We start from the raw sequence: 44,204 nt of genomic DNA, 5'->3' as shown, positions 1-44,204 counted from the left end.
GTTATCATTTAAATTAGTCACAATATTACCCTGAGGTCCATCATACATTGATAATTCCTGATCCACACCGTTGATATATATATGCACTTCGCTTACACCATTATAACTAACAGCTACATGCTGCCACTCATTTAAAACAATAGAATTTTCAGGTGTACCTACCCAGGTGGTCTGCCCAATCTCCGTAATAGATTGGAAAACTATATTTTGCGTTTGTTCTCCTTGTATAAACAGGCTAAATTTATCCTTATCGAAAATGCGACCTGATCCTGTTTCTGGATTTTCACCCCATCCAGCAGGTTTGATCCATGCTTCCAGCGTCAAAGCTTCTGAGATTTCAAGCTCTGCATTGGCTGTGCATTCTAAAAAGCTGTTACTCCCATTAAATTCAAGGGCACTTTCATCATCAAAAACGCGAATATAATCTTCCATGGTTATTGTCTGTGGTTCATTTCCATTATCCACCGTTAAACTTATATCATATGATCCCGGTTCTTCAAATACCCAGACCGCATTCTGGTCATAGGAATCTGTTATTCCGTCATTATCGAAATCCCAGGCCCATGAAATGACTTCAGGGATTGCCCATGAATTATCAAAAAAGATCACAGGCAGCGGAGCAAATCCTGTTCGAGGTATTCCTTCAAATCCAGCAGTCAGCATCGGCAGATCAAAGAATTCAATTAGATTCAGTAAAATATCCTGCCTGGTTGATGGTGACTCATTATCCACCAGGTCAGCAAGTGAATAAGCAAAGACAAAAGTTTTTTGTCCAAATACTCCCTCTCCCTGTACAGCTACATCACCATATCCAGATTCCGAAAAGGCAATAGATCCCTGCCCGTTAGCATAATATTTATCAATATACCAGTTATTAGTTTGATGAGAAGAGTTAAAATTCATTCCATCTGTAATTGTTCCCGTCGCACCACTGAGATTATTTATCGGGTTAGGTGATTGGAAATAGTTCTGCACACTTTGTACTCCAAATATCTGTCTGAATTCCTGGGTGTTGGGATAGCCAATAAATTCCATAGCTCCAAATAAAGAGCCGCTTTCCAGATACACACATCCACCTGTTTCCAGATAATTCACTATTGCTTCACCTTCATCATACTCAGGAAAAGTTCCCGCATCAAAATTCTGTCCAAGATTCCCGAAAGACAGAAAAACTGCAGAAAAGCCCTCTAAACTCGAAGGGATGGAATTGGTGTACATTGCTTCAATTCCCAGCTCAGTCAATGTCTCATAAATATATGTCCCGCTGAAATCTTCCCCCTCTGCAATCCCTTCATATACCAGTATTCCCGAATTAACAGAAACAAAGTTCTCCGAGATATTCGTATTAGAATTCACACCGTCAGATATAGTAAATGCCACTGTATATAATCCTGGATCTGTAAAAATATGCATTGGGTTCTGCTCATAGGAATCAATTATCCCATCATTTTCGAAATCCCATTCCCAGGAAGTGATAGGACCCGGAAACGCAAAAGACATATCTGTGAAATTTACAATTACAGGACTGGGTCCTCCAGTGACATCAGCTTCAAAAATTGCGGTCAATGGACCTTCGATATAGCCACGTTCAGTAAATACAGGTATGATCTGATCCATATTTTCTCCGCCATTTAAATCTATATCTGCCTGCATAAAGGCATATGCTGCATCTCTCTGATTTGTATTTACATCTGCCATGGATATCCCTTCCCAGAGAATTTCATCTGTAACTTCCCTGCTTATTAGATTATAGATTGACATTAGAGAGGAAGACCACAATTGCCCATCATAATGTACTTCTCCTATAAGTCCTTCTGGATAATGGGCAGGTAAATTTGTTACCCGCATATAATCACCTCCCAATGCAGGTTGTAGTCCCCATAGGCCAAACCAGTCATATTGCTGGTCTTCTGGTTCAAAACATCCCAGACTGCGTGTATATGACTGCGCCCAGTAATCAGCAATTCCTTCACTCAAGCCTTCCACTTGGGATAATTGTCCTCCGGTTATCCAGTCGTGAATTGCATGACCCAGTTCATGATGGATAATCGCATTATCTTCTCCAGCATCTACAGCTTCAGCCGGACTGCCAAAAGCTACATGCCCGGTTGAAGGAGAATAATGTGCATTTACATCACCATTTAAACCTTGGGGATCAAAATGCACTCCGCCGGCATACTGATAAGGCATGATCTCATAACCCATCAATTCTTGGAGATAACGCATGGAACTGTCAATGTGGTAATATATGTTAACTGCTTCGAAAGGAAGCGCGCTTCTGGTATATTGAAAATCACTGCTGTCCTGGATAAATAATCCAGTATATGGAGCTTCATTATCAATTACTGCTGCATAAGGTCCCACAAGGGAATACGATCCTCCGTCTTCAGTGATTTCCAGCAGATCAACTTCCTTCAATTGTGCAGTAAGTGAATCTGTATCATTCCCACCATTATCGATAAAACCATCTTCACCATAAACAGTGGCAGCATTAGTTATTGGCTCAGGGTCAAATACCCAGCCTGAACCAGTTGTACGATAATAACAAGCTCGATCTTCTACTCGAATAATTTCTCCACTGGCAGCATCAACAAGTATTTCCCAGTCCCCTATAGCACCTTCTGCTGGAACCAGGGTTACTTTATGGACAACCACATTCTTCGGCAGATTCTCCTGGTAGATCATCGTTTCAATTTTTTCCAAATTGAGTTTCCCACTTATATTCAGATAATTTTTTGCAATCTGCATAGCTGCTGCTTCTGAGATATTAATACTGGTATTTACATCCCCCAGCCTCTTATATCCATTCATCACGAAAACAACCATATTGTCTTTATTAATACTGACCTTTATACTGGAATGATATATAGGTATACCTGCCAGAGTTTGTCTAAATTGTACCCGATATCCGTTTCCTGTTTCGTAAGATCTCACATATTCGATATCGGTCAAATCTTTGTTTAACTTTAGCCTATCAGCATTTTCTAACAAATACTGCCTTGCCATCGATTCAGGAGTTCCACTCTTTACCTGATAATGTACATTATATATTGCTGCCGGGATTCCGGTGAGTTTATCTACTCTCATATTTCCAATAACTTCTGTATTATCCTTCATCTCTGGAATTATCTCCAGACTTTTATTTACTTCAGGTTTTCCAGCATATGCACATAATGATGCCATAACTACAAAAAAACTTATAATTATCAATCCCGTTTTCTTCATGAGTACTCCTAATATTTTTCATTATTCTTATACTATTACCTTCATAATCCATAATTATCACTCCAGAAATTTAGTCCACTATAAAATATCTTCCTGCTGCTAAGTCATATGTGCAGTGACAGTGTACTTACAGGTGTGGTGCAGATGACGAGTATTTTTTAACCCAGAAAAACAAGTTAATAGTATCTTTATATGTATTTTTAATATCTATATCTAAATAATGAGATAAGCAAATCCACAGGGAAATACTAACATCATTAGCATTAGACTTACAGAAAATATAATACTACTGGATATTATTCAAAGTATAGAATAAATAATTATACTTAATAAAATGGGTTAGGGTAGTTTTGAAATGTTGGATGTGGAGTAAAACCATCAATTGTAATCGAAATTGGTCCATAATTTTCATCGTTCCCGCTAGAATCATTACTTTCTAACCAATAGTAATAAGTATTTCCTTCTTCCACTTCGCTTTCATCCAGAAATGTATAATTTGTAGGTTGTGATGTTGTTCCTGCTCCCGGAATTGGCTCAGAGTTAATTATCATACTATTGCTGAAATCTTCCTCTTCAGAACGACGAACATTCCAGCCAGCATTATTATATTCACTTTGTGTTTCCCATTGCAGAACAGGTGTGCCATCCATGCAAACGGCAGTGAAACTGCTCAGGATAACAGTATATGTAGGTTTGAGGAAACCAACTTCAAATGTTGTTGTACTATCCGTGATTGATGCTACTGTCAAAGGAAGAGTAACTGAACCTGTTTCCGGAATATCCCACTGTCCATTATAGTATGATGACCATTCCAAGCCATTATATAAGGCTAAAAGACTTTGCATTACCCCTGTGTAAGGCAAAGAAAACATAAAAATGTCGTCAATTTGCAAATTTCCGTTAATTATGATCACGTAGCTATAATCAGCATAGTACCAATATCCGTTCTGTATTTCATCATAAATCTGAAAATTTATCTCATATCCGGGTCCATCACCATCATCAGGAGGAACTACTATTACATTTCCTGCAATTTCTCCTATTTCTGGTAATGTAATTGGTGTAAGTAGAAAAGTAGTTTCCACATCATTAGCTGTTCCACCACCAGAACCATCAGGATCTCGAGATAATTTTCTTGAGTGTCTATCAGTTTGTATATTTGATGCCATATCTTGTCTGTTTATATTATAAGAATCTGGAAAATTGCTATTTACTGAAGTTCTTTCAATCTGCGGATTTGACCAAATAAGCTTGTAATGATTGCTTTCATCACTTTCCATCAATTTGGTATAGAATATATATTCCCCTGTCATGGGATCAATGAGTTTAATATTTATGCTGTTAGATAAAGTAAAAGTACCATAATAATTAGCATCTGCGTCATAATAGGGCTGCGATCCTGTATGAAATAAATGAGGAAATGCCAGCATGTTATTAAAGGCAAATCGACCATTTACATTTGTTGTGCCAATATTACTCTGGGAATTCCCTGTATTTAACCACATACACATATATTTACTCTGCTGAGAAGTAATTTCATTTGTATCATGAGCCCTGAATGTCGCCTCATAGCGGAAGATATTAGTTCCACCAATATTTGCTTGATTACCGGAAAAATCTTTGCCATCCCAGTTATAAGAATATGAACCATCTTCTAAAAAACCATCATGCAAATTTCTAATTAAGTGTTCTTTAAGATCAAATATATCAATCTTCACATCAGATGCTTCTGACACTAATAAATGGATAGTTGTTTGAGGTCTCATCGGATGTGGATCATTAAAACAACCATTAATGACGCTTACGTCCAATCCCGGTACAGCATGTCCATTGATATCTACTACAGAAATACTAAACAAATCGCCATTTGAATCATCATTGCCGCAACTCAATAAAAGTGCTGCCACGAGTATAATCAGCATTATTCTCATAATATCCTCCTTTAAAGCTTTCTACCATAAAATAATAATTTCCATTTTTTTGTTTTACAATTATAATTATCTTCACTACATTAAATCAGAGTTATGTAAAATTTATCTTTTATTCTATATTCAATTGCTGTTTTATAAAATTATTTTGTCAAGCACAATATTTCATCTTACTTAATTGGTCAGCTATCTATATTCTCCTATTTCTACTTCTTCAACTGCATTTATTATACCATATTTCACTGCCAAACTACTGAAAAAAGTGTTTCAAACTGCCAAACAGGTGTATCAACAAAGCACTATCTGACAAAAAAATGTCAGTACGTGCTTTGTTGTTCCTCCTTATAGCCTTTTTTAGCTTGAAATGTTGCTGAAATAGCTATGGGATGGGCGATTGAGATGTTGGGACTGGAGTTTGCATCATATTATAGGGGAAATTGGAGTGATTTTGATTATTTCAGTTTATTTCTGGGGGTATGTATGTAATAATGGTCAGTAGGGTTGTTATGGACTTGATGGACAAAATGGACTGTATGGACTTAAGGGATATACAATATTGCAGGAGATGAAAATTTCATGAAATTTGGAATATCTCTTGCTTCGATTAAGTTATAGATAATAAAAGAAATGAGGTGATAATGAAAAAGTTTGTGATATTGGCACTGGTGATATTTAGTGGATGGTTATTATTTGGAGCCTTACTGTATGATCAACCGGTGAGTGTGGAGCAGCCTGATGGCAGTAAATTGAATCTACTTGCAAGTGGAGATGAGTATTATAACTATCTTCATGACGCTAACGGCTATACTGTGGTTCAGAATCCTGAAACAGGTTATTATGTATATGGAACTATGTCCCGCGGAGTGTTAACTGCGAGTGACAATATAGTAAATGAAATGAATCCTGCTAGTTTAGGAATAAGCCCACATCTTCGTATAAGCAAAGAAGAATACCTTCAACGGAGAAGTCGATTTGATGTTCCTGAAAGATATCAGAGCCGTGCTCCTACAGAAGGAACTTTGAATAATTTAGTTGTATATATCAGGTTTGCTGATCAGAGTGAATTTCCAGAACCTCGCAGTGAATTTGATCCTTTATTTAATGCCGATGATGGAGAAACACCCTCAATGTATTCCTATTATCAGGAAGTATCCTACGAAACTCTTACTATCAGCAGCTCACATTATCCTATATCAGAAATGGACACAAATATGTCATATCAATCGGAATATCCCCGGGGATATTATTCACCTTATAATTACATCTCAAACCCGGAAGGATATGATGGCTGGGAAGAGAGAGCCGAGCGAGAGCAAACATTGCTGGCAAACGCCATTGAATTCATTGAACCGGAAGTTCCGGACTCTCTGGATATAGATGGCGATGAAGATGGACGGGTTGATAATGTATGCTTCATTATCAGAGGTGGAAATGATGGCTGGGCAGAATTATTATGGGCGCATCGCTGGTCATTATATATGGTGGATGCATATATAAACGGATACCTGGTGAGAGATTTCACATTTCAGCCACGAACTCAGGTGGAAGTGGGAACCTTGAATCATGAGATGTTCCATGCACTGGGAGCACCTGATCTATATCATTATAATTCCAATGTATATGCACCTGCTGCTGCGTGGGATATTATGGAAAGTGGTAATGGACATATGAGCGCTTATATGAAATATCGTTATGGCAACTGGATTGATGAACTACCCTTGATCAGCGAACCGGGCTTATATACCTTGCATCCAATGAGTGAAGGGGATGAAAATGTTTATCGTATAGCATCAAATAATCCAATGGAATATTTTGTGTTGGAATATCGTAAAAGAGTTGAAGGTACTTATGAGATGAATCTTCCTGGAGAAGGCTTACTAGTCTGGCGTGTTGATGGAACGCTTGATGGTCAAGGTAATGCAGATGGACCTCCAGACGAATTATATGTATATCGACCGGGTGGCGATTATAATAGTAATGGTAATCCCTCTGGAGCACCGTTCAATGCCGATTATGGCAGGACCGAATTCAATGATGAAACTGATCCTGCGGACTGGTTGCAGAATGGTGGATATGGAGGAATATTTATTCATCAGGTAAGTTCTGCAGGTGATAGCATCACATTCATCTATAATCCTGGTGAGGGCTTTATCGCAGGAACCATAACGAGTGATCAGGATGATGTTGATTTTACGCAGGGAATCGTAACGATTGGAGATGTTGAGATAATGCCCGGACCTGAAGGTGGATATTCTTATGTATATTATGAAGGCATTTATGATGTAAGTGCCTGGCTGCCGGGACATGGGATTGAGACTCAGACAATAGAAATAATCACAGGTGATATAACGATGCTTGATTTCGATCTATCATTTCTGGAAGCCCCTTATGAATTGACAGTAAATATGGAAGAAGCTCAAATGCACTTGGAATGGGAGTTTGATGATAGCTCAGCAGAAACTTTTGAGGATTTCAATGTGTATGTGAGATTAGGTGAGAACGGCAATTTCCAATCTATTGCCAGCACTACAGAAAATTATTATGAAACTACTCTTTCAAGTGCATTTGACTATGCATTTTATGTGATTGCAAATTACTCTAATGGAGATAGTGAACCTTCAAATATAATTGAAGTCGTTTTTTCACCAATTAATGAGGATGAATTGATCTTACCAGAGGTTGATGATTTTTACAGCTATCCGAATCCTTTTAATCCAGAAACTACAATACATTTTGCTTTGGCGGAAGCGGGGAAAGTACGATTGAGCATTTACGATATTAAAGGAAGATTAGTGAACACTTTGGTCAATAACATTCTTGATGAAGGTGCTCAGGCAATAAATTGGCAGGGCACAGACAGCCAGAGAAGAAAAGTAAGTTCAGGAGTATATTTTTACAGACTTGAAAGAGCTGGTGAACCAGTTAGAATAAAGAAACTTATTTTAATGAAATAAGATGTAAAAAATTTAAATTAAATAAATTAGAGATAAGGCAGACTTCGGTCTGCCTTTTTTTGTTATATCAGAAATAGGAATATTAGAATATAAGAATTGACTTATATAAGGATATTTTGACAATTGCAAATATAAATAATTAAGCGAGAGAAAATAGTTTATGGTGGTAAAAAGAAGTAAAAGCAGGAAAAGGAAAAGAAAGCCTGAGATACGGACAGTAAATTCTTATATGATGAGATATTTGTATTTCTTCCTGTGCCTGATTGTTCTCGTTGCTGGAATAGTGACAGGGATATTTTATTATTACAGCAAGGAACTTCCACCCCTTTCTGAATTACATCAATATGACATGAAGGTGGGCTCAGATGTATATGACCTGCATGATAATCTAATTCATACTTTTGCATTTGAACAACGAACCTTGACCAATGTGACAGAATTGCCTGATCATGTTAAAGACATCTTGATCTGTATTGAAGATAAAAATTTTAATAATCATTGGGGAATGGATTTAATGGGCTTTATCCGCTCTATGCTGATAAATATAAAAACCCGTAGTTTCTCACAAGGTGCATCTACTATTACACAGCAGCTTGCCAGAAATCTGTTCCTTTCACTTGATAAGACTATCCCACGTAAAATAAAAGAATTGATGCTGGCAGTTCTGATTGAGCGTAATTATTCTAAAGAAGAGATATTGGAGATCTATTTAAATAAGGTGCCGTTTGGTACAGGAACTTACGGGATAGAAGCGGCGAGTATGAAATTTTTTGGAAAGACTGCCAAATTTCTGACTATATCTGAAGCATCTACACTGATCGGATTAATCCAATTGCCCAATGCCTATTCACCCAAATATCATCCGGATAGATCATTATGGCGTAAAAATCTGGTTCTGAATAGATTAAAAGATGAAAAAGTGATCAGTACATTGCAATATTATGAAGCTAAGGAAGATTCTATACACTTGGTTAAAGCGGAATCAATGGGAACAGCCAAAGATTATTTTATTGAATATATCAGACCAATTCTGGAGCGTAAATACGGTACTCATACACTTTTTGGAGGAGGGCTAAAGATATATACCACCCTTGATGCTGATTTGCAGGAATATGCTGATAGTCTGCTTAATAGAGAATTGATCAAGTTTGAGAATAAAAACGATTACGAAGTCAAATATACTGATTTACCTGCTGACACAGTTAATATAGTCACAAATTACGTGCAGGGTGGAGTATTTTCGATAGAGCCGGAAACTGGATATGTGAGAGTATTAGTTGGAGGCAGGAATTTTAATCACAGCAAGCTGAACAGGATGATGCAGTCAAACAGACAACCGGGATCTGCTTTTAAACCTATAATGTACACCACAGCATTGGATAATGGTTATACTCCAGCTAGTGTAATCCAAGATGAGCCGGTCTGTTTTATTGAAAGAGACAGTATTTTCTGGCAGCCACATAATTATTCCAGAGAGACGTTTGGCTATCTGCGCATGCGTGATGCCTTAAGGAAATCAAGGAATATCTGGGCTATCAAGATGCTTTATGACCTTACGCCTCAAAAAGTGAAACAATATGCCCGTCGTTTTGGGATTTCTACTCCAATCTGGGCAGTATATTCCATGGCTATAGGTACAAATGTCGTATATCCTTATGAATTGATAAGTGCATATACTACATTTCCCAATAACGGCTATCGGGTGAAACCCATTTTTATCCGCAGGATAGAGGATAGTGAAGGTAATCTAATAATTAGTAATGAACCAGAGCGGATCAAAGTTGTAAATGAACAGGTAGCCTGGCTGATGACGAATTTGATGCAAAGCGTAACTGAAGATGGCACTGGAGTGGGAATACGTTGGCGGGGATATAAATGGACAGCAGGAGCAAAAACAGGAACAACAGATGACTTTCGAGATGCCTGGTTTATTGGTTATAATCGAAAGCTGGTTACTGGTATCTGGGTAGGTTTTGATAATAATGAATCGTTGGGTAAAAGCCAGAGTGGAGCCACAGCCGCCTTACCCGCCTGGCCTTACATCATGAAAAAGGCTATTGAACTTGATTCACCTCTTAATAATCAAGGCAAACCTATCGTTGACGGCTCTCGCTATGAATTTGATAAACCAGATAATATTATCACTAAAACCATTTCTAAAGAAACCGGGTTATTACCTGCAAATCGCTATGAAGAAACAATTGATGAGTATTTTATTGCTGGTACAGAGCCTAATGCGCTATCTGATTCATTGAATTATAATTTTCTGCCAACTATATATCGTGAAAATTACAAAGATTCTGTAGTATTTGATCTGGGTGGTAAACCTTTTGATTATCCTGATTCCACTCGTTATCTGGTAAAAAATCTAAATCCTGTTTTACGTGATTCTATCAATTATTGGAGACCCTTAGCAATAAGGGCAGAATTTGATTCGCTGGTATATTATCTAAATGGTGAAGCCTATCTTGCTCCAAACTGGGTTGACAGCCTTTTCATTATCAGAAATAAAATTGCTGGTCTGGACAGTCTGGGAAATATAATTCCATTAGAAGACAGCACAGCAGTTAACTACGTTTATGGTGACAGTATTCGTTACCACTTTAAACCAGTGGTATTTGCAGAGAGCATAATTGACAGCGTATTTTATTATCTGGGAGGTAAGGGACATCCCTGGCCATCAAATCAGCTCTGGCAAAAGGAGAGTCTGCCCCGAAGACCTGATCTGCGCGGAGCAGTAGTATATCGAGATCAGAAAGTAGTAGAAATCCCTGACAGTCTTCTGTACTGGATGGAATCTGATAGTATGCTGGTTGACAGCCTGGCAGTTGAAGAGCGAAATCTGATGGATTTGTGGCATATTGAGTCATCTGAAGATGCTCAGGACATACCTGAATAAATGCTTTGGAACTTACTATTATTATTCACAGCATGTGGAAGCTTGATCTATTACTATTATTTGATACTGAGCTGGAAAGGTTACAGTCAGCCGAGAAAAGAATTGATGGCTGGCAGAGAAAAAGTTTCTGTTGTTATCTCAGCCAGAAATGAATCAGAAAACATCAGAGAATTGATAATGCGATTGCGTAATCAGAATTATCCAGAAGATCTTTATGAAGTAGTAATTGCTGATGATGGTTCAGAGGATGGTACGGGTGATTTAATCAGGCAATATTCTGGCAGCTGGGATAATCTGAAGATAATTGAAATAGACAGGATAACTGCAGAACATCCTGGGAAAAAGAATGCGTTGCAGCAAGGTGTTGATTATGCTTCAGGGGATATCATCCTGATCACAGATGCAGATTGCAGACCTGGCAGGAATTGGATTTTATCAATGGTATCCTGCTTTGAATCAGATATAGATATGGTGGCTGGATTATCACGGATAGAATGCAATGAATGTAATAAATATGGAAGTGTTCAATGGTATGAGTATTTTGATTTCATGGCAATGTATGCAGTAGCGGGAGGATTGATCCTTTCTGGTAAGTATTTTTCCTGTTCAGCTCAAAATCTTGGCTATCGAAAATCAAGTTGGGAAAAAGTGGGAGGGTATCAGCAGATCATGCATTTGGTATCAGGAGATGATGTTAATCTGATGCAATTATTTAGAAAAGCTAGCCTGAAAGTCACATTTAATCGTTCTGCTGCGAGTTTTATGTCAACAACATCGATAAACAACTGGAGTCAATTTCTTAACCAGCGTATGCGTTGGGCATCAAATACAGGATTACAAATAAATTTGAATCCTGAGTTTTTTATTTATCTTATTAGTGTAATTGTGATCACTTTTTCACCCTGGATAATAATGATGATGAATTGGCAGTTTGGTATGTGGTTGCTTATTGTCAGATTATTAATCGAAATGAGTTTCATAAAAAATGTATTTCATCGCATAAAAGCAGAAAATAAAATTTGGTTGAGCTATCCTCTCTGGATGATAATTCAACCTGTATATATGATCATAGTTGCTTTTGGAGGTTTTTTCTCACTCTACAAGTGGAAATTATAAGGAGAAAATATGAAAAAATTATTAATATTTATTTTATTAATCATAATTTTACAGATTTATTCTCAAAGTGAATTTGACGAGTGGCTTAAGAATCAGAATCAGGAATATTCAAACTGGAAAAGCCAGATGGACAAGAACTTTTCGGAATTTCTAGAAAAAGGCTGGGAGATGTATGATATCGATATACCTGTAGAGAGAGATTCCATCCCTAAACCCGTAGATATTCCTAATCCTGTGGGTCATCAATGTCCTGATCTTACTGCTGGAGAAATTGTGGAAGTGGGAGATGAAAATATTGAATCTGAATTACCATTAGTAACTGAAATTCTGGAGGATGTTCAACGTGAACAATTAATGTATGCAGTCTCAAAAGGTACAGAATCTTTACGCCTCTCATTCTGGGGTCTTATCTTTAATCTCAATTATAATAGTAATATGAGCATTATTAACATTGATAAATGTAATGCTTCTACTATAGCAGATTTTTGGGGTAAGATCAGCAATACTGATTATGAGTTAATAATAAGTGATCTGCAAAAGATGAAGGAAAGATTCAAACTCAATGACTGGGCTTATAGCCAATTGATCTATCAAACCGGAGAAGAAATCTATCAGAATACCAATATGTCAAACTTGTTCACCTGGTTTATACTTACAAAAAATGGCTATGATTGCAAAGTAGGATATAGTGAAGATAATATATACCTGATGCTGGCAACTGAAAATACGATTTATGGTGAACCGCATCTTGCACTTGAAGGAAGAGACTATTATTCTGTTGATCTAAAAGGTGATGAAATTAAGCCAGTCTCAATATATACCTATGATGGGAAATATCCCGATTCCGACGACCTGATAGACCTGAATATCTCATCTACCCCTTACCTTGATGAGGTGGTTGTTGAGCGTAAATTGAGCTTTTCATATGGAGATAATACCTGGACAATACCTGTTAAACAGAATAAAATCCTGGTAGAATTTCTCGCAGAATATCCTGCTACTGATCTATCTGTTTATTTCAAATCAGAAATATCTCCTATGTTGAAGCAATCTTTAAAAGAAGGATTGGAGCCCATACTTGAAGGACGCTCTGAAGCCGAAGCTTTAAATATCCTCTTAAGGTTTGTACAGAAAGCATTTAAATATCAAACCGATGATGCACAATTTGGTGAAGAGAACAGTCTTTTTCCAGAGGAAACTTTTTATTATGAGTACTGTGATTGTGAAGATAGATCATTTCTATTTTCGTATCTGGTTGAAGAATTTCTGGGTCTTGAGGTAATTGGATTAGATTATCCTGGTCACATAGCCACAGCCGTCCAGATGAACTTTGATATTGAAGGAGATAAAATCACCTATAATGACACAGAATATCTTGTATGTGATCCTACTTATATTAACGCTGATATTGGAGTAGTAATGCCCCAATTCTCAAATGTGCAACCGGAAATCATCAGATTCCGGTAAGCGGAGGTACCATGAAAATAGTTCTATTTGATGATGTGAGTTACAGGCATTTTTTCCCCTTAACCTATACACGTTCAACTTCTGATCTGCGTGTAGGTATTCTGAAACTACGACAGAGATTGAATCTTTTTCTTGATAACACAGATAATTATCTGATTGTAGGAGATTATCTTAGGGATATTTACCATGAACGGCATCAAGACTGGTTTATTAATCAGTTACCTGAAGATGATATCTTACTGGTGAATACGCGCACAAAAATAAATCAGGAACTGGCAAAGAAAATATTGAGTCTACCTCTTGATCATTATCTAAGTAGTCAGGGAGAGCTTGTAGCTGCCAGGTTGGAAGTTGATGAACAATCTCTTGCTGCTGATCAGGTGGAATCATTACTGATTGGGATGAGAGAAGAAAAACTGGAAGATGATCTGCTTTGGAACTGGTTATGGAATCTTATCGCTGAAAATGGTAAATACATCAGTCAAGACTTTGAAATGGTTTTCAATGACAAAGATAATAATTTTGAAACGGAAATAGGTGTAACAATATTAAATCCCTATAACGTCTGGATTGGTGAAGGAGTAACTATTAAGCCAGGAGTTGTGATAGATGGTTCAGAAGGACCTGTAGTAATCGATGAAGGTAGCTTAATAATGCCTAATGCTGTAATAACAGGGCCAGTATATATCGGTAAAAAAAGCATTATCAAAGCGGGAGCTACTATCTATGAGAACACTTCTATTGGTCCAGTTTGTAAAATCGGGGGTGAAGTTGAAGGTTGTATCATCCAGGGATTTACAAATAAACAGCATAGCGGATTTCTGGGGCACAGTTACCTGGGAGAATGGGTAAATTTGGGGGCTGGCACCAGCAATAGTGATCTTAAAAATAATTATAAACCAATAAAAGTACATAGCATTCATCATGAAGAAAAGATTGAAACTGGTATGCACTTCCTGGGGTGCCTGATAGGTGATCATTGCAAGATCGGAATAAATAGTACGATAAATTCTGGTTCGGTCATTGGTTTTGGCTGCAATATTTATGGAGAAACAATGGTAAAAGATTTTATTCCTAATCTCCGTTGGGGAGAATCTGGTAAATTATATGGCTACCAGAAGGACAAATTTTTTGAAACAGTCTCAATGGTTAAGCAGCGCCGAGGATTAAGTTTGAGCGAGTCAGAAAAAGAGCTTTACATGAAACTGGAACATCTGGAGTCTGACAATAATAATAAAATAATATAACCTCTTTTATTAAAGAGAGTTATCGGAGATATTGATGCAGGAGTTTGTGGAAATAATTTTCCGGTCTCAACGGACAGGATATTTTGAGAATAAATTGAATCTGGAATTAGAACCAGATCAGCGAGTGATTTGTCGCGTTGAACGCGGAGAAGATATTGGTAGAATAATTAATTGTGCCTATACTGGACAGGAACTTGAAGAGAGAAGTAAAAATAATGAGATAAATCCCATTACCAGAATAGCAACTGATAAAGATCTTGAACAAATCCACCACATAGAAGAAAAAGAAAAGGAAGCACAAGCAAAATTCCTGAAATTGATGACCAAGTATCCCTTTGAAATGAAATTGCTGGATACTGTATATCAATTTGACGGTAATAAATTAACCTTCTTTTTTTCTGCTGATGGCAGAGTAGATTTTAGAGACTTTGTGCGTGAGCTGGCAACAGAATTTCGCACCAGGATCGAGCTTCATCAAACCTCTGGCAGAGAAGATGCAAAGCGATATGGTGGCTTTGGAATGTGTGGCTGCCAATATTGCTGTGTTTCATTTCTGAAGAAATTCAACCAGGTAAGCATTCAAATGGCAAAAGATCAGAATCTAATAGGTAATTTAAGTAAGATTTCTGGTCCCTGTGGCAGATTGCTCTGTTGTCTTCATTATGAAGAAGACTTTTATCTAAAGAAAATCGAAGAATTTCCAGTGGTTGGTGAACATCTAAAACGCAATGGCAGAATGTGTGTTGTGGTAAAAAATGACTATTATAATGATCAGATCTACTTGAAACCTCCTGATGAAGATATGGAGATATTGACTTTTGATCAATATAAAAAACTGATCAATATGGAGAATGAAGAAAACAAGACTGATGCCTAAAACTTCTATCTTGTCATTACTCCCGGCTGAATTGGAAGACGCAATTTCTGAACTGGGAGAAAAGAAATATAGATCAAAACAGCTTATGAATTGGATATATCAACAGAATATTCTTGATTTTACTAAAATGAGCAATTTCGCAAAGAATACGATCCAGACTTTCAATGATCATTTCACAACTTATGTTCCTTTTGTAGATAAAATTTCTCACTCTGATGATGGTACCCGAAAATACCTTCTAAAACTGATTGATGATAATTATATCGAAATGGTTTTGATCCCTGCTGAAGATAAACTCACTCTATGCATATCTTCTCAAGCCGGTTGCAAGCGAGGATGTATATTTTGTTCAACCAGCCGTTTAGGATTAATACGAAACCTAAGTGTGGAAGAAATAACAGGTCAGGTATATCTTGCCCGTCAGCTGGCAGGTGAATCAAAAATTACAAATATTGTTTTCATGGGAATGGGCGAACCTCTGGATAATCTGGAAAGCGTAATTAAAGCAATCAGAATATTGCAAAATGATCAATGCTTTTCCCTTAGTCCCAGAAGGATCACGGTATCCACCTGCGGAATAATACCTGGGATCAAGCAATTGTCAGAGACTGGATTAAAAGTTAAATTGGCAGTTTCATTAAATTCAGCTATAGATGATAAAAGATCTGAGATAATGCCGATAAATGTTAAATATCCCTTATCAGAATTAAAGCCCGCTCTGCAGCAATTTACTAAAACCAGTCATTTCAGGATCACCTTTGAATATGTTTTGATTCCGGGATTTAATATGGATATCAAAGACCAGAAAGCATTGAGAAAATTCACTGGTGATATATCCAGTAAGATAAACCTAATACCCTGGAATCCTATCCCTGGTTTAGATTGGAATAAACCCTCAGAAAAAGAAGTAAATAACTTTATGAATATTATGTATAAATTATCTGCAGTACCAATAACATTACGGAATAGTAGAGGTCAGGATATTAATGCTGCCTGCGGTATGCTGGCAGGTAAAAGAAGAGAAAGTCCCACCAGTTGATGAGACTTCTCATATAATGATTATTTAATTATTTCTAATATTTTCTTAGTGATTTCCTGCATGACCTTAGCTGCATCCAGCTTCCCGTAATCATAAATGTATGGTCTGCCTTCATCACCTGTAACTACTATATTAGGATCTATAGGGATACTTCCCAATATTCTCACCTTAAAATCTTCTGCTGCTTTCTTTACACCAGTACCAGCAAAAATATCGATCATTTCATCACAATGTGGACATTTAAAAGAGGCCATATTCTCAATAAGTCCCAGTACAGGCACTTTGAGCATCTCAGCAAAGCGAATTGATTTTCTGGCATCCAAAAGTGCCACATCCTGAGGGGTAGACACTATAATTGCACCATCCATTGCACCTATTGTTTGAATTGCTGAAAGTGGTTCATCTCCTGTTCCAGGAGGACAATCCACTATCAAAAAGTCAAGATCAGGCCAGTTTATATCAGATAAAAATTGTTTAATAGCACCTATTTTAAGTGGTCCTCTCCAAATCACAGGATCATCAGGATTCTGCAGCATGCTGGCTAAGGTGATAGCATATAGGTTATTTACTATTCTGATCGGTTTTGCTCTTACACCGTCTTCACTGACTTCCAGTTTTTTATTCTCAATACCCAGCATTTTAGCTATTGATGGACCATGGATATCTACATCCAGAATTCCAACTTTCTTACCCTGTAATGCCAATCCGTAGGCAAGATTTACTGAAACAGTGCTCTTCCCCACACCGCCTTTTCCACTGATGACAACTATCTTATGCTTGATCCGAGCCAGATTGTCTTTTAAATGCTCTTCAGATAATTGCTTATCTGCTTGAGTTTGTCCATTGCTCATAAAAAACCTCCATAATATTTTTCTTTGAGTCGAAGTTTTATATGTCTAACTTTGTGTCAACTGTTAATAGGTAATGCAGCTATAGTTGAACAACAAGCACGTACTGACATTATTTTGTTAGATAATTCTTTATTGTTCCGGCAAATATCAGGTTGAAGCCAATTAATAATTATAATATTATATAGTTAAGGAAATAAGGTAGCATAAATTGTGATATGGTTATATCAATTTCTGGTTACGGTTAAAATTTTACTGAAGAAATTAATAGGGTATATTACTGGTAATCTTATTACTTGACTTTAAAAAGGGGGTTTTAAGGTTGGCACAAAGTAATCATAAAAACAAAATAAGGAGATGTATGATGAAGAAAAAGGTATTAATAATGGGTGCAGCAGGTAGAGATTTTCATAATTTCAATCTCTATTACCGTGACAACGAGAGCTATAACGTTATCGCCTTCACAGCAACCCAGATCCCGGGAATCGATGATAAGAAATATCCTGCTGAATTAGCAGGTAAATTATATCCAGCAGGGATCCCAATCAAACCTGAAAGTGATCTTATAGATCTTATCAAAGAATATGATATCGATCAGGTGCTTTTTGCCTATAGTGATGTTCCTTATGAACGCGTTATGCACAATGCTGCTATGGTAAATGCCGCTGGAGCAGATTTTATCATGATGGGAACAAAACTTAGCCGTGTGAAAACTACAAAACCACTCATCACTATATGTGCTACAAGAACAGGATGTGGCAAGAGCCAGACAACCAGAGAAGTAGTGAGAGTACTTAAGGAAATGGGAAAGAAAGTAGTTTCTATTCGTCATCCCATGCCTTACGGTGACCTTGTGGCTCAGAAAGTACAACGTTATGCTGAGCTTGCTGATCTTAAAAAGCACAAATGCACAATCGAAGAAATGGAAGAATATGAACCTCATATCGCCATGGGATCAGTTATCTATGCTGGCGTGGATTATGAAGCGATAGTTCGCGAAGCAGAAAAAGAAGCCGATATTATTTTATGGGATGGTGGAAATAATGACACACCCTTCTATACATCAGATAAGGAATTGAAAATCCTTGTTGCTGATCCTCACAGAGCTGGTGATGAAATGAGCTATTATCCTGGCGAAACTAATCTTCACCTTGCTGACATTGTAGTTATCAATAAGATTGATTCTGCAGATCCAGAAGGCATACAGATAGTTCGTGATAATATCAGAGAACAAAATCCTAATGCCATCGTAGTAGATGCAGCAAGTCCTGTCACAGTTGACAAACCAGAACTTATTAGAGGCAAGAAAGTTCTCGTAGTAGAAGATGGACCAACTCTTACTCATGGTGAAATGACTTATGGAGCAGGAATTGTGGCAGCAGAGAAATATGGTGCTGAAGACTTAGTTGATCCAAGACCATGGGCAGTAGGTGAAATCGCCGCAACTTTTGCTAAATATCCAGAGATTGGTGAATTACTCCCAGCAATGGGTTACGGTGACCAGCAGATCAAGGATCTGGAAACCACAATAAATGATACTGAATGTGACCTTGTAGTTATTGGTACTCCAATAGATTTAAGAAGGATCATAAATATCAAGCATCCAGCTGTTCAGGTTGGATACGAACTTCAAGAGATTGGAAAGCCTACTTTGAAACAACTTATAGGTGATTTTTTGAAATAGACTCAGTTTACTGAGATAAAATAAAAAAGAAGAGTCCTCGGACTCTTCTTTTTTTTTACTTAATTATCTATTCCTTTCAACTCACTTCTGAACCGTCATCAATGTCAGCCATAGGAGTGAGAAGTGTGAGGTTATTATTATCATCACTTGCTGCCAGGATCATACCCTGGGAAGAAATACCCATTATATTTCTTGGTTTAAGATTGATCAGCATCAATACTTTTTTCCCTGTCAAATCTTCCAGAGCATAATATTGGGAAATCCCTGAAACTATCTCGCGAGTTTCTGAACCAATTTTAACCTGAAGTTTAAGAAGCTTCTTAGACTTTTTTATCTTTTCAGCTTTTAATATTTTCACTATCCGCATTTCCATTTTCATGAAATCATCATACTCTATTTCAGGTTTGTGTTCCAGTATAGCAGTGTTTTCCTGATCACTCTCCATCAGTTTCAGTTGTTCTTCTATCTGTTCATCAGTAATCTTTAGGAATAAAGGAGCAACAATACCAATTTGATATGATGTCAACTCCTGAGTAATATTCTGCCAGGAGAATATATCATTTAAATTCATCATTTTACGTAATTCCATCATCTTCGAAGGCAAGATGGGTGTCATGACAATTGTTATTTTACGCAATAATTCCAGGCATACATATAAAGTCTCACTTGCATGCTCTTTATCAGTTTTAATTGCTTTCCAGGGAGCTCTTTCATCGAAATAGCGGTTACCGACACGGGCAATATCCATAAGTAAGCCTGTAGTTTTGCGTACACGGTAATTTCTGTAGCAGGATTCTATTTCATCAATTAAATTCTGAACTTCAACAAAAGCAGTCTTAGAGGAATCAGAGAAATAATCCGGACGTTGTGTTTTTCCATCAAAGGATTTTTTGGTGAAAGTGAACACACGGTTTGCCAGGTTACCTAAAATATTTGCCAGTTCATTATTAATGCGAGCTTGAAAATCCTGCCAGGTGAAATCTGCATCTCTGCTTTCCGGAGCATTCGCAGCCAAAACGTAACGCAGTAATTCACCATCAAAATATTTAAGATATTCATCTACCCAAATGGCATAATTTCTACTGGTTGATACTTTGCTGCCTGCAATATTAAGATACTCATTAGCAGGAATATCATGTGGAAGTATGTAGGGCTCATTCTGCTCCATTAGCACTGATGGCCAGATCAGAGCATGAAAAGGAATATTGTCTTTTCCTATGAAATGGATCAGCTTGCAATCAGGATCAAACCAGTAATCTTTCCAACGGTCAGGAACACCAATTTTGTCTGCCCATTCCACAGTTGAAGAGATATATCCAATAGGAGCATCGAACCAGACGTATAGAACCTTGCCGTGGGCATCTGGCAATGGAACCGGTATTCCCCAGTCAATGTCCCTTGTAATAGCTCTTTCTATTAATCCTTCATTAAGCCAGCCCATAATGAAATTCAGAACATTATCTTTCCAGTAGGTTTTTGTACCCAGCCATTCCTTAAGCATATTTTCAAATTTGGGTAGTTCCAGATACCAATGATTAGTCTCTTTGATAACAGGAGTATTCCCACAGATTTTGCACTTTGGCTCGATGAGTTCAGTGGAGTTTATCAGTTTGCCACAACTATCACACTGATCACCTCTCGCACCATCTGTCTTACAAAAAGGGCAGATACCTTCAATATAACGATCAGCAAGGTATCTTTTATCATGCTCGCAATAAAACTGCTGACTTGATTTCTGGATAACATAACCCTTATCAAGTAAACTGAGGAAAAACTTCTGGGATAGTTCGTGATGGTAATCTCTGGCAGTTCCTGAGAAATTATCAAAATTGATATTAAGCCCCTTGAAACTTTGCTCTATCTGATCATGATAAAAGTTCACAAGTTCCCTTGGCGTTATCCCTTCCTTTTCTGCTTTTATAGAAACAGGAGCCCCATGTTCATCAGTTCCTGAAACAAAGATAATATTTGATCCGATCAAGCGATGAAAGCGAACAAAGATATCTGCAGGAAGATAGGCTCCTGCTACATGACCTATGTGCACTGGTCCATTTGCATAGATCAAAGCACTGGTTACTAATATTTTTTCCAAAACATTCTCCTTATATACTGATAAGGCAATTTTTTTGTAAGAGTGCCATTATACGTCAAGTAATATGGCATAAATGACGCAAAATTTATGCATTCTTTCCTGCCATGAAACCTGTTGAGAAGGCTATTTGAAGATTAAATCCTCCTGTATAGGCATCTACATCAATGATCTCTCCAGCAAAATATAAACCTTCTACCAGACGGGATTGCATTGTATGAGGATCAATTTCATTTACGCAGATACCTCCGGAGGTAACGATCGCTTCTGCTAAAGGTCTGAATTTTGTTAAGGTAATTGTCATCTCTTTTAATAGCTTTATCAATCTTTTTCGTTCAATTTTATTGATACTGTGGGCTGGTCTGTCAGGTTCAATTTCGCTTAGTTTCACTATGACACTGATCATTTTTTGAGGTAACAAAGATTTTAGCATATTCTGGTACTGTTTATTGTGATTTAGCTCTATTTCTCTCAACAATCTTTTATCAAGTGCTTTTTCATCAAGTGCTGGCTTAAGGTCGATGATTAGTTTTATACTTTCAAAATTCTTAATATGCGAGGAAGCTGATAAAATTATCGGTCCGCTTACTCCATAATGAGTAAACAGCATTTCTCCAAATTCTTTGTAAATTGTTTTGTGGTTATTATTAATAATTTTGATCTCAACATTTTTTAATGAAAGTCCCTGCATTTCTGTTACCCAGCTTTCTGCTGTTTCTATTGGAACCAGTGCGGGTTTCAGAAGATTTGTGGTATGTCCAAGTTTTTCGGCAAAGCGATATCCATCTCCGGTTGAACCTGTCTGAGGGTAACTTTTTCCACCAGATGCGATGACAAGTGCCTTTGCTTTATAGATATTCTCATTATGAGTCAGAATCTGGAACTCGTTATGGATTCTGGCTATATTTGTGACCTTGTCTTTGATCACTTCTACACGATTTAGTGTTAAAAACTTATTAAGTGCAGAAACAATATCACTTGCTTTATCACTTTCAGGGAATACCCTGTTACCTCTTTCAATTTTACATTTGACTCCCAGTTTTTCGAAGAATTGTATAGTATCTTCAGAAGTAAATTGATAAAAGGCATTTGTGAGAAACTTACCATTTTTGGGACAATTCCTGATAAGAGATTGAACATCAGAAGCATTAGTGAGATTGCATCTACCCTTTCCGGTTATCTGCAATTTTCTGCCTATTTGATCATTTTTTTCTATTAATAGTACTTTTTTGCCCTGCTCAGCAGATGTACCTGCTGCCAGGCATCCTGAAGCCCCTCCTCCTATTACAATGACATCATACATATTTCAACTCTTTTTTTTATACCTTTATAACTAATATTATTACTGCTAATCAGCAAATACAATATTTTATATTAGTTTATATCTGTAAATATTTAATCTTTATCAATAAAAATTTATCGTTTGACAGTTGTTATATATTATCGATATTATGCTTATGTAATCAATGTGAGATTCTAAGGGGGTATAATATGCAGGAAAACGAAAGAAAATTTTATTACTACAGGGATCTAGTCCTTTGTTTGGGAGAAATAAAAGGACTGATGGTACGACACGCACAGGCTAACTGGTTTTTAGAAATAATTTACAAAAATGGTTCTATAATGAGTTATGAATGCATTCATAAAGATGAAGCACAAAATCTTTTAAGTGAATTATCCTGTATGTTGGATGCAGAACAAATAGTATTAAAAGATAAATTTTAGATTATCGAGAGGTTATAGTTATTTCTCCAGCATAAAAGGGTTGAATAGCACCATTGGGCAATTTAAGCAAAATTGCTCCTACAGGAGAAATCCCTAAATACTGTCCTGAATATTCAGCAAATTCTGTACTTATTTTAAGCTGATGATCCCTTAAAAGGTCATGGCTCATATAATATTTTTCATCCAATTTGTACTCACTTAGATATTCTGGAAGCTCTGCACTAAGAGTATTTAGAAACTCCGTAATAATATCAGTTGAACTAAAGATTCTGCTGGTTTCGATTTTCAATGAAGTTGCAATAGATTCCAATTCGGCAGGGAATTTATCAATATTGGTATTCAATCCAATTCCAGCAAGATAGTAATTACTTCTCGGAAGGTATTTCACTATTATTCCCGCCAGTTTCTTATTATTCATATATAGATCATTAGGCCATTTTATCGCCAGTTTCATTAACGGATTGCTGATTAATGATTCAAGAGTTTTCAAGAGCTGTAATCCGCAGAAAAGTGTAAAGTTTGATTTAAATGTGAAACCATATATCCCCAGTGTGAACCAAAGCCCTCCTGATGGAGAATACCAGTAATTCCCTTTACGTCCGATTCCATTACCCTGTTTATCTGCAGTAATCAGAAAGTTTCCCGAGAAATTGCTGCTTTCAACTAATTCTTCGGCTTTTTCCATTGTGCTGGAAATATAATTGTAATGAAGATAATGGTCTAAAAAGGGATGAGTGAAATTATTCATATCAGATAATCAACATAGCATCGCCATAGCTAAAAAAACGGTATTTGTTTTCAATAGCTGCTGCATAAGCTTTCATGATGTTTTCATATCCGGCAAATGCACTTACAAGCATTAATAAAGTGGATTCAGGTAAATGGAAATTAGTTATTAAACCATCAATAACCTGGATATTTCGTCCACCCGGATAGATAAATATATCTGTGTAGTGAGATCCACTTGATACGATTCCGTGATCAGCAAAACTCTCCAGAGTTCTGGTAGATGTTGTTCCAACACTGATTATCCGTCTTCCTTCTTCTTTTGCCTGATTAATTGTTTTTGCAGTAGAGTCTCTGATAATGCAATATTCTCTATGCATATTATGGTCCTTAATACTATCATTTTTCACTGGCCGAAATGTTCCAAGCCCCACATTTAGATCTACCTCTGTGATTATCACGCCCTTTTGTTTTAGGTCAGCAAGTAACTGATTTGTGAAATGCAGTCCTGCTGTAGGTGCAGCTACTGATCCTGGGTTATCGGCATACACTGTCTGATAGGTAAGTTTATCTCTTTCTGTTGCTTCCCTGGTTATATATGGAGGTAAAGGTACTTTTCCTTCGTTTTGCAAAATTTTAAAAAAATCACCTTGATAGTGGAATTTTATTATTCTGGAACCTTCTTCCCCATAGGAAAGTACTTCTGCCTGAAGTGCATCACTTATCATCACCTTTGCCCCGGGTTTCAAGCGTCGCCCTGGTTTCACAAGACATTCCCAAACCTGATCTTCCTGCTGATTAAGCAGAAATATCTCTACATCCGCACCTGTATCTTTTTTACCAAATAGTCTTGCTGGTATTACTCGGGTTGTATTCACTACCAGCACATCACCAGCTCTCAGATAATTCCCAATTTCCTGAAAAATATGATGCTCTATTCTGCCAGTAGTTTTATCTACAACCAGCAGACGGGATTCACTTCTCTTTTCCAGCGGATACTGTGCTATCAGCTCTGAAGGAAGGTCATAATAATATGAACTTGTTTTACTTAAGTCTTTACTCATAGGTATTATCAGGGCAAGCCTTATGGGTATAAGACTTGCCCGTTGGTATATTATTTAGCAACTATTGATACCAATTTATTAGGAACAACGATGATCTTCTTTATACTCTTCCCTTCCAGATGCTTCACAACATTCTCATTTTCCAAGGCTGCTTTTTTTACTTCCTCTTGACTGGTATTTGAAGGTACAACAATCTTACCACGAATTTTTCCCATTATCTGGATCACATAGGTGGTTTCTTCCTGTACCAGGTATTCTTTATTAAATACAGGTAATCCGGCTTCATGTAATAAGCTTGTATTCCCGGTTAACTCCCACAATTCCTCACTAATATGAGGAGCAAAGCAATACATTGCCTGAGGTATTTTCATGCAGGCTTCAGCAAACACACTCTGTTCATCAGAATTCAGCTCATCTGGATTTCCTATACCATAAACATTGTTCAAATGCTCCATGATGGCTGCTATAGCCGTATTGAATTGCAGCCTGTCTTCTATATCATGCAAGACTTTCCACACCATGTGGTGTGTACTGAAACGCAGCTTTTTTACTTCTTCTGATAAATTATCATCATTATAAGCTGAAGAAGCACTTTTGATCAAATCCAGATAATCATCAAATATCCTCCAGACACGATTCAAAAACCTGAAAGCACCCTTTACTCCAGTATCACTCCACTCTGAATCCTTCTCAGGTGGTGAACTGAATAGCATAAACATCCTCACTGTATCAGAACCAAAACGATCAATGATATATTGAGGATCTACTACATTCCCCTTGCTCTTAGACATTTTGGCTCCATCTTTAGTCACCATACCCTGTGTGAGTAATCTTGCAAAGGGCTCATCACAACTTACCATCCCGATATCACGCATAAATTTATGGAAGAATCTGGCATATAATAGATGCATACAGGCATGCTCAATACCGCCTATATACTGATCCACCGGCAGCCACATATCTGCTGCCTTTTTGCTGAATGGTATCTTATCATTGGTAGAATCTGCATAACGCGCAAAATACCATGAGCTATCTACGAAAGTATCCATTGTATCAGTTTCCCGCTTAGCTGATCCTCCACATTTGGGACAGGTTGTATGAACCCATTCATCCACACTCAAAAGTGGATTGCTGGTTGTTTTACCTAATTGAACATTATCTGGCAGCAATATGGGTAAGTCTTCATCTGGGACTAATACTTCTCCGCATTTATCACAATATATTACAGGTATGGGATTTCCCCAATACCTTTGACGACTTACTCCCCAATCCCTTAGTCTGTAAGTGATCGTGGTATCACCCATCTTATTTTCTGCCATCCATTCTGAAATTGCTGACTTGCTTTCGCCGCTGTCCATACCGTCAAACTGTCCTGAATTTACCAGTATTCCAGGTTCTATATATGCTTCCTGCATTTCTTCCAGAACCAGACTTTTATCTTCATTCTGAATTACTATCTTCATGGGAATGTCATATTTCCGGGCAAATTCAAAATCTCGCTGGTCATGAGCAGGTACTGCCATGACGGCGCCGGTACCATAATCCATCAGCACGTAATTTGTGATCCAGATCTGCACTTTTTCCCCATTAACAGGATTGATGCAGACTCTGCCACTGTAAATACCCTTCTTGGTTGTATCTTCAGCAGTTCGCATGATCTTATCTTCATTCATCACCTCTTCACAGAAATCCCGCATCTCCTGACTCGCATCTTCCTGCAGCCATCTGGATACCAGCGGATGCTCCGGCGGCAATGCCATAAATGTGCAGCCAAATATTGTATCCGGACGGGTAGTGAACACGGACAAAGTCTCATCTGTTTCTTCCAGATTAAAATCTATTTTTGTTCCTTCACTTCTTCCTATCCAGTTTTTCTGCATTGTAATTACTCTTTCCGGCCATTCTTCCACTCCACTGAAATCAAGCAGTTCTTCCGCATAATCAGTGATTTTAAAGAACCACTGCTCCAGTTCCTTCTGCCTTACTACTTTCCCGCAGCGCCAGCAATTACCATCTTCCACCTGCTCATTGGCAAGCACAGTCTGGCAATCTTCACACCAGTTCACAAATGATTTCTTTTTATATGCCAGTCCTTTTTCATAAAGTCTTTTGAAAAACCACTGTCCCCAGCGGTAATAATCCGGACGACAGGTGCTTACTTCTCTATCCCAGTCCAAACCAAATCCCATGGAATTAAATTGTCCACGCATAATATTGATGTTTTCTTCTGTTGTGATTTTGGGATGGGAATTGTGCATTATAGCATAATTTTCTGCTGGCATACCAAAGGCATCATAACCCATAGGCTGCATCACATTATATCCCTGCATCAGTTTATATCTTGTGATTGCATCACCTATGGAATAATTACTCACATGCCCCATATGTAAAGCTCCACTCGGATAGGGAAACATGCTTAACACGTAGTAAGATTCCTTCTCAATGTCATTAGAGGCATTAAATATCTTCTTTTTCAGCCAGATATTCTGCCACTTCTTCTCTATCTGTTCAAATGGGTATTCCATCTATATTTCTCCTGTATTTGTATTTTTATCTAATTAAATAGGTTGTATTCTATTCCCCCTCAGGGGAGCAAAACAGGCATGATCCTGATTAATGAAAATCTTATGAACTGAGTTTTCTCTTTTTCCATCATTATCACTCCTGTTAATTTTGGTACAAAACTCAAAACTCCTAAAGATTGGTCAAATACTTTATTTTGTCAGAGAATTTCAGAATATCTCAAATCTATTCAATACTTTTGTAACCAGTAATTTCTCCCGAATATTTAATTTCTCCATCACTAGCCTTATAATCAATAAATTCATTGAATTTTTCCTCAGTTTCTGGATACAATTCCGAGATCTCAAGGGTTTTTGATTGCAGGTTCTTCCCTTTGGCATCAGATAGATTTAATCTGACAGTTATTCCTTTATATAATTTCTGAGTAGAATTTGTAACTATGCCCTCAATTGTAACACTACTGTTTCCTTGTACCAGATTTAATTCTGATAATTTCAATTTGCCCAGATTATAATTATATTTTATTTTTTTAAATCTCACCAGACCTGAATACGTTAGATCATCTTTGATCTTTTCAAACAGAATATCAGCTTCATACTCATTATCCATCTTGATATATGATTCCCAGAGCATCTTCTGCCACTTGATCCCTAATCCTTCTATCTGTCTTAAACTGCTGATTGTCAGTCCATATCGCCCATTTCTGAAAGCCAGTGCTCCTGAGTCTCTAACAAGTTTTTCTCTATCATATCTATTCTGTTCCTGATTTGCCAGCCTGTTTAAGGCAGATAATCCTGTTTCAATATTTCCTGATTCTATCGTCAAATATGCCTGTGTTCTGAGAATGTATCTGTTGATTTTGACACTGATACTTTCTGCCAGTAACTTGATCAGATAGTTTTCCAGATCTATATTAGAACCCTTGAGTTTTCCATTATGGGCATTCTCCACTTCATCATCAATAAATTTATAGATAAAAAGACTGTCTGCATACAAGGCAAATTCTGGATAGTTTCTCATAAAATATTTGATTCTCACTATTTCAGTTGAAGTCTCAGGTTTATCTATTCTTACTGATTTACCGAAAATCTTACTTAATACTTCTAAACCTGCCAATTCGGTATTGGGATATTTCTCAAATAATATTTTTAACTGATCAGGATCAAAATCCATACTGTAATTATTATCAGAATATATATCCCAGAGTGTTGCATTATCTGCAAGTTCTCCTTCACCATTAATTAATACGGAAATTTGCTTTTTAAATTCCTCTTCTGCATCCCTATCTAATAGATATTTCATCTGGAAATAATGATAAGTTAGCAGGAAATAATTCTCTATTTCAAGATCCTCATTCCAGATCCCGCGTTTATTAAGAGCATGAACAATATCTTGATACTGCTTCAGATCATTCATGCTCTGCGCCGGGAATAGTGTCCATTCTGATTCCAGAGGTGAACGATATTTTCTTATATTCCAGGTGGGATAATATTCCTTTCTATAGGTTTTAGCCAGCAATATACTACTCTCACTATCACGGGGAGAGACGGCAAGAATTCCAGTTAATTTCTTTCTGGCTTTTTGATACTCACCTTTATCAATCATTTTATCAATACTATTTCCCTTACCCAGATCACAACTACTAATTATTATGAGTAATATTATACCTAATGCTACTTTGATGATCCTATGCATTTATCCTCCATTATTGATTTCTTTGTCTTATTTTTATTATAAGCTCATAAAACTGTCAAATCATTATTTACTTGCATCTCAATGTTTGTTTGAACAACTGGTAGGGGCAGACACATGGGTCTGCCCCTACCAGAGCCTGGCAACTAAGCAAAGCTATTGATCAGCAATTTTATCTAAAACAGATAATATAACACGCTCATTTTGTAGGTAAATCTGTCCTTGTAATCGAAAATACTTCCACCATTATCATCACCATATGTTGATTTGAATTGAAAATACAACTTAGGTGAGAAATAATAGTCAATTCCTGTCGAGATATAATAAACCCTTTCAAACTCGCTGTAACTTTTTGTGTAGTTATCTGTTTCGTCAAGGTTCTGGTATGTAATATCATTATCGCTATCAGAAATATCATAATCAATACTGGACCAGAATTTAGTTCGAGTATCCGGATACCAGCTTAACTCCAAATTCAATCCCACTCTGTAGCCTTCTATATCATATTCTCTTGTTTCCCAGAAGGAATCAGAGTGTGTTTCATAATGGTATATATTAGTATATTTAGAATCTTCCTCACTCCAGAAATAGCCGTAACTGCCACTCGCTTCTAATTGCCATTTGCTGCTTAATACCTGATAATAATGAAAACTCAATCCCGGTTGATATGACCTTAAGCCATTATTACATTCAGAGTTTCGAGTATAATCATTGTAAATAGTATCTGAGTACACTTTTTCATAACAAGTTTCACTATAACCATCTGAGTTGTCAATTATGAATTCAGGATATATATCCCAGCCACTCTTGCGAATAAAAACTGAACCCATATTATATAAATCCATTATGATTACAAAGCTTTCAATTTCATCTCCTGATAATAATCCCTGCGCAATAAGCTCCCTGTTTATCTGACGCACTTTTTCCATGTTGATCAGACGGTAATTAAATAGACGCAAAGTTGTCAATTGCACCAGTCGGTCTGCCAGGCTTTCAATATCCTCTTTATTTACTGCTCTTGCCAATAGTCCAGCTTTCTCCAGCTCAGATAATATCTCCCTCGCTTGATAGGCTTTGCTCACATTTTCTACCCGCCCATAGCCTAATCCAATCACTCCGGATTCACTATAGCTATAACTTTCCCTATAATCTGTTGAATGATATTCTATCTTCTTTGTATCTGAATCTGAAAGAGAATTATGCGCATAACAAAATGCCTCTATATTGATAAACCAGTCATTGTACAAATAATGGCGAAGCTCAGCATCAATCATAAAATATGAATTAAATTGAGGAGCATCCCTTTCAATATGCAGACTATCTTTTGTAGTAGATGATAAATTATCATACCTTAATTCCGATGTAAAAAATATATCCAGGATATTATTCCTGCTGTATTGCCTGGCAAAATAGTTCACAAAAAGATCTGCATTTTGATTTGAATTTTCTACGTCATTTCTGGTATAAATACTTCCATCGTTACTCAAGTGGAAATACAAACCATGATTAAAATTATCAGGCTCCTGATAATTATTTAAATTATATTCTACAGACATAAGCATTACGGGCAACAATAATGTGATTAACATCAATACGGTTCCTGTTCTTTTCATTGTATACTCCTATGATACAAACTTTCCTATTTAATTATTTTGCTGTCAAATATTTTATTTTCCCTCTTAATGTTTGATTGAACAACTGGTAGGGGCAGACCCACTTGTCTGCCCTCTTTTGATAAGATTATAACTTTAAAGTCAGGGCAGACTGGTTGGTCTGCCCCCTAACAGTTCTTTGAGCAAATGCACAGCAGTTTAAGGTCTAAGAGATGCTTGATCATTTACTCTGTTGATCAGATATTTCATCTAAAACAGATAATACCTCACTCTAAGATCGTACTTGAATCTGCTATTATAAGTGTAAAAACTTTCATCATTATCACCTCTATATGATAACTTGAATAGTAAATTCAACTTAGGCGAAAAATAATAGTTTATCCCAGCCGAGATATAATAAACCCTTTCAAACTCACTGTAACTCTTTGTGTAGTTTTCTGTTTCGTCATCGCTCTGAAATACCTCATCATAATCACTATCAGAAATGTCATAATTCAATCGAGACCAGAATTCTGTTCGAGTATCCGGATACCAGCTTAACTCCAAATTCAATTCCACACTATAGCCTTCTTTATCATATTCTCTTTTTTCCCAGGTGGAATCAGGGGATGTTTCAGACCGCCGTATTTCAAGCTCTTCATTATCATATTCACTCCAGAAATAGCCATAATTTCCACTCGCTTCCAATTGCCATTTACTGCTTAATACCTGATAATAATTAAAACTCAATCCCGGTTGATATGTCCTTGATCCATTATTACTTTCAGAGTCTCGAGTATAATCACTGTGAATAGTATCTATGTACACTTTTTCAAAATAACCTTCACTATAACCATCTGTGTTGTCAATTCCGAATTCAGGATATATATCCCAGCCACTCTTGCGACTAAAAACTGTGCCCAGATCATATAAATCCATAATTATCACAAAGCTTTCAATATTATCTCCTGATAATAATCCCTGCTCAAAAAGCTCACTGTTTATCTGACGGACTTTTTCCATGTTGACCAGACGGCTGTCAAATAGACGTAAAGTTGTCAATTGCACCAGCCGATCTGCCAGGCTTTCGATATCTTCTTTATTTACTTCCCTTGCCAATAGTCCAGCTTTCTCAAGCTCAGATAATATCTCCACTGCCTGACAGGCTTTGCTCACATCTTCTACCCTTCCATATCCTAATCCAATCTCAGCAGATTCTGTATAGAAATATCCTTTCCCGTTACCTGTTGAATTATATTCTGCACTTTTTGAATCGCGATCTGAATAGGAATTATGTGCATAACAATATGTATCTATATTGAAAAATAAGTCTTTATATAAATATTGTCGAAGCTCAGCACCAATCTCAAAATGTGAATTAAATCGAGGAGTATCGGCATCATATTGCAGACTATCAGTTGTATTTACAGAATATATTTCATAATCCAAATCCGTAAATAAGGATATATTGAGAATACTTTGCCTGCTGTATTTCCTCGCAAAATAGTCCGCTGAAATATTAGAAGAATGATATAATCTATCTTCATGTTCTTTACTATTTACATATCCTTCGTTATATAAGCCGAAATTTAAACCATGTTCAAAATTATCCGGCTCCTGATAATTATTTAAATTATATTCTACAGACATAAGCATTACGGGCAACAATAATGTGATTAACATCAATACGGATCCTGTTCTTTTCATTGTATACTCCTATGTTACAAACTTTCCTATTTAATTAATTTGCTGTCAAATACTTTATTTATCCTCTCAATGTTTGATTGAACAACTGGTAGGGGCAGACCCACGTGTCTGCCCTCTTTAGATAATATATAAACAGAAGATTCAGGGCAGATACATTGGTCTGCCCCTGAGCCTAATCACACCCTCTCATCTTCACACCCTCATTTTTTTTTTCGTGTTTGTCCGTGTGCGGCATGGGTTTTTATGGATTGAGTGAGGGAGAATTGAATGTAAGAATTTTTTAGCCACGGATTGCACGGATGAACACGGATAATGTAATGTAAGACTTTTTTGACCACGAAAACCACGAAATGACACGAAAAAATGTAATGTAAGAGTTTAAGCAACGAACAATTACGAACAAAACGAGCTTAAGAAGTATAAGACGAGAATTAAATGTGAAGATTTTTTAGCCGCGAACAAACGCGAACAATTTTTAATTTCCTGTCACTCAATCATTCTAACTATCTAACTTGCTACCTGTTTTTAAGTCACTCAATCTCTCCGTCCCTCAGTCTCACAGTCTTACGGTCCTGTAGTCGTGCAGTCTTTCAGTCTATCAGTCTTGAATTCATGCAGTCCTGAAGTCGCGCAGTCGTGAAGTCACTCCGTCGTCCATAACTCTTGCCCGGAGTACCGTTCATCCCGATGTATCGGGACTGACTTAGTTGGGAGGTGTTTGTCGTGTTTGCGCCCGACCTGGAAATATTCTGCGGTGTACATGCACTTGGTTGTAGAAAATAATTTAATTTCAGGGGGAAAAATGGTTTTTGAAATTCTTGACAATGTGTGGTAGTAATAGATTTTTGCAATATAAAAATAAGATTTGGAGGAACAATGAGAAGATATCTTATTGTACTTATATTATTAAGCGTACTTACGGTGTTTGCACAAGACCAGTCAGCGAGTACCGGGCTTTCAGCAAAAATAGAAGGTAACAATCCTTCTTCCATGGCTTCAGATTCGCGTAATAAAGCAATTCTTCAAAAGCTCAAATCTTTAGAGGAAGAATATCTAACTCAATTACCCAAAAGACAATATCTGGAAGCAAGTATGCTTATAGAAGAAATACGAGATATGATAAATGGTAAATCAGAAGCAAAAACAGAGACTAATACTCAGTTGAAAACAACAACTGAATCAACTCAAAGCGTGAATGTTAATATGAATATCTCAGGATTTGATAATCCTCAGACTCCTGAACCCCAATCTAATATAGTTGTTACTGAGCCAGCTACTCAAAGCATTCAGTCTTTTACTGCTCATGAGCCAATGAACTCTTTATCATTTAGTCAACTGGTTGCCACTATCGAAAATGAGGATTTTGCTGAGGATCAGTTACTTTATGTGCGGACTGCAGCAAATTCTCATTATTTCAGTGTAATCCAGATCGAGCAATTATTAGATATCTTTACATCTGCAGAACATAAACTTGCCTGCTTACGGATAACTTACCCCAAAGTAGTAGATAAGGATAATTCTTTTAGAATTATCAGTCATTTCACCTATGAGGATGATAAGAAAACTGCTCAAAGCATAATTAATCAATAAATAATAGGAGTTATAATGCCAGATATTAAGGCAATAGAGCAAAAATATGCTCATCTGATTGATCAGGAGACATTAAATAATCTTAAAGCTCAATCACTGATAGCCCGTGGGTCAATCCTCAAAATGACGTCCTTAGCCGGCAGTGGTCATCCTGGCGGCTCACTATCCACTATTGATCTTCTGCTTTCTTTATATACTATCATTAACCACGATCCGCAAAACCCACAACAAGAAGATAGAGATAAGATTATCATCTCTCATGGTCACGTCTCCCCCGCTGCTTATTCAGCATTAAGTTTAAATGGCTACTTTGATCTTGATCAGATGGTTTCTGAATTCCGCTTAGCTGGCAGTATATATGAAGGTCACGTGGAACCCTGCGTTCCCGGGATCGAATGGGCAAGTGGAAACCTGGGACAAGGGCTTTCTGCCGGATGCGGCTTTGCTCTTGGCGGTAGATTAAAGAAATATAATAATCACGTATATGTACTGATGGGAGATGGTGAACAGCAAAAAGGTCAGCTAAGTGAAGCTCGTAGATTTGCCAGTAAGTTCCAGCTTAATAATCTTACAGCCTTTATCGATTACAATAAACTGCAAATCTCCGGTAAATGCCATAGGGTGATGCCTCAGAATATCAAGGAAGAATTTTTGGCTGATAACTGGGAAGTAATAGAGATTAATGGTCATGACTATCATCAGATATTATCTGCTATTCATTATTCCAGAAATAGTGAATGTCCTACTCTTATCCTGGCAAACACGATAATGGGTAAAGGTGTCAGTTTTATGGAAAATAATGAGAAGTGGCATGGACAGACATTGCCATATCAATCTGAAAATGGAATTGATCTCATCTCTGCTTTAGCTGAACTAGGTCAACCAGATGATCTTGACAGACTCAGAGCCTTGCGTCAGGAATTCACTTCCGGCAGATGCTCAATCGTAGAAGAAAATAAACCTGATCTTGCTATTAATACTGGTAAACATATTAATTATGAACAGAAAACCGATAATAGAAGTGCCTGGGGCAATGCCCTTATCGATATTGCCCAGTTAAATTCACAGGATGATCATCTTCCGATAGGGGTTTTTGATTGTGACCTGGCAGGCAGCGTGAAGACTAAAGGCTTCATGGATAAATTCCCGGCTAATTTCTTCCAGAGTGGAATAATGGAGCATCATACAGCGACCTGTGCCGGTGCCTTTTCCAAATGCGGATTCCAAACCTTCTTCAGCGATTTTGGCGTGTTTGGCATTGATGAAACATATAATCAGCATAGATTGAATGATATTAATGAAACAAATCTTAAGATAATTCTCACTCATGTGGGATTGGATGTGGGTGAAGATGGCAAAACCCATCAGTGTGTGGACTATCTGGGACAGGTGCGCAATATGTTCAATTTCAAGTGCCTGATCCCTGCTGACCCTAATCAGACGGATCATATTATCCGCTGGCTGGCAGCAAAAGACGGTAATTACCTGGTTCCCATGGGCAGGTCAAAGCTCGATATTATCCGTACAGAAGATGGCAATATTTTCTATGATGATGATTATAAATTTGAATATGGCAAAGCGGATTTATTACGCGATGGAGATACTGCTGCTCTTTTTGTGATGGGTACGCTCACAAATAATGCTCTCCTGGTAGCAGAAAAATTGCGTCAGCAGAATATTAACCTCCAGGTCTGGAATATCTCTACACCCCAGAAAATTAATTCTGAAGTCATCCAAAAAGCTGCCGCTACCGGCTGCATTTTCACTTATGAAGATCATAATGTCCATACCGGACTTGCCAGTTGCTTACAATCTGAGCTGGTTAAATTGCAATTAGCAGTTAAGTTTAAAGCATTTGGCGTTCAGAACTATCCGGTTTCCGGAAAAAGCAGTGATGTTTATCAATATTGCTGGCTTGATCCGGTTACTATTCAAGAAGAGATAATAGAATTTCTGCTAGGATAATAAATTATGCTCATTATCAAATCGCCCACTAATGATCCATATTTTAATATTGCTTCTGAAGAATATATACTAAATAACTTCACTGAAGATGTTTTCATGCTGTATATAAACTCACCTTCTATCATTGTTGGTAAATTTCAGAATACACTTGCTCAGCTTAATATTGATTACATTGAGCAGAATCAGATCAAGGTAGTTCGCAGACTAACCGGTGGTGGAGCTGTTTTCCATGATCTGGGAAATATCAATTTTTCTTTTTTATGCCAGAAGGATGAGAATAATGAAGCCGGTTTTGAGAAATATACTGAACCGATTGTTAAATATCTGAATTCGCTGGGCGTGAATGCAGAATTAAAGGGTAGGAATGATCTGGTTATAGATGATAAGAAATTCAGTGGAAATGCCAGATTGAACACCACTAATAAAGTTCTTCAACATGGTACTCTGCTTTTTTCTGCTAAAATGAGTGACCTTTCCCAGGCTCTTAAAAGTGATCCGCTTAAATTTAAAGATAAAGCAGTGAAATCTATCAGAAGCAGAGTTACAAATATCAGTGATCATCTCGCTACCCCCCTTTCAGGTAAAGAATTTGAAGAAGGACTGATAAAATTTATCACTTCTTCATATCCCACAACTGAAAGCTGTCCCTTTACCGATACTGATATCCGGCAAATTCAAAAGCTTGCCGATTCTAAATATTCCACTTGGGATTGGAATTTTGGTACCTCCCCTGCTTACAATTTTGAAAAAACCATAAAAACCAAAGGTGGATTAGTTGAAATAAGGTTAAATGTCCAGAATGGCATTATCAAAGAGTTTCGTTTAAATGGTGATTTCTTTACAAAGCTCCCTGTGGAACGACTTATCTTTGCTTTTGATGGTTGCAGACATGAATTACAGGCTGTTAAAGATATTATCAGTAAAATAAAAGTTGAATCTTATCTGGTAAATATCATTGGAGATGACTTATTAAAAGCTTTCTTTTAACTCTCAGTATTTTCCTCTTCTCCTGTCTTTCTTTATCTGCTGCTGATAATGTAATTTTACAAATGCAGAACACTTTAATATCTCAGGGTAGTGATTATTCATTTTCTTTCCCCATAGAGCTTGATATTGTTGGGAATGAATTATATGTAGTTGATCAAAAATCTTGTGTTATTAATGTATTTGATACCCAGTCGTTATCATTTATCAGGAAGTTTGGTCAGCCTGGTACAGAACCCGGCTTGTTCAATAGACCCCTTTCAGTAAATGAAGATGGATGGGGAAATATTGCTGTTTCTGACTATAATAATGACCGTCTGCAGATTCTCACACCTGATGGTGTTTTTGTGGAAGAGATAGCGCTTATTTACCCCTGGAAAACCTGTTATTATGATCAGCAGCTTTATATCGATGTATTTCCTGGAAGCGATCAGGCAGGTATTTATTCCGTAGTTGATTCAGATATCTCACTTGAGGTAGATCTTAATAAATATTTTGCGAAAAAGCGTTTTGGCTCAGTGCTGGATAAATATTATTCTTATTGCGTTATGGATTGGGGATATGTGCTTAGTTTCAGTGGTAGAGATGAAATTACTTTCTTTAATAACAGCGGAAAACCTAAAAGAACAAAAGTGGATAAACTCCCTCTTAAATATAAAAACACTCTTTATGGTAAACCTCTGCCCTATCAGAAAGGATTTTTAATCCTTGCTTCTTCAAATGATCATGCTGCTGCTGATTCCACTCAAACTGAGATTTCATATCATAACATCATCGGGCAATATGATAAAAAGGGTAATTTATTAAATGTATTTCTTTTACCAGATAAGGTCTGGCTTACAGACTCCTGGGCATTGAAAAATAATCAGGTTTTTCTCTATGAAACAAGGGAATTAAAAGTTTATAAATTCTCGCTCAATTAATCATCTATTATTGTACTTCCTGGCAGGACTCGTTTTGTCTTTATCATATTTTTAACAACTTTGTCTTTTAGTTTAAGATAAGCTCCATGTGAATTATTAGCAATCAAGAAATCCTGATTACCATATTCAGTGAAATAGAATTTTGCATCTTTTGACACACCATCAAATAATCTGGTATCCTCTACTGGCTCTATCTCTTTACCTTTCATCTTGTAACTATATAAAGTATATAAATCAGAATCCTTCTTCTCGCCACTGCATCCCTGGCAGAATACTAAATAAAAATTAGGGTCAGGCTCAAAACTCACGTGAAGTTCATCTTCATTTGCCTCTACTACTATTCCCGGAGTATCTGAATTGATGATCACTGTCTCCAGAAAATGCTCACCCTCCTGCCTGAGATCATGTTCTCGATTGATTTCAGATGACCAGTTTACAAATTCCCGCTTGATGATTATCTTTTCTGATACATAAAACTGTACTTTTTTAAGATCATCATCCAGAAGGTTGATCCTTTCACGCATACTATGAGTGAAAGTCACTGTCCGAGCACAACCGAATAATAACGCAACCAGGAGCACAATACCTGATATTTTTAATCCTTTCTTCCCAATCATAATTTTTCCTTAGATTCTCAGTAAGATTTTTTTACCGCAGAAATTTTAGCATCAATGCCTTTGTCCATTTCTGCTGACTTCATAAATTATCACCAGAAAATATCTGTCAATTGTCAAGATATATTTCTAGAATCTTATCTTTCAATGATTTTCTTCCTCATGATATGAAAATATCAAAGGCTGGAATTTCGATTAAAATTTCTTACATTCCTGAGAGATAACTTATTAAAAAGTAAATATTTCACCCTTTATCTTGACGCTATGTCACTACCCTAAAATAAAGGCCAACATGGAATTTATAGATGTTTAAGAAGGTACATAAATGCAAAAAATAAAGAACATTGCTATTATCGCACATGTCGATCATGGCAAAACCACGCTCATTGATGCTGCCCTGAGGCAGGCTGGGGTATTTGGTGAACACCATATTTTTACTGACAGGGTAATGGATTCTAATGATATAGAAAGAGAAAGAGGTATCACGATCTTTTCCAAAAATGCCTCCCTGTTTTACAAAGATTATAAAATAAATATTGTAGATACTCCAGGTCATGCAGATTTTGGTGGTGAAGTTCAACGCATCATGAAAATGGTTGATGCCGTCCTGCTGCTCGTTGATGCCTATGAAGGTCCAATGCCGCAAACCAAGTATGTCCTCAAAAAATCCCTTGAACTTGGCTTGAACCCTATTGTTGTAATCAATAAAATTGATAGACCTAATTGCAAACCGGAAGATGTTCTGGAAAAAGTTTTTGATCTCTTTCTGGAATTAAATGCCAATGATCAGCAGCTTGATTTCCCGGTTATCTATGCTTCGGCAAAACTCGGCATTGCCATGGATGAACTCGCAGATGAGAATGAAGATATCTTCCCTCTGCTTGATTGCATTATCAAAAATGTTAAAGATACTGAAGGTGATAAGTCAAGACCCTTGCAGTTCCTTGTCTCAGCGATAAATTATGATAATTACCTGGGTAAAATGGGAACGGGTAAAATATACAACGGAAAAGTTTCTTTAGGTGAGGAAATTGTCCTCCTTAAAAGAAACGGTGAAAGACTTCTTTATCGTATTTCCAAAATCTACACCTATGTAGGACTAACTAAAACAGAAGTTAAAACTGCCTATGCCGGTGATATTGTCTCACTTGCAGGTATGGAATGCGTTGATGTAGGAGAAACAGTGGCAGATCGTGAACATCCTGAGCCTCTCCCCCTTATCGAAATAGATGAGCCCACCTTATCAATGGAATTCCTGGTTAATACTTCTCCTTTCGCTGGTAAATCAGGAAAAAAAGTCACTTCCAGTAAAATATATGCAAGATTGCAAAGAGAACTGCAGACCAATGTCTCGCTGGTTGTGGAAAAAACTACAGATTCTGACCGCTTCATCGTTAAAGGGCGTGGTGAATTACAGCTTTCTATCCTGATAGAAAATATGCGTCGAGAAGGATTTGAACTGCAGGTTTCTAAACCAAAGGTCATCTTCCGTGAAGTTAATGGCAAAAGAACTGAACCCATAGAACTCGCCATTGTAGATGTAAGTGAAGAATTTGTGGGAGCTGTTATTGAAATGATGGGTGTACGTAAAGGTGAACTCATTAATATGGCTTCTGCTAAGGATGGTTATTCTCGTTTGGAATTTAAAGTTCCTGCCCGAGGATTGATTGGATTCAGAAATGAATTCATGACCATTACTCGAGGCACCGGAATCATCAATCACAGCTTTTATGAATATGAATATTATAAAGGTGATATCTCCGGAAGCGGACATGGCTCCCTGATTGCTATGGAAGCAGGTATTGCCATGGGTTATTCTCTTAATAATTTCCAGCCTCGTGGAGTACTCTTTATTGAACCTCAAACAAAGGTTTATGCAGGAATGATCGTAGGTCAGAATGCCAAGGAAAAAGACCTGGTCATTAATGTCTGCCGAGGAAAAAAACTTACTAATGTAAGAGCTTCCGGTTCCGATGATGCAATAAAACTCATTCCACCCCGCCAGTTCTCGCTCGAGCAGGCATTAGAATATATTGGTGATGATGAACTTCTGGAAATCACACCTGATTCTATCCGCATGAGGAAAAAAGTCCTTCATCATCTCGACCGCAAAAGATCAGAAAAGACTTAAACCTAACCTGAGCGATTCTCATTTGCTCTTATCTCTAATCTTTTTGGCATCTTGAAGTTGCGAAAGATTTTGAAATACCATTAAGGTATTCCTGCAATTTTTCGGAACTCAATCTGCTACAGATATTAGCAATCTGAAACAAAACAGAATCGCTCAGATTAGGTTAAAATATCTCTGCTGTGAACGCAGTTAACCCGGTAAACATAATTAACCTTGTTCACTGCGTCCACTACGTTCACAAAAATCCCTGATCTAATAAAATTATCCAGCCACCCAATCCTCAGCAACTAAGAAACTGCACTCGAAACGACACTACATTATTTTGTGGTGTCGTTTCGAGTGCAGTTGGCTGGATGGTGGGAATATGCTTCTGAATTAGAAATAAATGTGACTTGGGATATATCAATTGATATTATTATTGGGATTAGAGTTTAAATTTTTAGCATTGAAAGCAGACTTGCCCCACTTGTAAAAATCGCCAGCAGGATAAGCCTTATATCTTTTTTATTTGATCATCAGCATCCGGCAGCTTTCATTCCCCTGTTCACTTGATAATTTATAGAAGTATATCCCGCTTGATAATTCTCTGCCCTGATCATCTTTGCCATCCCAGACAACTTTCTGTCTGCCTGCCATAAATACTCTATCTGTCAGTTTTCTCACTAATTGTCCTTTGAGATTATAGATAGAGATATCTGCCCTGCCAGGCTGTGCTAATTCAAATTGAATTGTAGTTTCAGGATTGAAGGGATTAGGGTAATTTGTCAGCTTAGCGCTAACTTCTTGAATCTCATCCGGTGTTACTTCATGTGAAGGAAGACTATATACTGTTGCCGTATTTCCTAATCTTCCTGCTCCATCACCATCGTTAACCAGCAGTTCATCTTTACCGTCCCCATCTATATCTCCAATATTACTCATGAAATTTGTATAGTCATGATAATATTGAATAAATGGTACAGGCAGATAGGCATCATAATTATAATTGATCTCTTCCCCACCATAATATATAGTAATAATCTCATTCTCTGCATTCCAGCAAACCAGATCTGAGACCCCGTCACCATTAATATCTGCTACTAATATTCGAACTTCATTTGATTCGATATTATATTCCTCGATCTCTAATTCACCGGAAGAATTAATATTATAGGTTTTAAAGATGCTCTCCTGACTATACAGGATCAGTTCATCACGTCCGTCATCATTGATATCACCAGTGGGAAGCCTTTCAAAATAACCGCAATATAATGAGTCAGGAAGTATATAATCGCACACCATATCAAGCTCTTCTCCACCCATATATATCTCCAGTTGACAATAAATCCCGGTAGTATCTATATTTCTGCTGGCAGCCAGATCATCATATCCGTCACCATTAAAATCTCCCACGGCAAATAACGAGCCAAATCTTTCTTCTATGTCACCCATAATATAATAATCATTTTCCATACTGAACTCTTCTGCCCCCAGAAAAATATGGATCAATCCATCAAATACCATATCTATTTCTCCATAAGCCAGAAGATCATCATATCCATCTCCATTGAAATCATATCCCCCATTCAAGGCTTGAATATACCAGGTAGTTGGTGAATAATCACCTTCCTCAAATATAAATTCCGGTATTAGATCAATTTCTTCTCCGCCCATACTGATATAAATGGTGCCATTATCTCCCCAGTGATCATTACCCCACCAGGCAATATCTTTGTAACCATCACCATTTAAGTCACCACCCCAGGAAGCTGTTCCACTGCAATATGGTCCTTCCTCTTCAAAACAGAAATCCGGGCTTACCGGTGATCCTCCCAGATAACACCTAAACCAGTCACCAGTTGTGATCATCAGAAAGTCATCAAATCCGTCATTATTAAGATCACTTCCTGCGGGATTACGGTTTTCACATCTAAAATCGATACTATCACCTGCTGCCCAGGTAACAATTCCTTCCAATTCTTCCTGCCCCATTAATAACTGCCATAATAATAGTATAGCTATTATAATGATGCCTTTGACTGAGTTTTTCATTCTAACCTCCTTATTGACCGATCATTATTTCAATAAAAGACACTTTTTTACTTTCTCAGTTTTTCTATCAATTTTTAATTGGAAGAAATATACTCCTGAACTTGCTTTTCTTCCTAATTCATCATCACCAGACCAAACCACTGAATGCGTTCCGTATTCAAGTTTATCTTTTAGAAGAGTTTTTACCTTCTGACCTTTAATATTATAGACAAACAGCTTCACATCACTTGTTTCTGATAATGAAAAAGTAATAGTTGTTTGAGGATTGAATGGATTAGGATAGGCAGTAAGATCATAAAAAGGTTTATCTATTTCACTTTCATTTTCCTGAGCAGGGTTGAAAGTAAGCTTCTGAGCATATAGTTTATCACCCGAATATTCAGTGCTTTGAGTTGGATATTCACACCAGATATAATAGATACCCTCTTCTGTACCTACTATATTTGCAAAATTATAATAGTCTTTATGAACGCCAATATCTACTCCCGGCAGACCTTCCACACTATTTCCTTCAAAATCAAATATTGCTAATCCCAGCATTCTGCAAGTCTCTTCATCAAAGAAAATGGATTGTACCAGAAGATAACCATTCTCAGTATATATATCGCATATAGTTCTTCCGTCCAAACCGCTGATACAGATATAATCATCATTCTGGACAATGCCCTCCTTGCTCATATATCTTATCCGGAATTCAATACGAGAACCACATAATAATAATATCTGATCAGTATCCTCTAAATAATAGAATTTTCTAATTTCATCTTCTCCATTATCATAAACCTGGTCTCCATATTGCGGAAGAAGTTTTTCCCCCGCGGGAGTTATTACCTGCTTTTTTATCCGCCAGGAATAATCTGTCATTTGCGCGCGTTCATAACTCAGCCAGTAAATCACCAGATTGCCCTCTGAGAGAAAGGCAAAAGAATCTCCATCAAAATAACTGCGAGCAGTAAGAAGGACTGGCTCTTCCCAATCCCAATCCAGATTTTCAGACCAATGTATCACATTTATGGAGCTGGGGCTTTTATAAACACAATAATTTCCTGTTACGGATATGATTTCATTGTAATTTACCCCCAGACTATAATCTGCAGGAAGCTGGAATTCACCATCAACTAATAATTGACCACACATTATATTACTGGAATTTCCCCAATAGATAAAATAGTTATCCTCGCCTCTTTTTATTGCCTCAGGATGTATACCTCTATCCTCAGATAATTCTATTCCATCTTCGCCCCAAGCCAGGTAAGGTTCCTCGTCAAAGACTATTTTATGAAGATTACAGCTTTCGTCTGACCGCATCCAATTATGGTCTATCTCACAAAATATTATACTGTTATCTTCTATGATCAAGGTCTTGAATTCACTATATTGCACTTCCTTGGAAATGACCACCAAGCCACCATCCGGCAACAGAGGATTTCCTTCCTCATCCAGATACTGCACCCGGTAAGAAAGCCAGTTATTTTCACACTCCCACCAGCATAATATTGTTCTATCTGATTGAGTGATAATTTCACACTTCCTTGGTGATAATTGAATGCTTTGAAAAATAAGA

The 44,204-nt window shown here is 37.1% G+C and carries 28 protein-coding genes; 14 read left to right on the top strand and 14 right to left on the bottom strand.

Translation table 11 applies throughout. From position 1 onward, the window contains the following. Positions 1-3,225: PKD domain-containing protein (locus tag RAO94_03690; GenBank protein MDP8321436.1), on the bottom strand; the 3,225-nt coding region annotated here is incomplete at its 3' end. Positions 3,226-3,551: 326 nt separating this feature from the next. After that, positions 3,552-5,156 (bottom strand): hypothetical protein, encoded by a 1,605-nt coding sequence (locus RAO94_03685; protein ID MDP8321435.1) that lies wholly within the window; start codon positions 5,154-5,156, stop codon positions 3,552-3,554. Positions 5,157-5,791: 635 nt separating this feature from the next. Here RAO94_03685 and RAO94_03680 point away from each other — a divergent pair. From RAO94_03680 to rlmN, 7 genes are all read left to right on the top strand, one after another. Next, positions 5,792-8,107 (top strand): M6 family metalloprotease domain-containing protein, encoded by a 2,316-nt coding sequence (locus tag RAO94_03680; protein MDP8321434.1) that lies wholly within the window; start codon positions 5,792-5,794, stop codon positions 8,105-8,107. A 229-nt stretch (positions 8,108-8,336) separates the two neighbouring features. After that, entirely contained in the window at positions 8,337-11,006 is a 2,670-nt protein-coding gene (locus RAO94_03675; GenBank protein MDP8321433.1) for a PBP1A family penicillin-binding protein, read from the top strand. Then, positions 11,007-12,122, top strand: a complete 1,116-nt coding sequence (locus RAO94_03670; GenBank protein ID MDP8321432.1) for a glycosyltransferase — start codon at positions 11,007-11,009, stop codon at positions 12,120-12,122. Positions 12,123-12,131: 9 nt separating this feature from the next. Then, positions 12,132-13,589, top strand: a complete 1,458-nt coding sequence (locus RAO94_03665; GenBank protein MDP8321431.1) for a hypothetical protein — start codon at positions 12,132-12,134, stop codon at positions 13,587-13,589. 11 nt (positions 13,590-13,600) lie between these two features. Beyond that, positions 13,601-14,836: a putative sugar nucleotidyl transferase gene (locus RAO94_03660; GenBank protein ID MDP8321430.1), complete on the top strand. Its 1,236-nt coding sequence runs from the start codon at positions 13,601-13,603 to the stop codon at positions 14,834-14,836. A 34-nt stretch (positions 14,837-14,870) separates the two neighbouring features. Then, on the top strand, positions 14,871-15,713 hold the full coding sequence (gene ricT, locus RAO94_03655; GenBank protein MDP8321429.1) for a regulatory iron-sulfur-containing complex subunit RicT: 843 nt from the start codon (positions 14,871-14,873) through the stop codon (positions 15,711-15,713). Continuing rightward, the gene (gene rlmN, locus RAO94_03650) at positions 15,688-16,752 is read left to right on the top strand and encodes a 23S rRNA (adenine(2503)-C(2))-methyltransferase RlmN (GenBank protein MDP8321428.1); all 1,065 of its coding nucleotides are present in this window, start codon (positions 15,688-15,690) and stop codon (positions 16,750-16,752) included. Before ricT ends, rlmN begins: the two co-directional genes overlap by 26 nt. 20 nt (positions 16,753-16,772) lie before the next feature. Here the strand turns inward: rlmN and RAO94_03645 are convergent, their stop codons facing one another. Next, positions 16,773-17,603 carry an Mrp/NBP35 family ATP-binding protein gene (locus tag RAO94_03645; GenBank protein MDP8321427.1) on the bottom strand — a complete coding sequence of 277 codons (831 nt, stop codon included), beginning with the start codon at positions 17,601-17,603 and terminating at the stop codon, positions 16,773-16,775. 358 nt (positions 17,604-17,961) lie between these two features. Here RAO94_03645 and RAO94_03640 point away from each other — a divergent pair, with 358 nt between their 5' ends. After that, on the top strand, positions 17,962-19,284 hold the full coding sequence (locus RAO94_03640; GenBank protein MDP8321426.1) for a cyclic 2,3-diphosphoglycerate synthase: 1,323 nt from the start codon (positions 17,962-17,964) through the stop codon (positions 19,282-19,284). A gap of 76 nt (positions 19,285-19,360) precedes the next feature. On the opposite strand, the gene metG is transcribed toward RAO94_03640, so the two are convergent. Together metG and RAO94_03630 are read right to left on the bottom strand one after the other, a co-directional pair. Next, the gene (gene metG / locus RAO94_03635) at positions 19,361-21,376 is read right to left on the bottom strand and encodes a methionine--tRNA ligase (protein ID MDP8321425.1); all 2,016 of its coding nucleotides are present in this window, start codon (positions 21,374-21,376) and stop codon (positions 19,361-19,363) included. Positions 21,377-21,461: 85 nt separating this feature from the next. Beyond that, entirely contained in the window at positions 21,462-22,676 is a 1,215-nt protein-coding gene (locus RAO94_03630; protein MDP8321424.1) for an NAD(P)/FAD-dependent oxidoreductase, read from the bottom strand. Between the two features lie 188 nt (positions 22,677-22,864). On the opposite strand from RAO94_03630, the gene RAO94_03625 reads away from it, so the two are divergent. Next, positions 22,865-23,098, top strand: a complete 234-nt coding sequence (locus RAO94_03625) for a hypothetical protein (protein ID MDP8321423.1) — start codon at positions 22,865-22,867, stop codon at positions 23,096-23,098. A 1-nt stretch (position 23,099) separates the two neighbouring features. On the opposite strand, the gene RAO94_03620 is transcribed toward RAO94_03625, so the two are convergent. The 6 genes from RAO94_03620 to RAO94_03595 all read right to left on the bottom strand — a co-directional run bounded on the left by RAO94_03620 (position 23,100) and on the right by RAO94_03595 (position 32,402). After that, the gene (locus RAO94_03620) at positions 23,100-23,846 is read right to left on the bottom strand and encodes a biotin--[acetyl-CoA-carboxylase] ligase (protein MDP8321422.1); all 747 of its coding nucleotides are present in this window, start codon (positions 23,844-23,846) and stop codon (positions 23,100-23,102) included. Between the two features lies 1 nt (position 23,847). Continuing rightward, positions 23,848-24,888 (bottom strand): tRNA preQ1(34) S-adenosylmethionine ribosyltransferase-isomerase QueA, encoded by a 1,041-nt coding sequence (gene queA, locus RAO94_03615; protein ID MDP8321421.1) that lies wholly within the window; start codon positions 24,886-24,888, stop codon positions 23,848-23,850. A gap of 50 nt (positions 24,889-24,938) precedes the next feature. Next, a complete protein-coding gene (gene leuS, locus RAO94_03610) occupies positions 24,939-27,413 on the bottom strand; it encodes a leucine--tRNA ligase (GenBank protein MDP8321420.1) in 2,475 nt (824 codons plus the stop codon). Between the two features lie 223 nt (positions 27,414-27,636). Further along, positions 27,637-29,106, bottom strand: a complete 1,470-nt coding sequence (locus RAO94_03605; protein ID MDP8321419.1) for an FxLYD domain-containing protein — start codon at positions 29,104-29,106, stop codon at positions 27,637-27,639. Positions 29,107-29,279: 173 nt separating this feature from the next. After that, a complete protein-coding gene (locus RAO94_03600; protein MDP8321418.1) occupies positions 29,280-30,716 on the bottom strand; it encodes a hypothetical protein in 1,437 nt (478 codons plus the stop codon). A 249-nt stretch (positions 30,717-30,965) separates the two neighbouring features. Next, positions 30,966-32,402, bottom strand: coding sequence for a hypothetical protein (locus tag RAO94_03595; protein MDP8321417.1), 1,437 nt, complete (start codon positions 32,400-32,402; stop codon positions 30,966-30,968). An 876-nt stretch (positions 32,403-33,278) separates the two neighbouring features. Here RAO94_03595 and RAO94_03590 point away from each other — a divergent pair. From RAO94_03590 to RAO94_03575, 4 genes are all read left to right on the top strand, one after another. After that, positions 33,279-33,992, top strand: a complete 714-nt coding sequence (locus RAO94_03590; protein MDP8321416.1) for a DUF4476 domain-containing protein — start codon at positions 33,279-33,281, stop codon at positions 33,990-33,992. A 15-nt stretch (positions 33,993-34,007) separates the two neighbouring features. Then, complete coding sequence (locus RAO94_03585; protein ID MDP8321415.1) at positions 34,008-35,957, top strand: transketolase; 1,950 nt, start codon at positions 34,008-34,010, stop codon at positions 35,955-35,957. Between the two features lie 6 nt (positions 35,958-35,963). Beyond that, the gene (locus tag RAO94_03580) at positions 35,964-36,944 is read left to right on the top strand and encodes a lipoate--protein ligase (protein ID MDP8321414.1); all 981 of its coding nucleotides are present in this window, start codon (positions 35,964-35,966) and stop codon (positions 36,942-36,944) included. A 62-nt stretch (positions 36,945-37,006) separates the two neighbouring features. Beyond that, positions 37,007-37,864 carry a hypothetical protein gene (locus tag RAO94_03575; GenBank protein MDP8321413.1) on the top strand — a complete coding sequence of 286 codons (858 nt, stop codon included), beginning with the start codon at positions 37,007-37,009 and terminating at the stop codon, positions 37,862-37,864. Here RAO94_03575 and RAO94_03570 read toward each other — a convergent pair. Next, positions 37,861-38,481, bottom strand: a complete 621-nt coding sequence (locus RAO94_03570; protein MDP8321412.1) for a hypothetical protein — start codon at positions 38,479-38,481, stop codon at positions 37,861-37,863. The genes RAO94_03575 and RAO94_03570 overlap by 4 nt on opposite strands. Before the next feature lie 322 nt (positions 38,482-38,803). Between RAO94_03570 and typA the strand changes: the two genes are divergently transcribed. Then, on the top strand, positions 38,804-40,609 hold the full coding sequence (typA, locus tag RAO94_03565) for a translational GTPase TypA (protein MDP8321411.1): 1,806 nt from the start codon (positions 38,804-38,806) through the stop codon (positions 40,607-40,609). A gap of 504 nt (positions 40,610-41,113) precedes the next feature. Here the strand turns inward: typA and RAO94_03560 are convergent. Together RAO94_03560 and RAO94_03555 are read right to left on the bottom strand one after the other, a co-directional pair. Next, complete coding sequence (locus RAO94_03560) at positions 41,114-42,640, bottom strand: T9SS type A sorting domain-containing protein (protein MDP8321410.1); 1,527 nt, start codon at positions 42,638-42,640, stop codon at positions 41,114-41,116. A gap of 24 nt (positions 42,641-42,664) precedes the next feature. After that, positions 42,665-44,204, bottom strand: a 1,540-nt coding sequence (locus tag RAO94_03555) for a T9SS type A sorting domain-containing protein (protein MDP8321409.1), incomplete at its 5' end; no start/stop codon positions are given.

This window comes from Candidatus Stygibacter australis, from assembly GCA_030765845.1.
Lineage (GTDB): Bacteria > Cloacimonadota > Cloacimonadia > Cloacimonadales > TCS61 > Stygibacter > Stygibacter australis.
This window is presented reverse-complemented; position numbering and strand designations above follow the sequence as displayed.

Bases quoted from the DNA above. Each gene is read 5' to 3' on its own strand.
- RAO94_03570 (MDP8321412.1), bottom strand. From the start codon at position 38,481: ATGATTGGGAAGAAAGGATTAAAAATATCAGGTATTGTGCTCCTGGTT.
- RAO94_03605 (MDP8321419.1), bottom strand. From the start codon at position 29,106: ATGCATAGGATCATCAAAGTAGCATTAGGTATAATATTACTCATAATA.
- rlmN (MDP8321428.1), top strand. From the start codon at position 15,688: ATGAAGAAAACAAGACTGATGCCTAAAACTTCTATCTTGTCATTACTC.
- RAO94_03575 (MDP8321413.1), top strand. From the start codon at position 37,007: ATGCAGAACACTTTAATATCTCAGGGTAGTGATTATTCATTTTCTTTC.
- RAO94_03585 (MDP8321415.1), top strand. From the start codon at position 34,008: ATGCCAGATATTAAGGCAATAGAGCAAAAATATGCTCATCTGATTGAT.
- RAO94_03630 (MDP8321424.1), bottom strand. From the start codon at position 22,676: ATGTATGATGTCATTGTAATAGGAGGAGGGGCTTCAGGATGCCTGGCA.
- RAO94_03645 (MDP8321427.1), bottom strand. From the start codon at position 17,603: ATGAGCAATGGACAAACTCAAGCAGATAAGCAATTATCTGAAGAGCAT.
- RAO94_03600 (MDP8321418.1), bottom strand. From the start codon at position 30,716: ATGAAAAGAACAGGAACCGTATTGATGTTAATCACATTATTGTTGCCC.
- RAO94_03675 (MDP8321433.1), top strand. From the start codon at position 8,337: ATGATGAGATATTTGTATTTCTTCCTGTGCCTGATTGTTCTCGTTGCT.
- RAO94_03560 (MDP8321410.1), bottom strand. From the start codon at position 42,640: ATGAAAAACTCAGTCAAAGGCATCATTATAATAGCTATACTATTATTA.
- RAO94_03625 (MDP8321423.1), top strand. From the start codon at position 22,865: ATGCAGGAAAACGAAAGAAAATTTTATTACTACAGGGATCTAGTCCTT.
- RAO94_03660 (MDP8321430.1), top strand. From the start codon at position 13,601: ATGAAAATAGTTCTATTTGATGATGTGAGTTACAGGCATTTTTTCCCC.
- ricT (MDP8321429.1), top strand. From the start codon at position 14,871: ATGCAGGAGTTTGTGGAAATAATTTTCCGGTCTCAACGGACAGGATAT.
- queA (MDP8321421.1), bottom strand. From the start codon at position 24,888: ATGAGTAAAGACTTAAGTAAAACAAGTTCATATTATTATGACCTTCCT.
- RAO94_03680 (MDP8321434.1), top strand. From the start codon at position 5,792: ATGAAAAAGTTTGTGATATTGGCACTGGTGATATTTAGTGGATGGTTA.
- typA (MDP8321411.1), top strand. From the start codon at position 38,804: ATGCAAAAAATAAAGAACATTGCTATTATCGCACATGTCGATCATGGC.
- RAO94_03590 (MDP8321416.1), top strand. From the start codon at position 33,279: ATGAGAAGATATCTTATTGTACTTATATTATTAAGCGTACTTACGGTG.
- RAO94_03595 (MDP8321417.1), bottom strand. From the start codon at position 32,402: ATGAAAAGAACAGGATCCGTATTGATGTTAATCACATTATTGTTGCCC.
- leuS (MDP8321420.1), bottom strand. From the start codon at position 27,413: ATGGAATACCCATTTGAACAGATAGAGAAGAAGTGGCAGAATATCTGG.
- RAO94_03580 (MDP8321414.1), top strand. From the start codon at position 35,964: ATGCTCATTATCAAATCGCCCACTAATGATCCATATTTTAATATTGCT.
- RAO94_03620 (MDP8321422.1), bottom strand. From the start codon at position 23,846: ATGAATAATTTCACTCATCCCTTTTTAGACCATTATCTTCATTACAAT.
- RAO94_03640 (MDP8321426.1), top strand. From the start codon at position 17,962: ATGATGAAGAAAAAGGTATTAATAATGGGTGCAGCAGGTAGAGATTTT.
- RAO94_03665 (MDP8321431.1), top strand. From the start codon at position 12,132: ATGAAAAAATTATTAATATTTATTTTATTAATCATAATTTTACAGATT.
- RAO94_03670 (MDP8321432.1), top strand. From the start codon at position 11,007: ATGCTTTGGAACTTACTATTATTATTCACAGCATGTGGAAGCTTGATC.
- RAO94_03685 (MDP8321435.1), bottom strand. From the start codon at position 5,156: ATGAGAATAATGCTGATTATACTCGTGGCAGCACTTTTATTGAGTTGC.